Below are 56,786 nucleotides of genomic sequence, written 5' to 3'. Positions count from 1 at the left end.
CGGCCAACCGAGGCAGACGCCGCCGAGGCAAGCAGGCGACTGTCGCCCGATACGGTCGTCAGGTTGAACCCCCACTCGATGGCACGCGCCGCATAATCCGGCGTCCCGCAATGCAGACAGGCCATAATCCCGTTTTTGGCGCAGGCCTGCTGTACCGATTGAATCAACGCAATCAGCTCCGGTTCCTCGCGATCAAATCCCGGCGCATAGCGCCCCTGTTGTGTGCCAAGCGTCAAATCCGCAGGTCCGACATAGATACCATCCAGGCCGGGTGTCGCAGCGATGGCATCGAGATTGTCGATACCTTCCTGGGTTTCGATCATGGCAAAGGCCAAAACTTCATCATCGGCCTTGGTGCCATATCCGCCATAGGCAATCGCCGCACGCGTCGGCCCAAAGCTGCGGTGCCCATGAGGCGGATAGCGCAAAAAGCTCACGAACTCGGCGGCCTCATCGGCGGAATTGACCATGGGACAAATGATCCCCTGAGCGCCTGCATCCAATGCCTTCATCACGATCCCTGGTTCGCGCCATGGCACCCGCGCCATGGGCGTCACACCAGAGGCGCGCAACGCCTGGAACATCGGCAGGACGGAACTGTAGTCCAGCGCGCCGTGCTGAATGTCGATGGTCACGCTGTCATAACCCTGTTCGGCCATGATTTCGGCGGTAAAGGCATTGCCAATCGACAGCCAGCCATTGAGGATCGGGCGACCGGAGGCAACCAGTTTCTTAATCTTGTTCTCAAACATACTGACCCCTCTCAAAACACGATCTGAGCAAGTTTGGTGTCAAGGTAATCCTCGATCCCTTCGGAGCCGCCTTCGCGACCCATGCCCGAATGGTTGGTGCCGCCGAACGGAGCCTCAGAGGCCGCAAGCGCAAAACTGTTGACGCCGACCATCCCAGCTTTGAGCGTAGCCGTCACACGACGTGCGCGTTCAGGATCTTTGGTGAAGGCATAGGCCGATAGACCCATGTCGGACGCGTTCGCGCGGGCCAAGGCTTCCTGCTCATCAGCAAAGCGCGTGATCGCGGCGATCGGTCCGAAATTTTCTTCGGCAAAAACCGGCATGTCGTCGGTGATGTCAGTCAGGATCGTGGGCTCGTAGAAGTAACCTGTATTGGGGGCGGCGGCGCGCTTGCCGCCGGTTGCAAGTTTGGCCCCTGCCGCGATAGCGCCGTTGACGATGCTCTCAATCTCTTCGAGGCGACGCTGATTGATGAGCGGTCCCATGCCCGTATCCGGGTGCAAACCATCGCCCAGTTTGATCTTTTGGGTGCGCTCAACCATGCCCTCAACGAACGCCTCATGCAGACTCTCATGCACAAAGAAACGATCCGGCGTCACACAAACCTGCCCGCAATTGGCAAATTTCGTCGGCACGATCACATCGAGTGCGGCCTCAAGATCGGCGTCCTCAAAGATCAGGCAGGGTGCATTCCCTCCCAGCTCCATAGACACTTTTTTCACCGTCTCCGCGGCATCTCGGATCATCTGTTGACCCACGCGGGTGGAGCCCGTTAGGGAAACTTTGCGCACGTTCTTGTCCGCCATAATTGGCCCATAAGTGTCATCCGTCGAGCCAACCACAAGGTTCACAGCCCCATCGGGCAAGCCACACTCCTTGAGACAATCAACCATGATCATCGCAACGCCCGGGGTCTGCGACGAGGGACGCAGCACCACCGGGCAGCCGGCAGCCAAGGCAGGGGCCAGTTTGCGGGCCGGAAGGGCGGCGGGGAAGTTCCATGCGGTGAAGGCCCCTACGACACCCACGGCCTCGCGAGTGATCTCAAAGCGCCCGCCGGGCACGCGCGATTGCACGATCCGCCCATAAATGCGTCGCGCTTCTTCGGCGTACCACCGGAACTGATCACAGGCGAGCACCCATTCCCGCCCTGCCTGGGCAATCGGTTTGCCGGTCTCTGTCGCGATCATCGTGGAGGCTTCCTCCGCACGGGCAATCATAGCATCTGCTGCTTTGTGAAGCGCGTCGGCACGGGCGAACCCGCCCATTTCTGCGAGTGTCGGCAAAGCGGAATATGCAGCCTTTAGCGCCGCGCGGGTCGTCTCGGATGAAGCGAGACTCACCTCCCCCAGCGATGTTTCCGTGACCGGTGAAATGACCGCACCGGTTTTAGAACCTTTAACCCAGGCCCCATTGATGAACTGTCCGAATTTTTCATACATGGCTTAAACAATGTCCTTTGGAGTGATGGTGCGCTGTTCGCGCACGGAACGCAGCGCGGCTTCGGCAAGAACAAGCGCCTCGCGACCGTCTTTATATCCGACCTCCGGTTCCGATCCGCTCTCGACAGTCTGCACAAAGGCGTCGATCTCGGCGGCGAATGCGTCTTCGTAGCGTTCAATGAAGAAATCCATCAAAGGCTCACCGGCATCGGTCCGCTCCGCCGAATAATGCCGCAGATTGTGGTTCGGGTGGTTGTCGGAAATCAGCATGCCGTTGGAGCCGAACGCCTCAACGCGTTGGTCGTAGCCATAAACCGCCCGCCGCGAATTGCTGATGGTGCATTGTTTTCCCGAGGCCGTGCGCATTGTGATCGACACCGTGTCATAATCTTCGCACCGCGCCATCAACTCCGGTTTGACCAGCCGCGATCCCGATGCCGCGACCTCTGTGATCTCTTCGCCCAAGATGAACCGCGCCAGATCGAAATCATGGATCGTCATGTCGCGAAAAATGCCACCAGAGACTTCGATATATGCGTCCGGTGCCATGTCGGGATCACGCGAGGTGATCACCAGCTGATGCAAATCACCGATTTCGCCCGCTTGGACCGCCTGTTGCAAGGCCCTGTGCCCGCGATCAAACCGCCGCACGAACCCCAGCATAATCGGCACCTTCGACCCCGCAATTTTCGCTGCACAAGAATCAACACGCTGTAGGGAAAGGTCGATTGGCTTCTCGCAGAGAACCGGTTTTCCCGCTGCGACAGCTTGCTCGATAAAATCAACATGCGTGGCCGTGGCCGAAGCAATCAAAACTCCATCCACCTGATCGGAAGAAAAAACATCTTCCGGATCTGAAAAATTTGTAACCCCCAGATCATTCGATGTTTTTTCTGCTGACGGCGTGTGAATATCGTAAACTCCCGCCAGGTTTGTGCGCGGATGCCTGGCAATATTTTCAGCATGCATTCGGCCTATGCGACCAACGCCTAACACAGCAATCCTCATGATTTTCCTCCTCCAAACTTTCGAAACAATATTCATTGCAAAAGTGTTGCATTGTCAATGATCATTTCATAACGTGCAAAAAACATCTTCGCAGGAGGAGGCGAAAATGACATCCAAGACGGTGCGTCTTACCATGGCGCAGGCACTCGTGAAGTATCTGTGCAACCAGTTTACGGAGATTGACGGAGAACGCGTTCCGCTGTTCGCCGGATTGTTTGGCATCTTTGGCCATGGCAACGTCACTTGCCTGTCCGAAGCGCTCGAACAGGTGCAGGATCAACTGCCGACATGGCGGGGGCAAAACGAACAATCCATGGCACTGGCCGCCACCGGATTTGCCAAGGCCAAACGCCGCCGCCAGATCATGATCGCGGCGACGTCGATCGGTCCGGGTGCGTCGAACATGGTCACGGCAGCGGGCACGGCCATGGCCAACCGCCTGCCGCTTTTGTTGCTGGCGGGGGATACCTTCGCCAACCGCCTTCCCGACCCTGTTTTGCAGCAGGTCGAACATTTCAACAATCCGACGATTACGGTCAATGACACGTTCAAGCCTGTGGTGCGCTACTGGGATCGGATCACGCTTCCCGAACAGATCATCACCTCCCTGCCCCAGGCCATCGCGACCATGCTTGACCCGGCCGATTGTGGGCCTGCCTTTATCGGACTGGCACAAGACACACAGGAAAAGGCATTTGACTATCCTGAAGTGTTCTTTGAGCCAAAGGTCTGGAAGATTCCGCGCCCACGGCCGGATCGCGATGCGGTGGCAGAGGCCGCGAGCATTCTAAAAACAGCGAAAAAGCCGCTGATCATCGCGGGCGGGGGCGTGCGATATAGCGCCGCCGAAAGCGAGGTCGCGACTTTCGCTGAAAAACACGGCATCCCCGTGGTCGAAACCATTGCAGGCAAAGGCGGGCTGACCCATAATCACCCGGTGCACGCCGGTCCCATTGGCATTGTCGGCTCGACCTCTGCGAATGCCTTGGCGGCGGAGGCCGATGTGGTTCTGGCCATCGGCACGCGGCTTCAGGATTTTACCACCGGTTCGTGGACGGCCTTCTCAAAAGAAGCACAATTCGTGTCGATCAATGCCGCACGGTTCGATGCGATCAAACATCGCGCTTTTTCCGTCGTGGGGGATGCGCGCGAAACAGTAAAAGAGCTTGGCGCGGCACTTGGGGATTGGGCGGCGCCATCCGATTTGATGCCTCGTGCCAAAGAGCTGTTCGCGGATTGGAACGCCATTCTCGACAGCCATCAGGACCGCAGCAAAGATGCCGCCGTGCCTTCCTATGCACAGGTGATCGGCGTGATGAACAAGGTGGCCGAACCCAATGACACGCTGATCGGTGCGGCGGGTGGCACTCCGGGCGAGATCACAAAGAACTGGCGCGTCAAGGACCCGAACACCTTCGATTGCGAATTCGGGTTTTCCTGCATGGGCTATGAAATCGCCGCCGGATGGGGATGTGCCATGGCGCAGGAAGGGCCCGGCACGCCTGGCGGTACGCCCTTTGTGCTGTTGGGCGATGGCACCTATATGATGATGAACTCCGATATCTATTCGGCCGTTCTCACCGGGCATAAGATGATCGTCGTCGTGGCTGACAATGGTGGCTACGCGGTGATCAACCGGCTGCAACAGTTCAAAGGCGTTCCCGGTTTCAACAACCTGCTCACGGATTGCCGCATCCAGAACCGCAACGACCCGCTGCATGTCGATTTCGCGGCACATGCCGCCTCTATGGGAGCCGCCACTCGGCATGTGAACGACCTTGATGAGTTGGAGGAGGCGCTGATCTGGGCCAAGGGCAATGACAAGACCACGGTGATTTCCATTGTCTCCGATGCCTGGACCTGGGTGCCGGGAGATGCAGATTGGGACGTGGGTGTGCCTGAGGTCTCAGAGTTTGAAAAAGTCCGCGACGCGCGCAAGTCCCAAGACGACATTCGCGCCCGTCAGCGCGTTGGAGTATAATCATGAAAGCAAAACTGGGTATCGCACCGATTGCATGGTGGAATGATGACTTGCCGGAATTGTCCGATGACGTGAGCCTGGAAGAATGCCTGAGACAGGCGTCTGTCGCAGGATTCACCGGGATGGAAACGGGACGCCGTTTTCCGATGAACATGGCCGAACTTGGCCCCATTCTGGATCGGTATGGCATTTGCGTCTGTGGCGGCTGGTTCTCCGGACTTTTGCTTGATGGCGACATCGAAGCGGAAAAAGACCGGATCGCGGAGCAAATGGCGTTTTTCAAAGCTGCCGACGCGCCCTGCATCGTCTATGGCGAGACCGCACGTTCCGTTCAGGGGGTGCAATCCGCACCGCTGAACACAAAGCCTGTTCTGAGCGAGGCGGACATGGCTGATTACGGGCGTAAAATGTCAGATTTTGCAGATTGGTGCGCGAAAGAAGGCATGCCCATTGCCTATCATCACCACATGGCGGCGGCGGTCGAAACCGAGGCGGAGCTGGATCTGTTCATGAAACACTCCAGCGTCCCGCTTTTGTTCGATGCGGGGCATATGGCCTTTGCCGGTGGTGACGTGATGCGCGTGATTGAAAATCACCATGCGCGGATCAGCCATGTACACACCAAAGACATCCGCCGGTCGGTGACCGATGGTCTGGACCGCACCCGCGAGAGTTTTCTCGATGCGGTGATCAAAGGCGCATTCACCGTTCCCGGCGATGGCTCGCTCGATTTCGAGGACATCACCAAGACCCTCGCGGCCAAAGGCTACGAAGGGTGGTTCGTGATCGAAGCGGAACAAGACCCGAAGGTTTCCCCTCCCCTCGACATGGCGATCAAGGGTCATAAGGAGTTGATGCGCGTCATGGATGCCGCAGGGTATGAGGTGGTGCAATCGGAGGCACGCACATGACAGGGTTGACCGGAAAAATTGCCGTCATCACGGGCGGCACACAAGGCTTGGGCGCCGCCATCGCCCGCAATTTCGCAGAGGCCGGGGCGGAAGGTCTCGTGTTGTGCGGACGCAACGCCGACAACGGCACAAAGGTCGCACAGGAGATCGAGGCCGCCACAGGGGTTCCGGCCCTGTTTCAACCTGCCGATCTGGCGGATGTCGATCAAAGTCGCGCGGTCATCGCGGCGGCCGATACGCGGTTTGGTCGGGTCGACATTCTGGTCAATGCCGCGGGTCTGACACAACGTGGCAATCTTTTGGACACCACGCCCGAATTGTTTGATCGCATGTTCGCGGTCAATGTCCGGGGACCGTTCTTCTTGATGCAAGAGGCGGCAAAAGTGATGATCCGCGAGGGTATCGAGGGTGCGATGGTCAATATCGGCTCGATTTCTGAAACTGCAGGTCAGCCCTTCATTTCCCCCTATGTGGCTTCAAAGGGGGCTTTGGCCTCGCTCACGCGCAACTCTGCTTTTGCACTCATGCGCAACCGCATCCGAGTCAATCAGCTCGACATCGGCTGGATGGCCTCCGACAATGAAAAAGCGCTGCAAGCTGCCGAGCGGGGGGATGAAAACTGGCTGGATGAGGTGGCACGGCACATGCCGTTCGGCCGACTGATTGATCCGGTCGAAGTGGCGCGGGTCGTGACATTTCTGGCCTCGGACGACAGCGGCATGATGACCGGCGCGGTGGTGCCGTTCGACCAGTCCGTGACTGGCGGCTTTGCCGCCTCCCCACCGGTGCCGAACGCGCCACTTGCGCTATGAGCCCTTCGATCTATCGGTAAAAATACATTTGCCGGCGACATCATCGCCGGCATTTTTATACGCTCTTTTGTCGATAAAGACTCAGAACACCAGGCGCCGATCCGTCAATGGGCAACGTCGCTCGGTGGTGTGATCCGGATGCGTCGGGCGTGGCGGCGTATCGATTTTGATCGTGCGCCCTGTACGCGCGGCCTCCTCGATGGCCAAAAGCACGCGCATATCGGCCACACCTTCCTCGCCATCAGATTCCGGGGGCGTTCGGGTGGCAATGCAATCGGAGAAATAAGCCGTCATTCCCGCAAAGTGATCGACATGCGGAAAGTCCGTGATCTCCGCCATCTCCTGTTTGGTTACCATCATGCGCATGGGCACTTCGAACCGGAACGCCGGATCAAGCGTGATGTCCCCCGTGGTACCAATCACACGATAGGTTTCGGCCAAAGCGCCCTGAAAACTTGCCAGTATCTGCGCGATGCCCCCTGAAGGGAAACGCAGGGTTGCGGCGATGCTGGCATCCACTTCGGCGAAACGGGGATCGTGTTTTGGCCTCTGACGAATGGCGGTTGCCTCAATGGGTTCCTCGCCGAAAATATGGCGCGCGGCATTGATGCAATAGACCCCGACATCTTGCAAAGGCCCACCCCAATGTTCAGCACTGTAGCGGTGATTGCCCTCGTCCGGGGCGTTGGAAAATATCAGCTGCGCCAGCAAAGGGGTCCCAATCGCCCCGCAGCGGATACGATCAAGCGCCGCAATCGTCCCCGGTTCATTGTGCAGCCGATATGCGGTCATGAGATACACACCGGCTTCTTTGGCCGCAGTCACCATAGCCTCGGCATCTTCGAGATTATCCGCCAATGGCTTTTCCACCAAAATGTGTTTTCCGGCGCGCGCGGCGCGGATCGTATAGTCCGCATGCATCGAATTTGGCAAAGCCACATAGACCGCGTCGAACAGGTCGTTTTCCAACGCCTTGTCAAACTCGTCATAGCTGATCACATGAGGAATGTCGTGGAATTTGGCCAGTGTATCGGCGCGTTCGCGATTGCCGGACACGATCACGGTGACACGGGAATTTCGGGTTTGATGGATCCCGGGCAGAAACGCCTCTTGCGCAATCCATCCCGCGCCAACAACAGCATATCTGATCATTTCAAGCCCTTTCTGATATTGGAGCATGTGTGACATAAAGCGCATCCGGGGTCGGTTGGCTCAGAGGGACGCATCGCCCTTGAGCGTCGCCTTGCCCCATCTCTGCGGCGAGCTGTTCGGCGATGGCGGAGGCCATATACCCATCCCATGACGACGCGCCTGAGGGGATCCCGGTTTTTATGGAGTTGACCCAGGCGTGCATTTGTTGCCGGTAGGCCTCCTCGAAGCGCGGCAACCAGTTGTCCGGCCAGCCATGACCATGCTGCCTTCCATGATTGAGCCAGACCTGTGTGGGCGTGGCCATGGAAACCGCCCCCTCCCGGCCCACAAGTTCGGCATGAACGTGATACCCATAGGTCGCATTCATGAACACTTCGGTCGAGATCATGACGCCGCTATCGCTTTGCATCTGGATCATCAGAGGTTCGTCCCCTGCCCCGGAAAAGATATGCGCTTCACATATTTCCTCACCAAGCATCCAACGGCTGATGTCGATCTCATGCACGAATGCATTGGTCAGCGCCATGGCGCCAGTGAACCACGAGGGGGCCTGCGCGTTACGGTGAATATTATGCAAGAGAACAGCCTGACCGATACGTCCCTCCAGATGCGCTGCACGCAATGCGCTATAGGCCGGATCGAACCGTCGCATGAAACCGACCTGCACAAGCCGCCTGCCAAAGATCACTTCGGCCTCCAGAATGCGTTCCGCCTGCCGTGTTGTGGCGGCCAGAGGCTTTTCGCAGAGCACGGGTTTGCCCTCTGAAATCGCGGCCAGCACAAGCGCCTCATGGGTCTCATCGGGGGAGGCGATCACAACCGCCTCCACCTTGTCCGAACGGATCAGCGCGAGAGGATCATCAAAGCGCTCTGCCTGAACATCTGTCAGCCGGGCAGCATTCGCATCGCAGACCGCTGCAAGATGGGCGCCTCGTGTTATCTGCTGTAAAAGCTGCGCATGTTTGGCCCCCATCACTCCCATCCCGATCACGCCGACGGCAATGCTCATATCCGGTTCCTTTCCATGAAGTTGACCTTTAGCGAGACCGCGCGGGACCGCTGCGCAGCGTGTCGATATAGACAGCTGCAATCAGGACAACGCCGACAACGATTTGCTGAATGAATGGCGACATGCCAAGGATGTTCAGGCCGAACCGGATTTCCGACATGATCAGCGCGCCGATGATGGCACCCCAAACGGTGCCCCGCCCTCCCATGAGGCTGCCTCCGCCAATCACCACCGCCGCAATCGCATCCAGCTCGTACCCAAAGCCGATGCCCGGATGCGCCGAGTTGATCCGTGAGGCCAGAATGATCGAGGCCAATCCGGCCGTCGCTCCGGAGATTGCGAAAATTCCCATCCGATACCGGCGCACGTTGATGCCCGCGCGCCGCGTGCCCTCTTCGCTGCCGCCCATGGTAAAGGCGTACCGCCCCACCTTGGTCTGATAAAAGACAAAGAGCATGATCACAGCAAAGACGAGGAGAATGAGGACGGGCACCGGAATGCCGATCAACGTGCCGCCGCCGACAACCTCGAAACTTTCGGGAAAGCCGTAAAGCGAGCGGCCATTGGACATGAACAGGGCAAGACCCTGAGCGATCCCCAACATGCCCAGTGTGACGATGAAAGACGGCAGATTGGCGTAGGCGACAAGAAAGCCGTTGATGCCACCCATCAAAGTGCCCGCGGCCAAGGCCACAACAAACCCGAGCCAGAGTGGCAGCCCCGCATCAATCACCGCGATCCCCATCACCACCATGGCCAGAGACATGACCGTGCCGACTGAAATGTCGATGGCCCCGCTGATGATCACCAGCATCACGCCGATGGCAAGGACCGCACGCGTTGCGGATTGCAATGCGATAAGGCTTATATTGTTCGCGGTAATAAAGCCCGAATGCAGGAACTCCATCAAAATCATGATTGCGAGAAAGACAAAGACCGTTGAGAGTTTGTCGATGAACTTTCGGATCATCGCCGTGTTAGACATATCTCCGGTACCGATCGTCGTGATGTTTTCCATCTTCTGGGTCATGCTGTCCCCCCCGCATTGATCGGTGGTTCTTCAATGCCGCTGACGATCATGCGCACCAGTTGCTCCTGATCGACATGTTCGATACGGCGATTGGTAACGAGACGTCCGGTTTTCAGGATCACCACCCGATCCGCCACGCGCATCACATCGTTCATGGAGTGGCTGATCAGCACGATCGCCTCGCCCTTGTCACGTAGGCTTTCGATCAGGGACAAAACTTGTTCCTGCTGCGCCACACCAAGTGCAGCTGTCGGTTCATCCATGATGATCAGCTTGGCCGAGGAATAAACGCTTTTGGCAATCGCGATGGTCTGGCGCTGACCGCCGGACAGGTCACGAACCGTTTCATGGATATTGGAGATATTGATCTGCAAATCGCCTAGAAGACGTTTTGTTTCGTCAGACATCTTTCGGCGATCAAAGGTTTTGATCAGTCCGCCAAGATAGGATTTCTGCAATTCCCGGCCCAAAAAGATATTGGTCGGAATGTCGACATTGTCACAGAGCGCAAGGTCCTGATAGATGATCTCGACCCCCAGATCCTTGGCGCGGGCAGGTGTTCCCAGTTCGACGGCTTTATCGTCGATGGTAATTTCGCCCTCATCCGCCGTGACAGCCCCGGCAAGAATTTTTACGAGCGTTGATTTGCCGGCACCATTGTCCCCTAAAAGGGCGACAACCTCACCTCGCCGGACTTCGAGATCGACGCCGTCCAGTGCAGCGACCCCGCCATAATGTTTTGAAATACCCTGCATTTTGACAATGGGGGTTTGTTCAGCAACTTGCATTGCGAACCTCACAGTGTTGGAGATTTGTGTCTGGGCGGCCAAGATGTGGCCGCCCCTGATCGGATCAGTCAGTGATGCCGAGGATGTCGCGGCGATAGGCCTCGACATTCCATTTGTGAATCAACTGCATGCCGCTATCAATTTTCTTGGGAAAATCAGCCGCCGTCTTTTCACCCCTGGCTATCGCGGTCAGGATTTCAACGGAAGCCTCACCCATCCCTTTCGCACTTTGCGACACATCACCAGCCGCTCGGTCAGCTAGGATGAGATCCGTGCCCTCAGGGATGCCATCGAACCCCACCACAATAATATCCTGGCGCTCACTGCGGCGCAGAACCTCTGCGGCACCGACAGCCATTAGATCCGAGGAGGCAAAGATCAGATTCAGATCCGGGTTTGCCGACAGAATAGCCTCGGTCGCTTCGACAGCGCCCGGCGTGGTCCAATGTCCGGTCACCGACGAAACGATTTCGATGTTCTCGTATTTTTCCATACCCTCGTGGAAGCCCTGACGACGATGCGCTGCGGCCTCGGAACCAGGCTCGCCTTCGAGCTGGGCAACCTTACCCTCATAGCTCAACAAAGACGCTGCATAATCGGCCGCAAGGCCCGCCGCGCGCACGTTGTCAGTGCCCACAAGCGTTACGTAATTTGCCTCATCCGTTTCTACGCCTCCATCTATTAAGACCACCGGAATGCCCGCTGCGGCGGCGCGTTTCACGGCGGGCGCAAGGCCCTTACCATCCAGTGCCGCCAAAGCGATGCCGTCGACGTCGCGCGAAATCAGCGCTTCCATTGTCGAGACCTGTTCCTCGATTGCGCCGTGACCGGAAACGGAATGCACCTCGATTTCGACACCAAGCTCCTCGCCCTTGGCTTTGGCAAATTCCGCGACATTGTTCATAAACACGTCGTTGATGACAGTTTTCGGCAGAACGGCGATAACAGGCTTATCCTGTGCGAAAGCCGGCGCTGAAATGGTGAGCGCAGATGCAGCTGCGCCAGCCAAAATGCTGCGACGAATAAGATTCATGAGTTCCTCCCAAGCTGTGCCTGATGATTGGATTTCGGGCGCACAGGCACATCGCGCCCCACTTGTGCTGCTCTTCCGCAACGGTCCGTCTCTCCCAATGCTACCGGTTGCAACAGTGTGTGCAACCGGTAGCACAATGGCGGAATATGTGTCAACATAAGCGAAGGACATGAGCGTGAGATTTGAAACGGCAAGGCGCAAGAGTGTTTGTAAAAGACTTTAAACGCGGTCAAAACCTTTAAGGGCCGCGACGGCATGCGTACGAAAGGAATATTCATGAAGCCTGAGGGGAATGGAGTCACCGCAGCGGATGTAGCGCGGCAAGCCGGTGTGTCGAAATGGACCGTGATTCGGGCATTCAAACCGGATGCGCGGATCGCCCAGGAAACCAAGGAACGTGTACTGTCCGTGGCGCGTAGCCTGAACTATCAACCGAATCTTCTGGCCCGCAGTTTGGCCACAAATCGCACGGAACAAGTGGCGATTTTGGTGGATGACTTTGAAAACCCTTACAAGCTCCCTACCCTTAGGCAGCTGACCGCACGGCTGCAACAAGAGGGGCTGATGGGCTTTCTGATCAATATCAACAAGGACTTTTCCCGAGAAGCCGCCCTGTTGAACGCACAGCAGCGCCGCGTGGACTCTATCGTTTTCTTTGGCGCAGCTTATGACCCGGCGACGATCAGCGATCAGATTTTGAATGCGAGCGATCAGCCAATTTATGTCCTGGCCCGTGAATCCGTCAGTTCCCCGCTTCCCAGTGTTTACACGGACCCTGTGCACGCGGTGGGCGCCCTCTCTGCACATATTTATGCCCGTGGCTACCGCAATCCCGTCTATGTGGCCGGCCCGGAACGCTCGCAAACCGCTGTAGGGCGACGCCAGCAATATCGCAAATTCTGGAGTGCCCACGGGATTTCGACGCTGCCTGAGATCAATGCCGGCGCCTATGATCCACAAGCGTCAAAACAAGCGATACGAAGCTATCTCGCGACCACGCCGACGGACCAGAGATGTGATGTCATGTTGTGTGAGAATGATATTCTCGCCATCGGTGCGATTGATACGCTTCGATATGAACTGGGGCTCAGGGTGCCCGAAGACATCGCCGTTGCCGGTTTCGACGATATTTCTCTGGCGGGCATGGACGCATTTTCACTGACAACCTATCGGCAGCCCTATGAGGAAATGGTAGACCGTTTGGTGGAGATGCTGGTCGGGCGGACACCGCCCGACACAACGGCCTTGCAGGGTGAGATCGTGATCCGTACAAGCACGTAAATCTGCCCTGAGAAAACGGACGGAACAGCGGTTCCGCCCATCTGTCAGAGCAAAAGCCGATGATCTGTTTGCGGGAAGTTGCGCTCCATATCCGGTTCCGGCTGTGCAATCGGACCAAGCCCGGAGATTTTTACCGGAGCCCTTGTCTCGATTGAGCGCTCAATCGCACGCATGATGACAACATCCGCCAATCCGTCCGCGCCATCCAGACGGAGAGGCGTGCCCGTCAGGATGCACTCTGAAAGATAGCCGATCTGCCCTGAGAAATGATCCGGATGAGCATAGGTTACGCGGCTGCGCTCAAGTTGTTTGCGGATTTCCAACTCCATCGTAAGATCAAACCGGAACCCGGGATTCAGTAGCAGGCTGCCCTTGGTCCCAGAAACGGAATAGCAATCCATGTCATCCGCACCGAAACTGGCGATGAACTGGCCAATCTTGCCTCCCGGAAACTTCAACGTCGCCGCAACGGTTTCGGGCACTTCCGCGAAACGCGGATCGCCGCCACCATCAGAGGCCATGGCCAGAACCTCTTCGGGTTCAGCCGCAAACACATGACGCATGGCATTCAGACAATAAACCCCGACATCTTGCAACGCGCCACCCCAATGGGTCGCCTTGAGACGATGATTGCCCGGCTCAGCATTCAGCGAAAAGGTCGAAGAGAAAATGCGCGGGTCGCCAATTTCGCCCGCCTTGATCCGCGCGATTACATCAAGCGTGCCAGGTTCGTTATGAAGCCGATAGGCGGTCATCAGATAAACACCCGCCTCCTCTGCCGCAGCCATCATGGCTCGGCATTCCTCTTCGGTGATGGCCAGCGGCTTCTCGACAAGGACATGTTTGCCCGCCTTGGCCGCATGGATCGCGTATTCGGCATGGAGCGAATTGGGCAAGGCGATATAAACCGCGTCGCACATGTCGTTCGACAACATTTCGTCATAGCCGTCATAGGACACAACATGCGGCACATTGTGAAACGTCGCGAGTTTCCGTGCAGCTTCCTCAGACCCGCTGACGATCACCGACATTTCCGAATTTCCCGTCGCTTTGATCGCCGGCATAAAAGCCTCTTGCGAGATCCAACCGGCGCCAACCACGGCATATCTGATTTTCTTCATGGTATTTTGTTCCATTCTTCAGCTTACACCGTTCCGCCAAGAGAGGATTCAAGTTCGATCAGCTCCGCACCACCGGCCATCATATCCTGAAGTCCCGGCGCATCCACCTCACCGCGTGCCGCGGTGCCAAGCGTCTGACCCCGGTTGAGCACGGTAAAACGATCACCCACCGCCATGGCATGGCGCACGTTGTGAGTGATAAAGACCACACCGATCCCCTGTTTGCGCACTTGGGCGATGGTGTTGAGTACATTGGCCGTCTGCCGCACACCAAGTGCGGATGTGGGCTCATCCAAGATCAGCACCTTAGCTCCAAAATACACCGCGCGCGCGATGGCAACTGTCTGGCGCTCACCGCCTGAAAGCGTTCCGACCGCCTGATCGGGCCCGCGCAAATGAATGCCCATTTTCTCCATTTCTGCCATGGTGACGCGGTCCGCCTCTTTCGTGTCGAGGGTACGAAACGGCCAAAAGCCTTTTTCGCGTTCCCGCCCCATCCAGAAATTACGGCTCACTGACATCAGGGGGATCATGGCAAGATCTTGATAAACCGTCGCAATCCCCGCCTCCATCGCATCGCGCGGAGTGTCGAACTTGACCGGCTTACCCTGAACAAACATCTCGCCTTCGCTCGGTTTGTGAACCCCCGACATGGTTTTGATGAATGTCGATTTCCCGGCACCGTTATCCCCCAAAAGACAGTGGCACTCCCCTGCGCGGATATCAAAGGATACACCATTGAGCGCAATCACATGGCCGAAGTGTTTCTTGATATTTTTCATTTCAACGATTGGGGCGGACATTAGCGTTCTCCCGTAATGATGCGGCGGATGTAGGTGTTCATGACGACTGCGACCAGCAGGATCACACCAAGGAACACGCGAAAGAGCGAGCTTTCAGCATTGGCGAAAAACAGGCCCTGCTGCACCACACCAAAGATGATCGCCCCAAGCGCCGCGCCCACCACGGACCCATAGCCCCCGGTCAAAAGCGCACCGCCAATGACCACACAGATGATCGCCTCGAATTCCTTCAAAAGACCGCGGTCGGCCGAGGCAGACCCGAATTCCATGACCTGACAGGTGGCAAAAACACAGGCGCAAAAGGCCGCGAACATGAACATGTAAATTTTGGTGCGTGTGACAGGCACGCCGACGTAATTGGCGGCCTGCTTGTCGCCGCCTGACGCGAAAATCCAGTTGCCGTGCTTGGTGCGGGTCAAAAGCCAATGTCCGAAAATCACCAACCCAATCGCCCAGACCACGATCATCGGCACGCCTTCGACCACAGGCTGCCCGGCGCGATTGCCACGCGTGAACGTCTCGACCCATCCTTGATCCGCCATCCAATAAAAGAGGCCCTTGAAAATCGTGCCGCCAAAAATCGGCGCCAACCAATCGCCCTCAGCTTTCTCACCTACGCCGCTGATGATCGTCTGCCGGGTAAAGAAAATCGACCCCCAGATGGTCAAGCCGCGCAGGATATAGAGCGAGGCCAAAGTGACGATAAAGGATGGCAAACCGGTGCGCATCACCAGCCAACCGTTCAGCGCCCCGATGGCGATACAGATCGCGAAGGTCAAAAGGATCGCGCTCCACATCGGGAACCCCATATGAACAGACATCACCGCCATCAACATGCCGGAAAACCCAATCATTGAGCCGATGGACAGATCGAACTCCCCCGCGATCATCAACAAACAGGCCCCCACAGCAATGACCATGAATTGCGCGGACACCACGGTCCAGTTCATGATCCCCTGCGTCCCGAACATGCCACTGTCACCTGCGATTGAGGCGAATAAGACAAAGACAAGGATCGTGCCACAGATGCCGCCCAGTTCCGGCCGGATGAGCGCCTTTCGTAAAGATGATATATCCTTGATGCGCTCGTCCTTTGGCGCATTTGCGGTGGCGTCTGCCATGAGTTTTTCTCCTCCCTGTATAGATGCAAAAGCGATTGTGGGCTCCAAGGCCCACGCATCGCTTGGGGTCAGGCCAGCCGGGGCTCGCCTGACCTGACTGGCTTAGCGATATTGCCCGGCCAGAGCCTCGACCATTTCGATATTCTCCTTGGTTACGAAACCGGGACCTGTGAAAATCGAGTTTGCAGGGGCCACGCCGTAGCGAACATAAGAGGCCAGAGCCTGAACCGGGATCGACCCTTGCAGGAACGGCTGCTGGTCGATGGCGAAATCCACGGTGCCGTCCTTGATACCCTCGGAAATCTCCGGCGACAGGTCGAACGTGCCGAACAGGATGGCACCATCAAGCCCCAGATCCTTGACGGCCCGGATCGAAGGTGCTGCGGAGTTCGGGCCAAGTGTCAGGATCGCCCCGGTGTCCGGGTTCGCGGTCAGATAGGCTTTCACCTTATTGGCAATTTCCGACGGGTCCATGCCGCTGTCGATCATCTGATCGCCAAGATCGACACCAATTGCATCGGCAAAACCACGGCACCGCTCCACAGATTGCGGGTTGGTGATATAGTGATTCACACAGAGAAACGAGGTGACACCCTCGGCCTTGGCACGTTCGCCAGCACCGAAACCGGCCTCATATTCCGGCTGGCCGACATGCAGCATCGCGCCAAGGGATTTGCTTTCTTCGATCGTCCCGGAATTGGCGGTCACGACCGGGATGCCCGAGGCGACGGCATCTTTCACCGGCCCTTCCAGCACATCGTAATCCGCAATCGTCAACACGATCCCATCCACACCGGCTGCGACCGCCTGCTGTACGATCCGCGCCATATCGGCCAAATCGCCCGTCGGCGGGTTGCGGTATTCGGTGTTGGTGCCCAATTGTTCATCGGTTACCTTGATCGCGTTCTTGATCACGTTGAACCAGCTGTCACTGTCCGGCCCGTGGCTGATCCAGACGAATTGTTCGCCTTCGGCCTGCGCAGCGCCTGTGAACGCACCTGCGGTCAATACAATCGCCATAGCCGCGGATTTCAGTAGTTTTTTCATATGTTCTCCTCCCAAATGCACCCGCATCTCTTTGGCGCGGCGGGGCTGCGCGCCGTTGGGCTCACGCCCGGCGTTTGAGGTGTTGTGCCTGAAGCGCCAGCTTGAGCTGATCTTCCTCCCACCCTTCCGTCACGGCACGGTTCATGAGATCCTGCTGCGTTTCGGGGGCAAGCCCTCCAAGGGGCGGATCCGTATCGAGATTGGTGGGAAACGGGTAGCCGTCCGCCGTCGCGGAGATAACGGCGCGTCTTTCAGCCTCCGACAGGCCCGCGAGATAGGGGTAGACGGCCTCACACATCGCCGTGCGATCAATGCTTTCCATATGACGCGCAAAAGCGGAGGCGGTCTGGATCAGGTTGACGGTACGGGTGACGTCCGTGGTTCGGTTTTCGCCTGCCGCATGAAACAAAGCCGGGCTAAAGAACACCGCGTCACCTTTTTCGAGCGGCAGTTGCACGTAATGTGCCTCGAAGCTGTCTCGGAATGCCTCGCGTGTCGCGGCGATATATCCGGGCAAGTATTTTTGCGAATGAGGCAGGAATTTCGTCGTGCCACTTTCGACCGGCATATCGCTATGAGCGACGCCGCCTTGCAAGATGAGCGTTGGCCCCATGCGATGAATGTGAGCGGGATATTGCACCATTTGCTCAGGCGTCATGAAGCCCAGATGATAATCGCGATGCGGAGCCTGCGCCTTGCCGCCGGGGCGCACCTGATTAAGCTGTGTGGCCATCTGATAGCCGGGCCCAAGCCAAGCCCTACAGGCCAGATCAATCACGGGGTTTGCCATATAGCGAGCATAGACATCGGGGGCATTCAGACACAGTTTCTGCAAGCTGTTCCAGATCCGATCATTCGCCCCTGCTGCGGCGAAGTGATCGCCCCCTTCCCCGCCCTCAGCACGTTCTTCGGCGATGATCTTTTGAAACACCTCCGTTGCTGCGTCGATTGCATCGTCATCCTGAAAGGCCCGTTTGACAACGAACACACCCGCACCTTCGGACAGAACGTTAGCCCACTCCTGCGAGATGCCTGTCTGGGTCTCGGCGGTGATCGCGGAGGCCTCATAGATCGGAATGTTATTGTCGATGGCAATCGCATTTGGACAATCGCCCGCCTCGGTCGATGTCGCGATAAGCGCCTCAAAAGCGGACAGGCGAATATCATCGATGTTGTCAAGCATTGCAATTTCCTCCCCAGGTGTCGCAAACCCTCGGTGGCAAGATTAATTGCAGATTTAATTTTTTGTCAACAAATGCTCCCACATATTTGAAAAAACATTGTAAGCATACGATTTATATTAATAATAAGACACAGCCCTCAAAGCAGTAAGCGATTTATGTCACATGAGGACACAATCAGCATTCAAATGTTAAAGCGTGAAAAAATCAGAATCCGTGTGTTGGGGGGTGTTGATCTGACGCCACGGACATGATTTCCGATGAAGGTTGCCGCCGCGCTGAGTTCGGCGGCAAAATCATGTGACAGAACAAAATCCATAACCCCGGTTTCCAAAAGACCGCGTGACTGCGGCGTCAATTCATGACCGACAAAAACGGTATCCACAGCAACGCCAAAGGCCTCTAGCGCCTGAGCGACACCGCGATTGGCGCCAGCCACGTTGTAGACGGCTGCGGGCACACCATTGCTTTCGAAATAGGCGGTCAACTGATCCCGCGTATGCTCTGGGCGATCATCGGACACCATGCGATCCTCAATGCCCAAATGTGGGAAATCACTGCGCAACACCCGCCGAAATCCCATTTCTCTTTCTTGCTGGCATCGAAAGGCTTCGCTCATGACCAGCAGTATTTTATGACTCTGTCGCGACAATCCGCGGCCGATGAGAAAGGCGGCCGTACTGCCCGCAGCATATTGATCGTTTCCCACATATGCGCTGCGTCGAGAACTGGGCAGATCGGTTGTTAGGCAGACAACAGGCACACCCTCCACTTCCAACCGACGGATCGCACGATTGATTGCCGGATGTTCGCGAGCCACGACAATCACGCCATCACATTCCAAGCCGCGCTCTTCAATATCACACGCGAATGCATGGGGGTCGAGCAGATTGGTAGAGACGTAATCTTCACTGATGCTCACACCTGCAACCCTACGATTCGCCTCGCAACAGGCCTCCGACATGGCCGCATTGAACGAAGCACCAGATTCGCAAAACAAATGTATGCGTAGGTTTTCCGTCTGGGTGCCATGCGCGTATTGAAGCTTTTTGAATGCAGCTAATACCTTAGTGCGGGTCTTGTCACTCACGCCGGGGCGGTTGTTGAGAACCCTGTCCACGGTCGCCAAGCCGCAGCCAGAAAGCGCGGAGACTTCTTTGACGGAAGGTCCCTTCCATGAGGCGTTGCGCATGTCGTTCCTTCATATTCTTAATTTATGATGGTTTATCCATCAACATAAGCACAGAAAGCCACATGGTGAATAGGCGCGTTTTTATAGAAAAAAATTGCTGCGTCGCAGAAAAAAAATGATGTGAAAAACATCACCATATCACTACGAAGAATGTTTACTGCAATATTTTACTACCGCAATATTCATTGCACAAACAGTGGAGGAGTTTGAAATATGCAATTTGCCAAAAAGCTGCTGTTGGGCAGTCTGCTTGCAGGAACAACGTTCGCCGGAGCGTCCTATGCGCAGGACGAGGAGACATTCCGGTTCGTCATGGTTTCGCACATCGGCTCAAATGACGCGAACATGGGCTGGCTGACCGAGTCGCTTGCCGCCTTCGAGGAAAAATACCCGAACGTAACCACCGAATATATCTCGACCAATCAATATTCGGTACAGGAGCACGTCCGGCTACTGGAACAGGCGATTGCAACCCGTCCGGACGGCATTGCTGTACCGATCGTCTCTTCTGACGCATTCGAAGGTCCGCTCAGAAAAGCCATCGCGTCGGGCATTCCCGTTGTGGCCTTCAACATTGCCGATGATCGCCCCAGAGAGGAGCGCATCCCCTATCTGACCTATGTCGGTGGCGATGAATTCCTGACCGGCAAACGTCTTGGAGAATACGCGGTTGCTCAGGCCGAGGCCGGAGACATTCCGATGCCCAAACGCGTTGTCTGCGCCTCGCATGACGCAGCGCATCAAGGTCTTAAGGCCCGCTGCGCCGGGATGAAAGAGGCGATGGAAGCCGCCGGGGCCGAATTTGAAGAACTGTTCATTGGCGCGGAACCGGCCACCGCCCGCAATACATTACAGTCCTATCTCTCGGCCAATGAAGATACCAATTACATCTTCACCGTCGCCGGCTGGTCCTCGCCTTGGGCTTGGGGCGTTGCCAACGACATGGAGCTTTCTCCCGATGTCGATGGGGAAGGCGTCACGATCCTGACCGTAGACGAAGGCCCGGTATCCATCGAAGGCGTGCGCGCCGGACACGTTCTTGCCGCCAACTCGCAAGGTTTCTGGTTGCAGGGCTATGCGCCGATGGAATGGCTCTACTGGAACAAAACGCTGGGCTACGAGCCGCAGTCGGACATCCTGACCGGACCCGTCATCATCAACGCAGAGAATGCCGACAAATGGGCTTCTCTGGTGCGCTCGGTCTTCGGCGACAAAGAATACGACACCCAGAATACCTGGTAACAGGGCTCTCCCGGCAAAGCAGGCGTGGATCTCCTCGCCTGCTTTGTTTTCATTCGGGTCAGCCTGTCGCGCGCGCCCCTCCCCCCGCGTTTCTCAAACTGAGGGCCAAAACATGAATTTTCTCACCAAAAGCCAGTCTTTCGGGGCCGTTATTGGTATCGCCGTGATGCTGGCTGCGTTCTCATTGATTGACTTTAACGGGTGGTGGTCCACACGCACCCTGTCAAATGTCGTCCAATTCACCGCCATTCTCGGTTTGATCGCCATGGGGCAGGCCCTCGTGATCATGTCCAAGGAAATCGACCTCTCCGTCGGATCGGTCTACGGCCTCACGGGCGTGGGCTTTATTACCTTGGAGCCAGCGCTCGGCGTCCCCGGATCCTCCATCGCCGCTTTGCTCATCGCCGCGACCTGTGGCCTGCTTCAGGGCATCGCCATCGTGAAAGGCCGACTGCCCTCCATGATCGTCACGCTCGGCGGCCTGTTTGCCTTTCGCGGCCTTATATATGTCTGGACCGGCGGATCAGTTCATGCCTTTGCGGAGGACGCCCGCATTCATCCGGTAACGCGGATGTTCGGCGGAGAGCTTTTCGGCATCGAAGCTGTAGTGTTCTGGCTTATCGGCATCGGGATCGCGCTCAATATCCTGCTCTGGGCCACCCGGTTCGGGAACCGGCTTCTGGCGACCGGCGGTAGCGTGGACAGCGCGGAATCCCGTGGGATCCGTACGGACCGCGTCAAAATCGCAACTTTTGTCCTCAGCGCGCTTTTGGCCGGATTTGCCGGGATCGTGACACTGGCTGACAATCCACAATCGCATGTGACACTGGGCGACCTTCTTGAGCTCGAAGCCATCGCAGCCGCCGTGATCGGAGGCAGCCTCCTGTCAGGTGGGCGAGGCTCGCTCATCGGCGCGGTGATGGGGGCCTTTATCGTCGTGAGTTTCCGTTACGAGTTGATCGCGCTCGGCGCGCCCTCGTCCTGGTTCATCACCTTCGTCGGCATCGTCCTCATCGTTGCTGTGATCTTCAATCAATATCTGGCCCGCCGGGTCGGCCATAACGTGTGACAGGCATTCTCATGACGAACACTCATCCTCTCATTCAGGTCAAAAACCTCGACCTCTATTTCGGTGCATTTCATGCGCTCAAAGACGTTTCCGTTGATTTTCATGCCGGCGAGCTTGTCGGACTTGTGGGCGACAACGGCGCGGGCAAAACCACGCTGATCCGCGTGCTCTGCGGCATTCATACGCCAAGCGCGGGGGAAGTATATTTCGACGGCAATCGTGTCCAGAAATTCCACCCGAAACTGGCCATCGACCAAGGCATCGAAACGATCCAGCAATCCGTGGGCCTTTGCGACAACCTCTCGATTTCTCGCAATTTCTATCTGGGCCGAGAGCCGGTGAAACGCATTTTCGGCATTCCGATCCTCGATTTCAAACAGATGAAAGACATGTCCACAAAGGTGATCCGCGAATTCGGGTTGCGTGACAATGTTTCCGCCGATGATGAAGTCGAACGCCTCTCCGGCGGCGAACGTCAATCCGTTAAGATCGGCCGCGCGGTCGAGTTCAAGAACCGCGTGGTGATCATGGACGAACCGACCAACCACCTCTCCGTGCGCGAACGCGAACACGTCAACGAACTGGCCCTCGCGCTCAAGGAACAGGGGCTTTTAGTCATCTACATCACCCACGATATTTTCCAGGTCCACAAACTCGCGGATCGCGTTGTGATCATGGAAAACGGCGAGAAAATCGAAGACGCCAACACCGACCAGATGTCTGCCGAAGCCCTCGAAGAGGTGATCCGTCAGGGCGGGCGTCTCGTTGAGAAACGGGAGCTGGCGTAATGGCGCTGTCTTCCACGAAAACCCTCGTTCGCAAACATACGGAAGTCGGCATCTTTCTGATTGCGGCCCTCCTCGTGTTTCTCTTCGCGTCCACCTCGGGTGGCAAATGGGCCAATGCCTATAACATCGGCACGATCCTTCAGGTTACGGCCACACTCGGGTTGATGAGCCTTGGTGTCGCCTTGGTGATCGGAACTGGCGAAATCGACATTTCCGTCGGATCGACCTTTGGCATGGGGGCGCTTGTCTATCTTTGGCTCGCGGTGCGCGTCGACCCGGCAATCGCAGCCATGGCCGGGGTCTTTGTCGGTGCCTTGATCGGGACGTTCAACGGTGTGCTGATCACCCGAACCGGCACACCCTCCCTGATCATAACGCTTGGCAGCCTGATGATCTTCCGCGGTCTGGCGATCGCTTTAACCGACGGGTTTTCCTTTTCCGTGCCCTATGCGTCCCGCGATGGGGCAAGCTACTCCATCCTCGGCGGTGGCGAGATTTTCGGCTATAACACGGCACTCATCTGGCTGATCGCAGGGATCGCGATCCTGACCTTCGTGCTCAAGGCCACACCCTATGGTAACCACCTTTTGGCGGTCGGCGGCTCTACATCCTCGGCGCATTCGCGTGGTGTGCGGGTGGACCGGGTCAAACTTACCGCCTTTATCCTCTGCGGTGCCCTTGCGGGTCTCGCCGGGACACTTGAGGCAGGCAAACTTGGCTTTGCCGATGGGTCCATGGGCCGTCTCATGGAGCTACAGGCCATTGCCTCCTGTGTCTTGGGGGGCTGTTTGCTCGCGGGTGGGCGAATCTCTTTGATCGGGACCATCATGGGCACATTCGTGCTCTCATCTATCCAATCCTATCTCGTCGTCATGGGGGTGCGCCCGCAATGGTTCATGCTCCTGCTCGGGGTCATCGTTGTGGTCGCGGCCTATGGGGACCGCTCTTTGCGCCAATGGGCGCTCAAACGCTAAGGAAACAGACATGACAGTTAAGATCGGAATTATCGGGGCCGGCATCATGGGGGCGGATCATGCCCGCATCTTTGTCGAAGAGGTCCCCGGGGTCGAGGTCACGATGATCTGTGACGCCACTGCCGAGCGGGCCGAACAGGTTGCAAGCCGATTGGACATTGCGACTGTGCAAACGGACCCGGAGGCCCTGATCGCCGATACGGATGTGGAGGCGGTTGTGATCGCCAGCACCGATGAAACCCACGCGCCCCTGACACTTTCGGCTTTGCGAGTGGGCAAAAAGGTGCTCTGCGAAAAGCCATTGGCACATTCTGTGGAGGAATGTCGTTCCGTCATCGAGGCCGAAGTCGCCTTGGGTCGAAAAATGGTGCAAATCGGCTTTATGCGCCGCTACGATCCATCCTATGTCGAGATGAAATCCGCGCTGGATGATGGCCTTTTGGGACCAGCGATGATGATGCACAATTTCCACCGCAACGTGACCAGCCCTGGCGCATGGTTCACCGGGGAAATGGCGATCACGAACTCGGCTTCGCACGAATTCGATGTGGCCCGCTATGTTCTCGGCAGCGATTACAAAAGCGTTTCCGTGTTCCAACCGAAGCGTTCCGACGACATGGTTGCGCCGGTGATGATTGTCCTCGAAACGGATCAGGGCCAGATCGTGAATATCGAGATTAACAATAATGCGGCCTATGGCTATGACGTGCGCGGCGAACTGGTCGGCGAAACGGGCAGCGTTTCTCTGAATGCCGGACCGGGCGCCGCCTACAATCTCGCGCTGAAAGGCTACACCGCTTATGCCGCCGATTGGCGCAAACGGTTTCAAGAGGCCTATCGCCGTCAGAACGCCGACTTCGTGCATTTCGTCGCGACAGGAGAGTTTTCGAACATCGCATCGGATGTCTGGGATGGATATTGCGCGACCATGGCCGGTCTTGCCGGGGCAAAGGCCCTGAGAGAGGGACGCCCTGTCAACATCGAATTCATGCCAAAACCCGCGCTGTATCGCTGAGAGAAACACACCCGACAGAGGTCTGGGAAAAGGAAAAACCACATGAAACTAGGATTTGTATCCGACAGTCTCGGCGGAGAAACATTTGAGACCATGCTTGATCAAGCCGTGCGTCTTGGCGTCTCCGGCGTTGAGATCAACACAGGTGGCTGGTCCACCGCGCCGCATTTCGATCTATGCAAAATGAAATCCTCTGCGGAGGCGCGTAAAACGTTTGAAAAAGCCTTTGCGGATCGGGGCCTGGAGATCATCGCACTCAATGCCAACGGCAATCCGCTTCACCCCACACAACCCGAACAAGGGTCCTGTCTCAAGGACACGATCCGAATTGCCGGGGAAATGGGCATCAAAAAGGTGTGCACCATGTCCGGCCTCCCCGAGGGGATGAAAGGCGACAAAATGCCGAACTGGGTCGTCGCGTCCTGGCCGCCAGAAACGCAAGAGATTTTGCGGTATCAATGGGAAGAGCGGTTGATCCCCTTCTGGGAAGAAAGTGCCCAACTCGCAACGGAGTGTGGCGTCGAACAGATCGCGCTGGAACTGCATGGCAGCCAATGCGTCTACAATGTTCCCTCGCTGCTGAAACTGCGGGCCGCCGTCGGGTCGGTGATTGGGGCCAATCTCGACCCCTCGCATTTGTTCTGGATGGGCGCGGATCCCCTGATGGCAGCCGAGGCTTTGGGAGACGCCATTTTCCATGTCCATGCCAAGGATACGATGTTGAACACCCCGGTTCAGGCCACCACCTCGCTTTTGGAAAACGGGTCCTTGATGGATATTTCGGCCCGGAGCTGGTCCTATATCACCCTGGGCTTTGGCCATGGCGAGGAATGGTGGCGGCAGTTCTGTTACCGCCTGAAAATGGCGGGGTACGATGGCTGGCTGTCCATTGAACATGAAGATGTCATGCTCGGAAGTCTGGAAGGGCTGGAGAAATCCATTTCCCTGCTGAACGGCGTGATGCCCGTCGCCGCAAGCGATTACGCCCCACAGGCCATTTGACGCCCCCAATCCGACAAAGAAAGCCGTTATCGCCGTGGCCTTGGCTCTGCGGTCGCCGCCATATCCCGGTGGCGGCCATTTTCACATGAGGCCGACGAGACCGTCCCAACAGAGTTTGACCGCAACCAAGGCGATCGACGCATATGTAAACGGATAAAAGATCTCCGGGCGCATCCGTCGCACGATCCGCGCGCCGATCCAGGTGGCAACAACCGCGACCGGGACCAAGGCCGCAGACAATGTTAGGTTTGCCAGTCCCAATTGGCCCAATGCGAAATAGGGGATGAGCTTCATGACATTCGTCACCGCAAAAAACAGAACCGTCGTTCCCGTATAGAGTTTCGGGTCTATGCGCATTGGCATCAGATAAAGCTGAAGAGGTGGCCCACCTGCATGGGCCACAAAACTCGTATACCCGGCTACGGTTCCGAGAATACGACCGAGCCAGGGACGATGACCGACCACAATCCTTTTCCCCCACAAGCGCGCAAACATCGCGCGACACACAAAAGCACCCGCAACAAGACCCACGATCAACCGGACGGCAGCATCCGACACGATCTCAGCCGTTGCCCATCCGATACCAATCCCGAGAACGGCCCCGGGAAGCACCAGTTTGAGGGTCACGCGATCAAACCAGCCGCGCCATGACATCAGACTGACCCCATCCATGACGATGAGAACCGGCAGGAGAATCGCAGCGGCCGTCACAGGCGGCATGAACAGCGCCATGAGCGGAACGCCCAAGAGGGACAGTGCCCCCAAACCACCCTTTGCCAGACCCACCAAAAACACCGCAAGGACAGAGATCATGAGTTCGAAGGGCGAATGAAACAATGCGTCTAACATAGTGCCTCTTACGTCGAAAAATATAGGTGCTCGGAAGCGGTTTATAATCGCCCCGGACACAAGCGTCGCTTAGTTCAGGAAAAGGATCCGCCGCCCGATGGGTCTTTTGACCGTGATGGACCCTATCTGGTGAACGTCCGAATAGCAATAATAGTTGCAAAGAAGAAAATCGTGCAACTATTTGCCTCATGAAATAGGTGCAATTCGGGCAAGAAATGACACTCCCCTTCTTTCATTGCGAAAGATACTGACAAATTTGATGTTTTTAGATGCTTTATGATGTATTTTGAGATTTATTTTATTCATCATGAGAGTTTCTGATGAAATTACGTCAACAAACATTGCAATCATTTGACTAAAGGCAATATCACGTGCAGCCTGTTGTCAGAGTGCCAATGCACTCGGCGGGGAGGAGACCGCTCACTCAAAAATCAAAGGCGTTAGTCACGCCCGACGTAGTCGGGTGACGGATACGTTGTATCTAAACGTCAACGGGAGGAATAACTTTGAAACTCAAATCGCTACTTATCAGCACGACAACAGCTGCTCTGATCTCAGCCGGTCTGCCGGCCTGGGCTCAAGACAGTAGCAAGAACTGGAGTGATATCGATATTCTCGTCTTGCACTGGTCGCAATCCTCCAACCCCTTCTTCGAGGTGGTGAATGCCGGGGTTCAAGATGCCGCCGAGGATCAGGGCATAAACGTTGACATCCAATTCGGCGAAGAAGACCCGGTCGTCACATCAAACATTCTTGAAACCGCCATCGCCAACGGCGTGGACGCCATCGCACTCGGCCTCGCCGATGACGAGGCCTATGACGAAACGCTTTGTGACGCGGCCTCTAAAGGCATCGTGGTGGTGACCATGAACATCGACGACAGCAAGGGCGCCGATGGCACTTGCCGCCTCGCTTTCATGGGCCAGAACTTCGTCGATGCGGGCTATGCGCTCGGCAAACGGATGATTGAGGAACACGGTCTCTCCGAAGGCGATCTGGTCTTTACTCCCGTCGAGGCGCCCGAAGGCACCTATGCGGTGCTGCGTCACCAAGGCGTCCAAAAAGCCCTCGATGAGGTCGGGGCGACATCCGAGCTGCTCGGTGTGACCAATGACCATGGCACGGCCCTCAACCTGATGACCCAGTACCTGCTCGGCCACCCGGATACTAAGGCGGTGATCGGCCTCGGCCAGACACCAACCTCTCAGGCGGTTCAGGCCACCCGTGACACCGGTCTCGACATCCCCGTGGCGGGCTTCGACATCTCCGATTCCATTCTCCAGAATATTGCAGACGGGGACATGACCGCCGCAGTGGATCAACAGCCCTACAGCCAAGGTTACTACGCAGTGACCCAGGCTGCACTGGCGGTGAAATACGGTCTCTACCCGTCCGAAATGAACACTGGCGGTGCAGGTCTCGTGGATCAGAGCAACTACGAGGCCGCCGTCGAGTGGTCCGGTAAAACCCGCTAACCCAAAACACACTCCATTCATCGGGCGGGCACGGAAACGTATCCGCCTCTACCCAGCCCTTTGCTCGGGAGGCAGAGACTATGTCTGCAACGCACACAGACACCGCCATTTCCTCAGACCATATCGTCGCAGCCATCAAGAAACGTAATGAACGGCCACGCAGTGTGAAAATATTCGACTGGATCACATCACGCCCCGAAGGGGGAATCGCGGTCTTGTTCATCACCGTTCAGATTGTCGCCATCACAGCCGCACTGATCAACCCGGACTTCCGCTATCTGAGCCAGGCGAACCTCTCCGTTATGCTCAAGGCCATTGCCCCTCTCGGGATCATGGCAATCGGTGTCGGCATACTGATGATCGCTGGCGAATTCGATCTTTCAGTCGGCTCACTCTATTCGTTTTGCGCGATTGTCGCCGCCACTCTGACCGCACAATGGGGCGGTGATATCGGCGAGGGAGGCATCCTCGCTCCGTTTTTCGCGATGTTCGTCGGCCTCGCGGTCGGCACCGCAGCAGGCGTGCTCAACGGCGCGATTACCCTGCGTTTCAACATCCCGTCCTTTATCACCACGCTCGGCGCCATGCTCATGTGGAAAGGCGCGACCCTGCTCTATCATGGCGCAACGTCGCTGCGCTTTCGCCCTTCTGAGCCCTTCGCTACGCTGTTCGGCGGCTCCGTGGGCATCGTCCACGCCTCCATCATCTGGCTCGTGATCGTGGCCATCATCGCGGGTCTGGTGTTGCATCATCACCGTCTGGGCAACCATTTCTATGCCGTCGGCGGGAACGACAAGGCGGCTATCGCAATCGGTGTGAATCCGGTCAAGACCAAGCTCATCGCCTTTGGCATCACAGGGTTCCTTGCTGCATTCTCCGGCATCATCGCAGGTGTCCGCGTTTCCTCGATCCAGCCTGGTGGCGGTCAGGGTCTCGAACTCGAAGCCATCGCAGCCTGTGTCATCGGCGGACATGCTCTCATGGGCGGCCGTGGCTCGATCCTCGGCATCGTGCTGGGTACGGCCCTGATGTTCACCATTCAGGATGTGCTGCTGCTTCTGCGCGCGCCTGGCTTCTACTTTGAAATGTTTGTCGGCGCCCTGATCGTCATCGCCGTAATCATGAACATGGCCATTCGCCGTCGCGGCTAAAAGGAGACACGGATATGACAACTCAAGTTGAAACCATTGCCCCCTCCGAACCGGCGGTCGTCGGACTGGACCCGGAGGGCACCCCTCTTCTGCAACTCAAGGATATCGTAAAGCGCTACGGGAGCTTTACCGCCCTCAACGACATGAACTTTCATGTCAACGCGAACGAGGTCGTGGCCCTTCTCGGCGACAACGGCGCCGGCAAGTCCACGCTCGTGAAAATGATGTCAGGGATCAACCCGCCCACCTCGGGCCAAATCTACGCCAACGGCAAACCGGTTCAGTTTCGCAGCCGTGCCGACAGTGAGGCCGCAGGTGTCGAGACCATCTATCAGGACATCGCTCTCGTCGACCCGATGTCGATCACCCGCAATATTTTTCTGGGTCGCGAGATCACAAATGCGCTCGGCTTCATGAACCACAAAGCGATGGAGCAAAAAGCGATCGAGATCCTCGGCTCCTCGGTCCAGATTTCGGGCATCGACGATCCGGACAAGGAAGTTGGCTATCTCTCCGGCGGTCAAAAACAGGCCGTCGCCATCGCCCGTGCGGTTCATTTCAAACGCAACATCCTGTTGCTCGATGAACCGACCTCGGCGCTGTCCGTGCGCGAGACAGAGCACCTCTTGTCCTATGTCGGCGAGCTGCGCGAGATGGGCACCTCCTCGGTGCTGGTGACGCATAACATCTACCACGCCTATCAGGTCTGTGACCGTTTCGTGGTGATGAGCCATGGCGCCAAGGTCTTCGAGGCCAAGAAGGAAGACACCTCGATCGAGGAAATCACCTACCACGTCATCCGCACCTGAGCGGACCACAAAACTAACAAAGGAAAATCAATGGGTTTTTCATCCACAGGCAATTTGCGCAGCCCCGCTCTCGACCGTAAACTCCGTCTCGGATTCGTCGGGGGCGGGCGCGGCGGCCTCGTCGGTACCTGGCATGCCGCGGGCGCGCGTTTGTCAAACCATTGGGACATCGTGGCGGGGGCGCTGTCCTCCGACCCGGACAATGCCCGCGCCTCCGCTCGTGACTGGGGCATCGCCCCAGACCGTGCCTATCTTTCTTACGCAGAAATGGCCGAGGCGGAGGCCGCGCGCGAAGACGGGATTGATGCGGTGGTGATCTGCACCCCCAACTGGACCCACCACGATATCGCTGAGACGTTTCTGTTGGCGGGAATGGACGTGATCCTCGACAAGCCCATGGTCAACACGCTCGAGGATGCCCGCCATCTCGTCGAGATGCAGCGCGAAACGGGTCTGGTTCTGGCCATGACCTACCCCTACACCTATCATGCAATGGTCCGTCAGGCGAAACACATGATCAAGCACGGCGACATCGGCACCGTGCGTCAGGTTCATGTGGAATATGTCCAGGAATGGGCAACGGGAGCGGCCGATCCGAATTTCAAAGGTGCGCAATGGCGCGCCGACAAGGCCAAGGTCGGTCGCGCCGCAGCCACCGGCGATATCGGCACGCATGCCTATCACATTCTCAAATATGTCTCCGGTCATGACATTGCCGAGCTGCGCGCGGATTTCCATGTCTGCGGAGCGGACAAACCTCTTGAGGACACGGTTTTTGTGAACCTCAAGATGGACAACGGCGCGCCAGGCCTCTTGTGGGTCACGCAGGCCGCGCCCGGCAATTTCTGTGGGCTGCGCTTTCGGATTTACGGCGACAAGGGCGGCATCGAGTGGGATCAGGAATTCCCCGAACAACTGCATTACACCCCGCTCGATCAGCCGACCCAAACCCTCACCCGTGGCGCGGGGGCGGGCATGGTGGCGGAGGCAGAAGTACTCTCGCACATGCCGCGCGGCCATCCCGAGGCGCTGACCGACGCCTGGAGCAATCTCTATGCGGAGATCGGCCTCGCCGTCGCACACCGCCGCGAAGGGACACCTCTCCCCGAAGTGCCGCTCGAACTGACAGGGGCTGAGGATGGCGCCCGTGGCATCGCCTTTATCCACGCCTGCGCCGACAGCCACGAGGCCGGCGGCGTGTGGACCGAATTGCGCACGCCCTTCTGAGGAGACCGGACATGACCGACACGGCATTCAATTTCACATTCTCACTCAACCGCACCTGTGCGCCGCAGATGAGCTTGCCGGAGTTTCTCCGGCTCGCGCACGGCGTCGGGGTCGATGCGATCGAGCTTCGCAACGATATGGGCGGGGAGTTGTCGGACATGCCGCACGACGAGTTGCGTGATCTTCTCGATCGGGCGCAAACCCGCGTGAGTTCGGTCAATGCGCTCCAGCGGTTCAACGACATGACCCCTGCCCGTCTGGCTGAGGCGCGCGAGCTTGCCTCGCTCGCACGGGCCTTCGGCGCGGTGGGGGTTGTGCTCTGTCCGTTGATTGATCCCGACATCGGATGGGGCGACACCGAACGCGCGACACGTCTGCGCGACAGCCTCTCGGCGCTCCGCCCCGTCTTTGCGGGCAGTGGCGTCATGGGCCTGGTCGAACCTCTCGGAATGCATGGTTCAACAATGAAAATCCAGAGCGAGGCCGTGGAGGCCATTGAGGATATCGACGGCTGGGACGCTTTTCGCCTCTGCCACGACACCTTTCAATTCTACCGCTGTGGTGACACCCGCATGTTTCCCGAACATTTCGGCATGGTGCATATCTCCGGCATCGCCCGCCCCGATCTAAGTCCTGCGGAACTCGATGAGCCCGACCGCGGTCTGGTCTTTGCGGGGGATCGCGCAGGCAATGTCGCACAACTCAACAAAATCGTCGCTGCTGGTTATCGCGGCCCGATCTCCATGGAACCCTTTGATCCCGAAATTCAGTCGGACCCGGCCCTTTCCGCACGGCTTGCGGCCAGCTTCGACTATATCCGCGCCACGGTCGGAACAGCCTGACGCGCAAGGAGGACCCTGAGATGAATGACAGTCTTTACGGCACCCGCGACAAGCGGGGCAATTACACCCCGAACGAAGCGCTGGAGATCGCTCCGATCTACGCCATGCCGCCGCGCCCCTTGCGCGTGCTCAAATGGCTTTTCGGCCCTGATGGTTATCTCTTTCCTTGGAACGTCGCGCTTTTTGTCGCAAGTGCGGTGACATGGTTCTTTCTCACCCCCTCAATGGAGGTGATGGCCACGCTCACGCCGGGTTGGATCACCTATATCCTGTTGCGCAACATGGCGATGGTGCTGGTCCTGTTCGGTCTTTTCCACCTGCGACTCTATATCCGCAAACGTCAGGGCAATACGTTCAAATACAACCCAAAATTCCCCGAACCCAAAGGTCAGAGCAGCTTTATCCTCGGCTCCCAGACGCGCGAGAACATGTTCTGGACCTTCTGTTTCGGCATTCCGATCTGGTCCGCCTATGAGGTCCTGTTCCTCTGGGCCTTTGCCTCGGGCCGGTTGCCGATCCTCGAATTCGCGCAAAGCCCCGCCTGGTTCGTCGGCTTCTTCTTCCTCATCCCGCTGTGGCGCGAGTTGCATTTCTACGTGATCCACCGCCTGATCCACTGGGGGCCGCTCTACCATTGGATCCACAAGGTCCATCACAACAACGTCAATCCGGGGCCGTGGTCGAGCCTGTCCATGCATCCGGTAGAGCATCTCCTGTATTTCTCGGTGACGCTGATCCATGTGGTGATCCCCTCGCATCCGCTGCACTTTCTCTACACGCTGCAACATGCGGGACTGGGTTCCATCGTCGGCCATATCGGGTTCGACAAGGTGGTGACTGGCGAAGACAAAGCCATGGATACCCATGCCTATACCCACTACCTGCACCACAAGTTTTTCGAGGTGAACTACGGCGACGGCACCGTGCCGCTCGACAAGGTCTTCGGGACCTTTCACGATGGCACCAAGGCAGGCGACCGCAAGATGGACGAACGCCGCCACGCACGCCTGAACAAACAGTAATCCGTTTCGCGCGGGAATGTGATCGCCCGCGCGGACTCTCCGCACATCCTATCTTGAAAGAGGACACCCATGCCTAATCCCCGCCCCACCGTCGCCGACATCCGTGCGCTCAAAGGCCAGCGTCAATTGTCGATGCTCTATGTAGAAACCCCCGACGAGGCCGCCGCAGCCGCCGAAGCCGGGATCGACATGCTGTCGATCATCGACCCGCTCTGGACCCCCGAAATGCGCGAAGCGGCGGGGAGTTGTTTTGTGCAGGTTGGCCTGCTCTATGGCGAGCTGGTGACCACCGAAGATTATCTGCGCGCCGCGCACCGCGCGGTGAAGGACGGCGGGGATTCCTGCTATTGCGCGGCAAGTCTTGGCACTGTGCGGGCCATGGCCGATGAGGGCATCCCCGTGGTCGGCCATGTCGGCCTCATCCCGTCGCGCTGCACCTGGACCGGCGGGTTTCGCGCCGTGGGCAAGGACAAATCAAGCGCCCTGCTCGTCTGGGAGCAGACGAAGGCACTCGAAGAGGCAGGTGCTTTCGGGGCCGAGCTCGAAGTTGTGCCCGACCGCGTTGCCGCCGAGATCACCAAACGCACACCGCTGATCATGCTCGGCATGGGCGCGGGCTCGGGCGCAGATGCGCAGTATCTCTTTGCCGAAGACGTGCTTGGCTGCACCCGTGGACACAAGCCGCGCCATGCCAAGACCTATCGTGATTTCGCCGCCGAATACGCCCGTCTGCAAAAGGAACGGATCGCCGCCTTCGGTGAATTCCGCGCGGATGTGGAGAGCGGTGCCTATCCGGCTGAAACCCACACGGTCCCGATTGAGGATGCGGAATTCGAGGCCTTCCTGTCCGAACTTCCGTCCGAATCTTGACCGTTCCCTGATCCTTTTCCCGCGTCCCTCCCAGCCCGCCCCGATCCTGTCGGGGCGGGTTTATCGTATCCGCGATAGGCTCAATAGCTTTCGCTCGTGACCAATTGCATACGGATGAAATGTTGCCCCATGGAACTCCCCAAGCCCTCACTCGCGACCTGCAATGCCAGACGATAGCATTCGTTCATGATGTCGAAAGCAGGGGTGTCAATGACCATGGAGACAAGCCCCTCAGTCATCGCATGACGCGTCAGCTCGGCAAATTCATTTGCGACGATATCGACCTGCCCAGCCTTCTTTTCCTCTCGAACGGCACGGATCACGCCCTCACGTCCACCACCGGCACAGTAGATACCCGCGAGCCTGGGGTGCCGCGCCATAACGGACAGGGTGGCCTCAAACGTAAAATCGGCAATATCGAGATTGACCATTGTTTCAAGCACGGAAATATCGGAACGGTTCTGGCGCAACCATGTCCGAAACCCTGTCTCACGCAATTCGTGGCCGTGCCAGCGATGCCCGCCCACGAAAAGGGCCAGCTCGTATTTCGGAGCCCCTTCCGGACGGACCGGCAAAGCGCGGGCGAGCATGGACGCCGCCGTACGGCCCACCTTGAGATTGTTCGTCCCGACAAAGGCCTCCCGCACGCCCTGCCCCACCTCGGACAAGATTGCATATGCTGGAATGCCCTTGTCCCGCAAAACTTCGATCTCATGCGTGACATCGGCATGATCGACGGCAATCATGCCGATCGCGTCCACTTTTTCGCCCATCTCCGCCAAAGCGCGCGACACATCGTCCGGGTCTGCGGCCGCAATGAAATTCACCGTCAAACGCACATTCGCGCCGTTGAACTGCGACGCAGCACGCTCGGCCTCCTGTTTGAAATGGGTGTAAAACTCCGGTTCGATATTCGGCAAAAGCAATCCGAAATGCAGTTTGGGGACATCGCCGCCGATCCGTTTCTGAAGCAGGGGCGTGGCGTGATAGCCGATCCGTTCAGCGGCCTCATACACTCTCATCGCGGTTGCGGCCCGCACCGATTGACGTCCGTTTAAAACACGATCAACGGTCGCAACGGAAACTCCGCTAACTTCTGCTAAATCTTTGATTTTTGGTCTTTTCATTAGTTCATCACCTCAAAACACATCAGCAATATATATTGCTGATGATGTTTTTTGAAATATTTTTTGCGAAAATATGCACTTTTTATTGCGCTCGCAAAGCCCCTGTCTCTAGCCTCAAGACAACAGACACCCGGAAAGACGCCGGGCTCGGATCGGGAGGACTGAGATGTCACGAAGCAATCGCGACTACGCGCTCTTGGGGCGCGATGCCAAGCTGGCAGAAGAAATTGGACTGGTGTCCGCGCAATGGTATCACACGGATATTTCGCGCAAGGACATGAAAGCGCTGATGAAGCGCAAGGACGGCCCCGCCATCCGCGACACGATCATCCTGTTCGCAGTGATGATCGCCTCGGCGGGCATGGCCATCTACCTCTGGCCAAGCTGGTGGTCGGCCCCTTTCTGGCTCATCTACAGCGTCTTTTATGCGTCCGCGATGGATTCGCGCTGGCATGAATGCGGGCATGGCACCGCGTTCAAAACGCGCTGGATGAATGATGCGCTCTATCACATCGCCTGTTTCTGCATGCTGCGCAATCCGGTGGCCTGGCGCTGGTCGCACACCCGCCACCATACGGATACGATCATCGTCGGACATGACCCTGAAATCATCGCCATGCGTCCCGCCGTCGTCGCCCGCCTGATGCTCAATTTCTTCGGGATTTTTGAGTTCATCCACAATGCCGGCCAGGTCTTTTCCCTCGCTGCGGGCCGGATGTCCGACCAGATGAAATCCTTTATCCCCGAACAGGAACGGCACAAGGCCTTTACGATTGCCCGCATCTGGATCGTGATCTACCTCGGCGTGTTGGCTCTTGCGATTTCTATGGGCTCGATCCTGCCCTTCATGCTCGTCGGCCTGCCGATTTTCATGGGCAGCTGGCACATGGTGATGACCGGCTATATGCAGCACCTGGGTCTTGCCGAAAACGTGCTCGACCATCGTCTGAATTCGCGCACCGTCTACATGAATCCGATCAGCAGATTCATCTACTGGAACATGAACCTGCACGTCGAACATCATATGTTCCCGATGGTGCCCTATCATGCCTTGCCGGCCCTGCACGAACGGATGAAACATGACCTGCCGCCAGCGCTGCCCTCGATCTTTGCAGCCTATCGCGAGATCATTCCTGCGCTGATCAAACAATTCTCGAACCCGGATTGGTTCGTTAAACGACAGCTCCCGCCCACGGCCAAACCCTATCGCCCGGAATTTCACGGCGATCTGGAACCCGGCCAGCCGACACCCGGCATCGGAGGATATCCCAACATGCCCTCTGGCCCCGTGGCCGCCGAATAACCGGCGCAGTACCACGTCCCATTCCACCTTATTCTCAGAAAGGACATCGCATGCCCTGGATTGCAGCCTGCGTCAAAGACGACATCGAAGAAGAAGATCTCATCCGGTTCGACCATGGGGGGCGCACCTACGCGATCTACCGTAGCCCCGACGACGAATTTTTCTGCACTGACGGTCTTTGCACCCACGAGGATGTGCATCTCGCCGACGGGTTGGTGATGGATCACGTCATCGAATGCCCGAAACACAACGGCCAGTTCGACTACCGCACCGGCGAGGCGATGCGCGCGCCTGTGTGCAAAAATCTGGGCACTTATCCGGTCAAGCTTGAGGGCGAGTCCGTCTTTGTGGACCTGCCCTGATGGACCACAGCGATATCATCATTGTCGGTGCTGGTGAGGCCGGTGTCAGGGCTGCTTTTGCCCTGCGTGAGAACGGATTTGATGGCTCTGTCACGCTGTTTTCGGAGGAGGAAGCACTTCCGTACGAGCGTCCCCCTCTCTCCAAATCTGCAGTCGAAGGCACGGCAAAACTCATCGCCGCAGAAGAGGCCTATGCGGATGCCCGGATCAACCTGCTCCGTGGGCAGTGTATTCACGGCATCGACACCGACAAGAAAACGGTGTCCTGCGACTCTGGCGTGCACGGATACGAAAAATTGCTCCTGACAACGGGGGCTGAGGCCCGTCGGCACCCGCTATTCCCCGATGCATGTTACCTCCGACGGGACACGGATGCCGCCAGAATCCTCCCGCATCTCGAGAAGGAAAAGCACCTTGTAATCCTTGGTGCCGGTTTTATCGGGCTCGAACTGGCTTGCACGGCGCGACTGTTTGGTGCGGAGGTAACGGTTGTCGAAATCGGCCCGCGCATTCTCGGACGCGCTGTGCCCGAAGACCTTGCTCTGAAACTGCATGAACGGCACGTCAATGAAGGAGTCCGCATACTGACGAACACAACCATCACCCCCGTTGAGAAACACCTTCAATTGAAAGACGGAACCCGCATCAATGCCAATCTGGTCGCCGTCGGGATCGGGTCCTGTCCGCGCACAGACCTCGCCGAAAGATCCGGCCTAATCTGTGAAAATGGCATCGTGGTGGATAAAAGATTTCGCACCAATGCTCCAGACGTCTACGCCGCCGGAGATTGTTGCGCTGTTTGCGAGAGCGGCGGCTTACGCCGCTATGAAAGCTGGCGTGTAGCCCGTGAACAGGCCGAATATGCAGTTCTCGCGATGCTTGATCAGATGCCGAAAGAGCCGTTGTTGCCTTATTTCTGGTCTGATCAATATGATATGTGCCTTCAAGTCAGCGGTCATACGGAAGCGTCAAATCAAAAAGTCCTTCGCGACTTGGGAGGCAAGGGACAACTCGTTTTCGAACTCAACCAGGCAGGCCAGCTTGTTGCTGTCAGCGGTCTTGGCAGAGGAACGTCAATTTCAAAGGACTTCAAATTGTCTGAACGGCTGATCCGGGCGAAAGCAAAGCCTGCGGCTGTTGATCTCGCCGCCCCTGAAGTTTCGCTGAAAAAGGTTGGCACATGACTGCACAGATCATTGATGGAAAGGCCTTCGCGGCCACAGTCCGCGAGAAGGTTGCGGCCCATGTGGCGCGGCTCAAGGAGGAACATGCGATCACGCCGGGTCTTGCGGTCGTGCTCGTCGGCGAGGACCCCGCGAGCCAGGTTTACGTGCGTTCCAAGGGCAAGATGACCGTCGAGGTCGGCATGACGTCCTTTGAGCACAAGCTTCCTGCCGAGACCTCCGAGGCCGATCTTCTGGCGCTGATCGAGGCGCTCAATGCCGACAAATCGGTGCATGGCATCCTCGTCCAGCTTCCGCTTCCGGACCATCTCGACGAGGATCTGGTGATCAATTCCATCGCGCCCGAAAAGGACGTCGACGGGTTTCACATTTCCAACGTCGGGCTTCTGGGCACGGGCCAAAAGGCCATGGTGCCCTGCACGCCGCTCGGCTGTCTGATGATGCTGCGCGACCATCACGGTTCGGTTTCGGGCCTCGACGCGGTTGTGATCGGGCGCTCGAATATCGTCGGGAAACCCATGGCCCAGCTCCTTTTGGGCAACAGCTGCACGGTGACGATCACGCATTCGCGGACCAAGAATCTTGCAGACGTGGTCAAGCGTGCGGACATCGTGGTGGCCGCCGTGGGGCGCCCCGAGATGGTGCCCGGGGACTGGATCAAACCCGGCGCGACGGTGATCGACGTGGGCATCAATCGCATCGACGCGCCCGAGAAGGGTACGAAAGAGGACGGCAGTGTCAAGATGCGGCTCGTGGGCGATTGCCATTTCGACAGCTGCGCCGAGGTGGCGGGCGCGATCACCCCTGTGCCGGGCGGTGTCGGCCCGATGACCATCGCCTGCCTTCTGGCCAACACGGTCACCGCCTGTTGTCGTGCGAATGGCTTGGCCGAGCCCGAGGGGCTGACGGCTTGATTCAAGAATAAACCACCCTAACCAACATCATTCGGGCGCCGATCAGGGGGAGGCGGCCGTCCAAGGAGTATCTTCATATGACCAAATTCTGCCTCACCGTCGCTTGCGACACCTCGCGCGGGATCGTCGCCGCGATTGCCGGCTTTCTGTCCGATCACGGCTGCAACATCACCGACAGTTCCCAGTTCGACGACATAGAGACGGACAATTTCTTTATGCGCGTGAGTTTCGAGTCAGAGAAGGGTGTCGGGCTCGAGGCGCTCGAGGCGGATTTTGTGCCGATCGCCAAGGATTTCGCCATGATGAGCGCCTTTCATGACGAGAGCGTCAAGATGAAGGTGGTGATCATGGTGAGCCGTTTCGGCCATTGCCTCAACGACCTTCTTTACCGCGTCAAGATCGGTGCGCTGCCGGTGGAAATCGTGGCTGTGATCTCCAATCACATGGATTATCAAAAGGTTGTGGTGAACAACGACATTCCGTTCCACTGCATCCGCGTGACCAAGGACAACAAGCCCGAGGCGGAGGCCGCGATCATGAAAGTGGTCGAAGATGCCGATGCCGAGCTGATCGTTCTGGCCCGGTACATGCAGATCCTCTCGGACCAGATGTGCCAGAAAATGTCGGGGCGGATCATCAACATCCACCACTCGTTCCTGCCCTCGTTCAAGGGGGCGAACCCCTATAAACAGGCCTATGCGCGCGGTGTGAAACTGATTGGCGCGACCTCGCATTATGTCACCGCGGACCTCGACGAGGGTCCGATCATCGAACAGGACGTGGTGCGCATCACCCACGCCCAGAGCGCCGAGGATTTCGTGGCGCTGGGGCGCGACGTCGAAAGCCAGGTCCTGGCCCGCGCGATCCACGCCCACGCCCACCACCGCGTGTTCCTCAACGGCAACAAGACGGTCGTCGTCCAGGCCAGCCCGGGGAGCTATTCCTCAGAGCGGATGGGGTGAGAACGGAATGACCCTGATCGTCTTTGACGGTCGGGGGTTCATAGCTGAATTGACGGCGTGTCTTTCAGGCAAAATAAAGTCTTTCCATCACATCAAATGCCCCACTCCATGTGCAAGGACTGATCGTCAAGTGCGCAGCGGGCGATCTATGACTGCTGGGATAGTGCGTATCAAAACCGCAAGGGGATTTCCCGGATGGGATCGCCAACTTTCTGTCGCATATCTGGGCGTCTAGTTTTCCGATACGCGCTAAGCGAAGTCCTTTCGTGTTCTTGAAGATATCATGTTGGAGCGCTGGGTCACAGTCGACCATGCGGTGCGAAACTGTTGGGTCTTGAGATAAGCTCTGCTCACCGCTGCCGAAGATCGAACATGAAAGCGATCAGCCGCCAAGCCGTGCCGGTTCTCACGCAGACAAATGGTCCGAGCAGGGTAGAAACAGAGCATGGCGCCGGCAACGCCCGGGCTTTCATTCGCCTGCGAGCATAAGTGCGTCCAGCGATCAAGTCCGCTCAATTGCAAGAAAAATGGCGATCAGATCCGCATCTTAAACTGCTTATCGACAGCTAGGCTTAGAGCAAACAATCCGAAAACTCCAAGTTTCGAGGGCCAGGTTGGCCGCTTCCGTCATATCGAGCAAATATACATCATATATCATGCATGATGCTTGACGTGTATTCTCTTGATCGACTATTGTCGGCCAAACAGTGCCGATCGGCGGCGCTGATTCACGTTGAGGAGGACCGCCCGTGTCGGGAAATACCGATCTGACAACCGATGAGATTGAGCGACTTGAGGAGCGCGCACAATTCGTCCGGCTTGAAACCATTCGGCTGATTGAAATCGCAAAAGTGGGGCATTATTCCTCCGTCTTTTCCTGCGCGGAGATTTTTTCGTCACTCTATTATGACGTGATGAACATTTCAGACGATCCGAGCTGGCCCTCGCGCGATCGGTTCCTTATGGGCAAGGGCCACGCCGCCGTGGGGCTCTTCCCTATTCTCGCCGACAAAGGCTATTTCCCGACGGAATGGCTCGACAGCTATACCCGTTTGGGCAGCCCGCTTGGCGATCACCCGGACATGCGCAAGGTGCCGGGCGTCGATTTCAGCTCCGGTTCCATCGGACATGCTTTGTCCAACGGCGTCGGCATGGCGCTTGGCGGTCGGATGAAGGACCTTGATTTCGACGTCTTCGTGATGCTCGGCGATGGCGAAATGCAAGAAGGTCAGGTTTGGGAAGCAGCCATTGCCGCTGCCTCGCACAAACTGTCCAACGTGATCGCGATCATCGACCGCAATGGCTATCAGCTTGATGGCAAGGTCGACGATATTATGGCCATCGAACCGCTGGCCGAAAAATGGTCCGCATTCGGCTGGGAAGTCCACGAAGTCGACGGGCACGACATCGTCGCGCTTACCGAATTGCTGCGCAAGGTAAAAGCAGACAAGACCCGCGAGAAACCCTGCTGCATCGTCGCCAAAACCGTCAAAGGCCGCGGCATCGACTACATGGAGACGGAGCCCGGCTGGCACCTCGGCTATCTCTCGCCCGAAGACAGCGAGCGCGCCCGTCAGACCATCCTCAACACCCGGATCACCTCCTGCGGAGATGCACAATGAACGTCAAACCCAACCTGACTCCCGAAAGCTGGCAGTACCGCGACCTCAACACCCGCGCGCCGAGCCTCTCCGTTTTGGCCGACACATTGATCGAACTGGCGCAAGAGGGGCATCCTGTCGCCGCCGGAACCGCCGATCTGCAGCATTCGAACGGGCTGGTGGCCTTTCATGACGCCTATCCCGACCGTTTCGTGCAATTCGGCATTTCCGAGCAAAACATGGTGTCCGCCGCCGCCGGGATCGCGGCAACCGGGATGATCCCCTATGTTGCCACCTTTGCCTCCTTCATCGGACTGTTGACCTGCGAACAAATCCGCATGGACGTGGCCTATTGCGCCCAGCCGGTGCGCATGATCGGCCATCACACCGGGATTTCCATGGGGTTCTACGGCACCTCGCACCACGCGACCGAAGATATTTCGACCATGCGCGCGATTGCGGACCTAACCGTGGTGTCGCCCTCAGACGGTGCGCAATTCCGTCAGCTTCTGCGGCATTCCGCGACCTACCCCGAACCGATCTATTTCCGCATCGGGCGCGGCCATGACCCGGTGGTCTATGACGCGGACGAGACCTTTGAGCTAGGCAAAGCCAAAGTGCATGGCATCGGCGACGATATCACCATCATCGCCTGCGGCATGGCCGTTTTTGGCGCGAAACAGGCCGTCGATGCGCTGAACGCGGCGGGGCATTCAGCCGGGCTGATCGACATGCATACGATCAAGCCTTTGGATGAGGCCGCCGTGCTCGACGCCGCCGGTCGCTCTAAGGTGATCCTGACCGTGGAAGAGCACAACATCCTCGGCGGTCTGGGCTCTGCGGTGGCGGAGGTGCTGGCCGAAAACCCCGGCAAAGCCAAGCTCAAGCGTCACGGCATCATGGATGAATACGCGCTGATCTCACCGCCGAAACGGCTTTACCAACATTACAAACTGGACGGGCCGGGCATCGAAGAGGTCGCCAAGTTGCTTTTGTGACATCCGAGAATTCGGCCGGATCCGGATCTTCTTATGTCATCCGGTCGACGGCGGTGGCCTTGAGCCACAAGGCCGCCGTCACTTTACCCAAAACAAAATAAACCCCGCAAATGCGGGGCTTATTTTTTATCTGATGCTGAGGCGAACTGTCTCAGAGATCGAAAAGCACCTTCATGGAACGTGACCGATCCTGAGCTACCTCAAAGGCGGCATCTGCCTCCTCTAAGGTGTAATGCCCGCTGATCAGAGGGCGCACATCAATGGCCCGGCTGGCGATCAGCGCGACGGCCTGCGCGAATTCCACGTCAAAGCGGAACGTGCCGCGATAGCCTAACTCTTTGGTCACCACATGGGTCAGCGGCGCGGTCGTTTCCGACCCAAGCATCCCCACTTGCACAACCGTGCCACGCGGTTTTGTCGCGGCAATCACATCGGCGATGGCGGCGGGATGCGCAGAACATTCGAGGCTCACGTCGATCTGCCCACGCCCTTCTGTTTCCGCATCAAGCGCACCGGGTTGCATTGTATTGATGGCCTTATCCGCTCCAAGTTTGCGCGCCAGTTCAAGCGGCACATCCGCCACATCCGTCACCACGATCTCCGCCGCCCCGGCATGGCGCGCCGCCAAAAGACAGAGCGCCCCGATGGGACCGAAGCCGGTGATCAGCACGCGGTTTCCGGTGAGATCGCCAGCTTGCGCCACCGCATGCAAACAGACCGCCAGAGGTTCCGCCAAAGCCGCCTCTTCCAGCGCCGCGCCTTCGAACGGCACGCCCTGTGCCTCTGTGCAAATGACGTGATCGCGAAAGCCGCCTTCGATGGGCGGATTGCGCATCGCGCTGCCCATAAAGCGCATATCCGTACAAAACCGCTCCGCCCCGGCGCGGCACTCATCGCAGACACCGCAGGGCAGCGAGGGGTTCACCGCAACCTTCTGTCCGACGCGGGCGGGATCGACACCCTCGCCCACCGCCTCCACGATGCCGCAGATCTCATGACCCAGCACCATCTGGCTTTGCATCCGAACTTTGCCAAAACCGCCATGCAGGAAATAATGCAGATCCGATCCGCAAATGCCGCCATGGGCAATGCGCACACGAATCTCTCCCCGCCCCGGCTCAGGCACCTCGCGCGATTCCACACGCAACACGCGCGGTTCCTCCAGGATCAAAGCTTTCGACATGGTATCCTCCCTATGGTCTTGGCTTTACGGTCTTGAGTCAGAAGTGAGCTCTTGACGTATATCAAATATCATGCATGATTAAACACAAGAAGCCAGAGCAAACGGTCTTTGGTGGGAGGAATTTATGACAATCGACGGGACAACGGCCGTTCTTGTGCATTTGGCCTATCCGTCCGCGCATCTGCAAACCCCGCAGCGCTTTAACCCGCGCTGTCATGAGAGGGGGCTGAACGCGGTTTTGGTGCCGTGGCAGGTCGCGCCGGACAATCTTGCGGACACGATGGCCACGCTGCGCCATTCAGACTCGGTGGCCGGCGCCATCGTCACAGTGCCGCACAAGGAAACCAGCGCAGCGCTTTGTGACCGGCTTGAAGGTGTCGCCAAAACGCTCTCTGTGGCCAATGTGATCCGTCGCGAGCCGGATGGCACGCTCGTTGGGCGCATTCTCGATGGCGAGGGCTTTGTCGGCGGGCTCAGGCAAGCCGACGTTCCCATCGACGGGCAATCCGCCCTGATTGCGGGAGCGGGCGGTGTGGCTTTGGCGATTGCAGCGGCACTTGTCGAGGCCGGGATCGCTCGGATCGAGGTCCACAACCGCACCCGCGCGCGCGCAGACGCAATGATAGAGCGCCTTGCGAAACTTGCCCTCGAGACGGGAAAAACAGCCACCTTCGGCATCGCCGAGACGCCCGAGGCGACCGGATTTGATCTGGTGATCAACGCGACCTCACTGGGCATGCATGACGGCGACGCCCTGCCCTTTGATATCTCGACCCTCACCCCGGAGATGACCGTCGCCGAAGTGGTGATGGTACCCGAAATCACCCCGCTTCTGGAGGCCGCACAGGCGCGTGGCGCAAAGGTTGTGCCCGGCAAAGCGATGATCGTCGGCCAGATCGACCCATTCATAGATTTTGTGCTCGGCGCATCGAAGTAAGGCCAACATCAGGCACAACAAGTTAGAAGGAGTAGAGACATGATCGTATTCGGAGCGCCGCGGCGCTATGTTCAGGGTGCAGGCGTGCTTGCCAGCATCGGGCAGGAATTGGCCACCATCGGAAAAACCGCCGTGCTGATTGCCGACAGCCGCGTAATGGAGCTGAGCGCCGACACCATCGCGCAAAGCGCCGAAGCCGCCGGTGTGTGCCTGCGCAAACTGCCCTTTGGTGGCGAGATCACTTATGACGAGATCAACCGTCTTGTGGCCGAAATCGGCGAAGATCGGCCCGACATGGTCATCAGCGCGGGCGGCGGCAAGACTATCGACACTGGCAAAATCGTGGCTCGGGACACGGGCGCGGCCTTTGTCTCCGTCCCCACCATTGCCTCGAACGACAGCCCGACAAGCCATATCGCGGTGATCTATGATGCCGACCACAAATTGGTGGGCGTCGAGGAAAACAAGGGCAACCCTGAACTTGTGTTGGTGGACACCGACATCATCATCAAAGCCCCGATCGAACTTTTGTCCGCCGGGGTCGGCGATGCGCTGGTCAAGGTTTTCGAAGTCGAGCAGTGCATCGGCGCGGGCGGCAAGAACGTCTTTGGCGCAACCTCTCCGCTGACCGCTCTGGCGCTGGCGCGGGCGTGCTATGACACGGTGCGCGAGAACCTCGAAGGCGCCTATGAGGCCCACGCGAAAGGCGAACCCAACGCGGCATTCGAAGCACTCGTCGAGGCTGCCGTCTTGATGAGCGGGCTGGCGTTTGAAAGCGGGGGGCTGTCGGTGAGCCATGGCATGACGCGCGGGCTTTCTGCCGTGCCGGGCGTGGCGCAAGCGCTGCACGGGCATCAGGTAGCTTATGGCCTCCTCGTTCAGCTCGAGTTGGAGAACCGCGACGCCGCCTTTATGGAGGATATGCGTGGCTTCTTCCGGGCCGCGAAACTGCCGCTCAAACTGGCCGATCTGGGGGCGGATCAGACCTCGAACTCGACCGTTGCGACCATCGCCGATCTGTCGGCGGCCGCCGCGCATATGAAGAAATTCAACCGCGAAATCACCTCCGATGACATCGCCCAGGCGATCTCCCGCATCGAGGCCGCGTAAGATGACCAGCTTTTCGCTTGAGGGTCAGGTCGCGCTTGTGACCGGCGCAGGGCGCGGCATTGGGCTTGCCTTTGCCAAGGCGCTCGCGGCGGCGGGCGCCACCGTCTACATCAACGACCTGTCCGAAGCGGTGGCGAAGACGGCCTGCGCCGAGATCGCGGCGGAAGGCGGCACCGCCCGCCCCGCCGTCTTCGATGTCACGGACTTCGAAGGTCTCGACGCGCAGGTCGATGCCATCGTTGCGGAGGCCGGGCGGCTCGACATTCTGATGAACAACGCGGGCATTCTGATCCGTGCGCCCATCGAAGAGCACGCGATGCCCGAGTTCACCCGCGTCATCGACATCAATCTGAACGCGGTCTACGCCATGGCGCGGGCCTGCGCACGGCCGATGAAGGCACAAGGCCGCGGACGGATCATCAACACCGGTTCCGTTATGTCGATCTCGTCGCGGCCCGGTGTGATTTCCTATGTCGCGGCCAAACACGGCGTGCTCGGGCTCACCCGAGGCCTCGCCGCCGAGCTTGGTCCGCATAACATCACCGTCAACGCCATCGGGCCGGGCTATATTCTGACCGAGATGAACCGTCATGTGTTGGGGACGCCGTTCGAGAAAACCGTCATCGACCGCACGCCGATGGCGCGATGGGCCGAACCCGAAGAACTGACCGGCACAGCTGTGTTTCTGGCCTCGGACGCGGCCAGTTTTGTCACCGGGCAATTGTTGATGGTCGACGGCGGCATGACCAGCAATTCGCTTTTGGTGGAAACCCAGAACCTTGGAGCGTCGAGTTGAGCACCCCCGGACTTATAACCACAGCCGAGATTGGGCGTTTTGTCATTCCCCTAGAGCGGCCTGTCCGCTTGGGCGCCGCTGAAATCCGCGAACGCGCCTATGTGGCGCTGCGACTTACGCTCGATGACGGCTCTGAAGGCTATGCTTACGGCTATGATCGCGGGATGCCGCTCTATGAGGTGGCGACAGAAGCCGCCCGGCGCTATGTTGGCCAGTCTGTGTCTGCACTGGACGCGCTGCGTTTGAGCGCGCTTGGCCCGACTCCTGCCCCACGCGCCACAATGGTGCGAGGCGTGTCGCTTTGTGACATCGCGCTTTGGGATGCCCTGTGCCATAGCGCAGGCGAACCGCTTCATGCAAAGCTCGGAACCGTGAAGGATCGCGTCGCGTTGATGCCGGTCATCGGCTACGGCATGACGCCTGAGGTGGCCGCCCGTGAAGGTGCGGCGCTGGCGGATCGTGGGTTTCGAACCATCAAATTGATGATCGACGGCGGCAATCTCGACTTTGACACCAAAGTCGTCAAAGCGCTCGCCGCCGCATTGCCCGAGGGCGTGCGGTTCGGACTTGATGCCCATTGGTCGTGGAAATCTGCGACAGAGGCCGCGCCCTGGGCCAGATTGGCCGACGAGACCGGCGCGCTTTTCCTCGAAGATCCGGTGGCCCCCACGGATTGGCGGATCGCGGCAGAGCTGCGCGCGGACCTATCCACGCCCCTCTGTCTGGGGGAGGACGCCATCGACCTCGCCGCCCTGCGCGATATGTGCGAAGGGGCGGATATTTTACGGCTGGATGCGGCGGCGTCGGGTGGCATTGGCTATGTCCGCGAGGGGCTTAAGATGGCCCGCGACCGGAACAAAACCGTGATCCCGCATGTCTTTGCAACGTTGCATCAACATTTCGGCTATGCCGATGACGTCGTGACTCGGATCGAAGCTATCCTGCCCGAGCTGGGCGCCGATCCAATCGACAATTTTTTGAAATACCCGCTCACCATCCGCGATGGCGATGCCTGCGCCCCTGATGTACCGGGGGCGGGAACTGAACTGGACTGGGACGCGCTGGCCGCGTTCGTGACTCGTAAGGAGATATTAACCCATGAGCCTATCTAATGCCCCCGCCCTGCCCGAGATGACCTTTGATCATACCGGCTTTATCACCCCCGACATCGAGGCCTCTGTGCGGTTTTGGGAAGATGTCATGGGGTTCGAGGCGCAGCCCATCGGCGAGCGTCGCAAGGAGTGGATCAGCCATTTCATGGGCGTCCCCGGCGCGCAGGTGCGGCTTGTCCATCTTTACGGACACGGCAGCCACATCGAATTCATCGCCTTCGAGACGCCCGAGGACACCCCCGCAACGTCCCGCGCATCGCAAGGCAATGTGGCGCATATCTGTCTGCGCACCGCCGATGTAGACGCGCTCCGCGCCCGTATTTTGGCCGGAGGCGGCGCAGAACAGGGGCAAATGGTCGCCATTGATGAGGGTATCGCCAAAGGACTGCGCGGGCTCTATATGAAGGATCCGCATGGTGTTTTGATCGAAATCGTGGAACACTCCAAAGGCTGAAAAACAAAGAGGCGAGGAGAAATCAGATGACCAAGAAGATCGTTCGTCAAAGCCTGTCGACGCAGCTTTATGAAAGCCTGCGTCTGGCATTGATGAATGGGCAATATGAGCCGGGTCATCGCCTTACCATCGCTGGGCTGGCCGAAGAATATGGCACCTCGATCACCCCTGTGCGCGAAGCGATCTTTCGACTGGTCAGTGAGCGCGCGCTGGAAATGCGAGCGGCCACATCGGTGCAGGTACCTCGGTTTGATACCAAACAGCTTCTGGAAATTCAGGCAATCCGGGTCGAACTCGAGGGACGGGCCGCCTATGAGGCTGCGGGCAATGTGACGGAAAAGAAACTCGATGAGTTGCGTGCGATCCATGCAGCATTCATCGCCGCCGCCGCGCGAGATCCCAATGAGGCCAGCATCCTCAATCGTGATTTCCATTTCAAGGTTCTGCAACTGGCGGATATGTCCATCCTCGAGGGCGTGTGCGAGACGATGTGGACCCTCATCGGCCCTTTCTTGCTGACCTTCCATCAGCGGATGCCAAAACGCGAGATCTCCAGCGACGAACACAAACATCACGAATTGCTCGACGCTCTAGCGGCCGGAGATCGTGAACGTTCGCGTCGCGCGATGCAGGATGACATTGCCTGGGCCGAAGATTTGATAAGAGATCTTGGCGACGAAATGGCCGCCAGAGTGTCAGTAGAATAAGGCGCTTTTGATCAGGCCTTCCTTAGGCTTGGCCGGCGCTCTTGTGACATTTTCTGATTCTGTAACGCCTCACAAATGGGGCCGCGGCGCATGTTTTTGAGAAACTCTTTTCACTGACATTTTCACCTTAGCACTCAACTGAGTTGATCTGATTGTACGGCTAGCCTCACGTATGCAGGTGTTTATTTGCAAAGAGATAACAATCTTGCTGAAAAAGCTTGACCAAAATAAAACATCATGCATCATATATTATTAGGAGGATCCGGAGAGCATTCGTCAGACAAAGGCGTCTGGCAACGGATAATCAGACGAGTGTGGCTCGCTCAACGTCTGGAACATTGGTGCGTAGCAATGCGCATTGGGAGGACTATTGATGACACTGACACGCAAACAGTTTCTGAAGACTTTTGCACTCGGCGGCGCGGCGGCGGCCTCGGGGCTGGCGGCTCCGAGCATTCTGCACGCACAGTCGCCCACCCTGCTTCGCATGAACATGGTGATCGGCAATCAGGATCCGATGTTTCCAATGTGGGAGGATTTCGGCAAACGGATCGAAGAAGCGTCCGACGGTACGCTCAAGATTGAAGTCTACCCGACCGAGACGCTGGGCAAGACGGTTGATATGATTGAGGCCGTGTCGCGCGGCGCGCCGGTGTTGCAGGACAGTGATCCGAGCCACCTTTACAATTACGTGCCGGACTTCGCAGTGTTCATGGCCCCATATATGCTGAAACAACCGGAAGATATCCGTAAGGCATGGCACTCCGATTTCGTTGCAGGTTGGGAAGAGCAACTCCACCAGAAAGGTCTACGTGTACTGACGATGACCTACTTCGGCACGCGACATTTGCTGTCCAATCGTCAGGTTCACATGCGCGCCGATACAGCGGGCCTGAAAATCCGCAATGCCCCGACCAAAATGTGGAATGAGGTAGGACGTGTACTCGGTGGTGACATCACCAACACGGCTTGGTCCGAAGTCTACACTGCGCTCAGCCAAGGTGTCGCGGAGGGGGCCGAAAGCCCGCTCTCCATTCTCTACTCCGCCAAACTCTACGAAACACTGCCGTATATTTCACTGACTGGTCACCTCGTCGCAACCACCTCTATCATCATGTCCCAAAAGGTCTATGAGGGCCTTCCTGAACAGGGTAAGAAAGCGCTAGACACAGTCGGACGTGGCTATACCGATGTGCGCCAGCCGATGATCGAAGGTCTTGAAACCGAATATCGCGGCATTCTCGAAGAGGCCGGAATCGTGTTCAATGAGGTCGATAAATCCAGCTTTATCGAAGCGGCTGCACAAACGCCCGACCAGTTCCCTGAGTGGACGCCGGGCATGTATGAAAAGATGCTGGAAATCATCGCTTAAGCGATACTCCCTGATGCCGTCGCGCGCGTGTTTTCCGTGCGGCGGCACTTGCCTTTTGCAAGCCCGCAGATGCCCGCCTCTCGCTTTGGCGACCTTTGCCCAATTGCTTGCCACACGCTTAGAAAGAAACCCGCATGCCCGGCACCACCAAAACACCACTCCTCAAAATTGTGGTCGGGAAGGCTGAACTGATCGTTGCAGGGATCGCCTTCGTCCTCATGTTGAGCGTCATCGTGCTCAATGTTTTCCTGCGTTACCTGTTTTCAACCAGTGTACTGTCTGCCGAAGAGCTCGCCTATCTGGGGTTCACCTGGTCGACTTTCGCGGCTGTGGCTTGGCTTTACCGCGTCAAAGCGCTGATCGCTGTCGATGTGTTCTTCGCCATTTTGCCGGACGGTGTGCAGCGCGTTCTGTCGATCATCGTCAACTTCAGCCTGATCGGGGCAAACCTCTGGTTCTGCTGGCTGTCCTGGGTCTTGGCCTCGGGTGGTTGGATCCGCAAGACGCCGGTGCTTGAAATCCCCTATTTCTGGGTCAATCTCGCGCCGTTTCTGGCCTTTGCGTTGATGGCTTTTTACTCCGCCCTGCATTTCATCGACGGGCTGCGTCACCCCGGCCCCTATGGCCATGACGCCTCGCATGATGCGGAACTCTACAAGGAAACCGCCCTGTGACTTTCCTCTCCTTCTCTCCCGTCATTTTGCTGTTCACCATGTTCGCCCTGCGGGTGCCGATCGCCATCTCCTTGCTCAGCTCAACCGCGTTTTATTTCGCCTTCGTCAACACCTTTATGCCGAAAGAAACGATGATCCAGACGATGGTCGCCTCGATGGAGAGCTTTCCCTATCTCGCGATCCCGTTCTTCACCTGTGCAGGCGTGGTCTTCAACTACGCGGGCATCACCAAGCGGTTGATGGGATTGGCCGAAATGATGTTCGGGCATATGCGCGGCGGCATGGCGCAGGTCAATGTGGCGCTATCTGCGATGATGGGCGGGCTTTCGGGTTCTGCCAACGCAGATGCAGCAATGCAGACCAAGATGATCGTACCGGAAATGGAGCGCCTCGGCTATGACCGCGCCTTCTCGACCGTCGTGACCGCCGCCTCCGCCTGTATCACGCCGATCATACCGCCGGGCATCATCCTTATTCTCTACGCGCTGGTGGCGGATGTCTCGGTCGCCAAGATGTTCCTCGCCGGCTTCCTGCCGGGGCTGATGCTCTGTGTCGTCCTGATGGTTACTGTCGCTATTGTGGCACGTCGCAAGGGCTACGCACCATCGCGCGAAAACCGCGCCACAATGAGCGAAGTTGGCGGACACCTCTTGCGCAGCATCTGGGCTTTGTTCTTGCCTTTCGGCATCATCATGGGGCTTCGGTTCGGCATGTTCACTCCGACAGAAGCTGGTGCGGTGGCCGTGGTATACGCGCTTTTTGTTGGCGCAGTTGTTTACCGAGAGCTGAAATGGTCAGACCTGGGCAGGATCGTCGAAGAGTCCGTGCTTGCCACAGCAGGCGTGATGTTCATCATCTGTGCAGCCAATGCCTTTGCCACTTACTTGACGTGGGAAGGAATTCCAGCAGCTTTTTCTGAGTTCCTGATGGGTTCGATCAGCAATCCCGTCGTGCTGTTGCTCGTCGTCAATCTGTTGCTGCTGTTCATCGGATTCTTTTTCGAAGGCGGTTCTGCCATCATTCTGATGACGCCGCTGTTGCTGCCGGTCGCAACCCAGCTTGGCATCGATCCGGTGCATTTCGGGATTGTCATGGCGGTCAACCTGACCATCGCGGGCTTCACGCCTCCGGTCGGTACGATGATGTTCATCACGATCTCTATCGCGAAGGTGCGGATCGAGGACTACGTGAAACAGGCATGGCCCTTTTTCGTCGCATTGATCCTTGCGCTCTTGGCACTCAGCCTCATTCCGCAGATTGCACTTTTCCTACCGGAGACCTTCCTGTGACAGACGCTTTAACGCTTATCTATGCCTTGCCGTCACCTTTTGTGCGCAAAGCCGTAATCGTGGCTGCGGAGGCTGGTATCATGCTCGATCGTAAAGATACGACGGCAAGTCCAATTGCAACCAATCCCGATCTTGAAAAGATAAACCCTCTTGGCAAGGTTCCCGCATTGATCCTGGCCTCGGGTGATGTGCTCTACGACAGCCCGGTAATTTGCCGTTACCTTGGTAACGGCACCCCGCTTTATCCGACGGGCGCCGCTGGCTGGCAGGCCTTGCGGCGCGAAGCCCTGGCCGATGGACTTCTCGATGCGGCACTTTTGTTGCGCTACGAAACCACGTTGCGACCTGAGGCGCTTCGCTGGGCCGACTGGATAGAGGGGCAAATGGCCAAGATCCATCAGGCATTAGGGGTCATGGCGCAGGAGACGGGGACCGTGTCCGGTTTTGATATAGGCGATGTCGCGACCGGCTGCGCACTTGGCTATCTCGATTTCCGCTATCCCGATCTTGACTGGCGCTCGCGCCATCCTGCCCTTGCCATCTACGCCGAAACGCTTTTTGGCCGAACATCATTCATCGAGAGCGCACCCGCCTAAACTCTCCCGCTTCAAGGAACTGACATGTCACTGACATTAAATCTCTCCGACCCCGCCCTTTTGCGGGAGGATGCTTATATTGACGGCCATTGGGAAGCGCAGAACAATCGTTTCGATGTCACCGATCCTGCGACCGGATCGCTCATCGCCAGAGTGGCAAATCTGGGCGTCGAGGACGTCAACCGTGCCATTGACGCAGCTGAGAAAGCCCAGACTGACTGGGTAAGGCGGACCGCCAAGGAACGCTCCGAGCTGATCCGGGCGTGGGCGGATCTCATGATGGCGGCGCAAGACGATTTGGGCCTTATCCTGACGTCGGAAATGGGTAAACCTCTCGCCGAGGCCAAAGGCGAAATCTCCTATGGTGCGTCGTTTCTCTATTGGTTCGCGGAGGAAGCCCGCCGCATCTATGGGGATACGATACCCGGTCATCAGCCTGACAAGCGACTCCTGGTCCTCAAGCAACCGATCGGTGTCGTGGCCTCCATCACGCCGTGGAATTTCCCCAATGCGATGATTGCGCGCAAAGTCGCTCCGGCACTGGCCGCAGGGTGTACCTTTGTGGCCCGTCCCGCCACTCAGACCCCGCTTTCAGCGCTCGCTATGGCGGAACTCGCTCACCGCGCAGGCATTCCTGAGGGCGTCTTCAATGTGGTGCCTTCGACAGATAGTGCCGGAGTTGGCAAGGCATTTTGCACCAATCCGAAGGTGCGGAAGATCACCTTCACAGGCTCGACACGTGTCGGCGAGATTCTGATGGAGCAATCGGCTCATGACATCAAGAAACTCGGCCTGGAGCTTGGCGGCAATGCACCGTTTCTGGTGTTCGACGATGCCGATCTTGACGCGGCGGTAGAAGGTGCGATGATTGCGAAGTTCCGCAATGGTGGCCAGACCTGCGTCTGTGCCAACCGTATTTTCGTTCAGGGTAGCGTCTACGATGCTTTTGCCCGAAAGCTGACCGATCGAGTTGCTATGATGACTGTCGGGGATGGGCGAGATGAGCACGTCGATATCGGCCCAATGATCGAGGCAAGCGCGGTGGAAAAAGTCGAAGAGCATGTGATCGATGCACTCAACAAAGGTGCGACGCTGATGACAGGTGGAGAGCGACATGCCTTCGGTGGGACCTATTTCCAGCCAACCGTGATTTCGGATGTCTCGGCAGGGATGATCGTTCTCGAGGAAGAAACCTTTGGCCCCCTTGCGGCGCTTGTTCGGTTCGACACCGAAGAGCAGGGTGTGGCTATGGCGAACGACAGTGAATTCGGTCTCGCTGCCTACTTCTACGCCGGCAACATGAGCCGGGTCTGGCGGGTGATGGAAAGCCTCGAGGCGGGAATGATCGGGGTGAACACCGGCCTGATCTCGACGGCAGAAGCGCCATTCGGCGGAATTAAACGCTCTGGTTTGGGACGCGAAGGCTCGAAATACGGGCTCGACGAGTTTCTTGAATTGAAATACGTCTGCCTATCGATATGACGCATTTCGGCTGCGCGTGCATATCGGGTGCGGCGGCCTGTATGGCGAAAATATGTGGCACAGATTGGTCTCCATGCACTGGTCCCAATAGGCGTCATCAATCTTGCGCCAGTCGCGGCGATTATCGCGTGCGGCCTTGTTTTTCCTTGATCCGGGAGATAGCGGTCTTGAGGGCGGCGGTGTCGGTGAGATTATAGGATTCGAATTTGGCACCCGTGGCCTCCGCGAGGGCGGCGCCGCGGGCATCGTATCGGTCGAGAAAGCTGACCTTAACACCCTGCTCGCGCAACCCACGCACGATTTGCACCCCAATCCCGGAGGCCCCTCCGATCACGACAACCGGCGCCCCGTCGAGACTGGGGTGGTTGGCATACTTCGGGCTGGTCAGGCGGCTTCCTTCGTTGGGCGCTGTGTTCACATCATATGCTCGACTTCGGGCGCCGGAACAAAGCGCCATTTGCGCAGCGGACCCGCCATGACGTTCAAGTAATACATCTCAAAGCCGTATGGCGCGCCGCAGGGGTGGTGGCCGCGCGGCACACAGACCACATCGCCGTCATGCACGGCCATGGTCTCATTGAGTTGCAGATCATCTGTATAGACCCGCTGTATGCCGAAACCGTTGGCAGGGTTGAGGCGGTGATAATAGGTCTCTTCGAGATAGGTCACACGCGGGAAATCGTCTTCATCGTGGCGGTGACACGGGTAGGAAGACCAGTTGCCTGCTGGGGTGAAGACTTCGGTGACGAGCAAACTGTCACAGTAATCCTCGTTTTCCATGGCGATATTGTTGATATAGCGCGTATTTGCGCCTTCGCCGCGTTGGGTCAGCTCGATCCCGTCGGGCCCGATCTTGCGCGCCGCGTGACCGGACTTGCCGGGCGCTTTGCAGACGGCAATCGTCGCATCGGTCGTGGTTTCCAAGGACCAGTCGCTGTCGTTCGGGATATAGAGGCAATGGGGGGGCGTTTTCTCGAACACGTCCATGCGGTCACCCAATTCGCCCCAATCCTTGCCCGCTGCGGTGATTTTGGCCTTGCCCTCGACTATCACGAGAATGACTTCGTTCTCACCGGTCGCCTCCATCCATGTTTCCCCTGCGCGCAAGCGGATCAGATCGAAGCCGACATAGCGCCAACCGGCGCTTTCGGACGTGATTTGATGCACCTTGCCGTGGGTGCCGAAGGGGCGTTTCAAAAGGTCGGGCATGGTCAGTCCTCCGATGGGTTGGACGCGTCCGGATCGAACGTAATGAAAAAGCGGTAGGCGGCGTATCCGCCGATCGCAAGAAATAGAATAGCGAAGCCGGGAGTGCCCGTGACGAATTCGAAGATCCCCCAGCCGATGCAGATCCCCGCGATGAGGATGCGCAGCCAGAGCGGGCGGTAGAAGGGATCGTCGAAATTGAACATAGGGCTCTCCAGAGTGGTAACAAGGGGTGTGGCGGTGGCGGAATTATCAGTGACAGCCACGCCCGATCCTGTCGGATCAAGCGGAAATCAGCCCGACCTCACGGGCAATCCGTTTGAGGGTATGAAGGCCAAGTGTCTGGTACAACAGCGGATTGCGCAGATGCGGGTCCTGTTCGGCCTCGATCACGATCCAGCCGTCATAGCCGTTTTCGGCAAGGGTTTTCAGAAGCGGCAGGAAATCCACGGCCCCATCCTGATCGCCTGGCACGGTAAAAGCCCCTTCGAGCACACCGCCCAGAAACGACATGTTCTCGGCACGCACTCTGGCGGTCACGTCGGGACGGATGTTCTTCGCGTGGAAATGGGCCACGCGGGCAACGTGTTTGCATAGAACCGTCTCGGGATCGCCCCCACCAAACGTACAGTGACCCGCGTCGAACAACAGGTGCGTCGCTGGACCCGTGGCCGCCATGAAGGCATCGATTTCCTCGGGGCTTTCTACGACCGTGCCCATGTGGTGGTGATAGGCGAGCCTGATACCCTCGCCGGCCAGATAGGCCGCGAATTCTTCCATCTTCGCACCGAATTCTTTCATCTCGGCATCCGAAAGCTTCGGACGGTCGTTGACAGCCACATCCGGGTTGCCGTGGACCGTGTTCGAGCATTCGCAGACGATGCAGACCTTGCAACCATTGTGTTTGAGCTTGGCGAGATGACCCTGAACCGCCGCGATCTCGTCGGCGACGGAGCGGGTCAGAAGCTCGGTCGAATACCAGCCGGAAATAAACTTGAGGCCATAGTCCGCCAGCAGCGCGCGCAGCGCCTCCGGGTCGTCCTGTGGCCAACGGTGGCCGTTTTCGATGCCGTCAAAACCGATCAGATGCCCCGCCTCTTCAAGGATGCGCTCTGTCGGAATATCCGCGCCGATGGATTGGTCGTCGTCATTGGCCCAGGCGATGGGATTGGTGCCGAACTGAATCATGTATCTTTCCTCAGTTTACGAGCCGGGCTTTTGCCACGTGCTCGAGGTATTTGACATAGTAGTCGCGTTGTTTCTGGCGCTCCGAGATTTCTGGGACGGCGACGTCCCAGAAGTAGCCGTGTTCGCCTGCCGTGGTTTCGAGGCCGGTGCCGGGGAAGTCCTTGGCGATTGTGTCGATCACGATCACCGTGGGGATGTTGCGCTCGCGGGCGGCGGCCAATTCGGTTTCC

At 57.8% G+C, this 56,786-nt stretch carries 56 protein-coding genes and 1 pseudogene (1 of these 57 running past the window's edge); 35 read left to right on the top strand and 22 right to left on the bottom strand.

Annotated elements, in window-relative coordinates; translation table 11 throughout:
• The 3 genes in view from ACN0X0_RS18005 to iolG are tightly spaced (at most 11 nt apart) and all read right to left on the bottom strand, a layout consistent with a single transcriptional unit that may run on beyond the window.
• Positions 1–752: the 5' portion of an HpcH/HpaI aldolase family protein gene (locus ACN0X0_RS18005; RefSeq protein ID WP_417280302.1), read on the bottom strand. 61 nt of this gene lie to the left of the window's left edge; only the first 752 of its 813 coding nucleotides appear in the window; it begins with the start codon at positions 750–752; its stop codon lies off the left edge, out of view.
• Positions 753–763: 11 nt separating this feature from the next.
• The gene (locus ACN0X0_RS18000; protein WP_417280301.1) at positions 764–2,194 is read right to left on the bottom strand and encodes an NAD-dependent succinate-semialdehyde dehydrogenase; all 1,431 of its coding nucleotides are present in this window, start codon (positions 2,192–2,194) and stop codon (positions 764–766) included.
• A gap of 3 nt (positions 2,195–2,197) precedes the next feature.
• Positions 2,198–3,238 carry an inositol 2-dehydrogenase gene (iolG, locus tag ACN0X0_RS17995; RefSeq protein ID WP_417280300.1) on the bottom strand — a complete coding sequence of 347 codons (1,041 nt, stop codon included), beginning with the start codon at positions 3,236–3,238 and terminating at the stop codon, positions 2,198–2,200.
• Between the two features lie 70 nt (positions 3,239–3,308).
• On the opposite strand from iolG, the gene iolD reads away from it, so the two are divergent.
• The 3 genes from iolD to ACN0X0_RS17980 are packed head-to-tail and all read left to right on the top strand — an operon-like array spanning position 3,309 to position 6,906.
• The gene (gene iolD, locus ACN0X0_RS17990) at positions 3,309–5,183 is read left to right on the top strand and encodes a 3D-(3,5/4)-trihydroxycyclohexane-1,2-dione acylhydrolase (decyclizing) (protein WP_417280299.1); all 1,875 of its coding nucleotides are present in this window, start codon (positions 3,309–3,311) and stop codon (positions 5,181–5,183) included.
• A gap of 2 nt (positions 5,184–5,185) precedes the next feature.
• Positions 5,186–6,094 (top strand): myo-inosose-2 dehydratase, encoded by a 909-nt coding sequence (gene iolE, locus ACN0X0_RS17985; protein ID WP_417280298.1) that lies wholly within the window; start codon positions 5,186–5,188, stop codon positions 6,092–6,094.
• Positions 6,091–6,906 carry an SDR family oxidoreductase gene (locus tag ACN0X0_RS17980; protein ID WP_417280297.1) on the top strand — a complete coding sequence of 272 codons (816 nt, stop codon included), beginning with the start codon at positions 6,091–6,093 and terminating at the stop codon, positions 6,904–6,906. Before iolE (ACN0X0_RS17985) ends, ACN0X0_RS17980 begins: the two co-directional genes overlap by 4 nt.
• A gap of 81 nt (positions 6,907–6,987) precedes the next feature.
• On the opposite strand, the gene ACN0X0_RS17975 is transcribed toward ACN0X0_RS17980, so the two are convergent.
• From ACN0X0_RS17975 to ACN0X0_RS17955, 5 genes are all read right to left on the bottom strand, one after another.
• Positions 6,988–8,058 carry a Gfo/Idh/MocA family protein gene (locus ACN0X0_RS17975; RefSeq protein ID WP_417280296.1) on the bottom strand — a complete coding sequence of 357 codons (1,071 nt, stop codon included), beginning with the start codon at positions 8,056–8,058 and terminating at the stop codon, positions 6,988–6,990.
• Between the two features lies 1 nt (position 8,059).
• Positions 8,060–9,067 (bottom strand): Gfo/Idh/MocA family protein, encoded by a 1,008-nt coding sequence (locus tag ACN0X0_RS17970; protein ID WP_417280295.1) that lies wholly within the window; start codon positions 9,065–9,067, stop codon positions 8,060–8,062.
• Positions 9,068–9,095: 28 nt separating this feature from the next.
• Positions 9,096–10,097 (bottom strand): ABC transporter permease, encoded by a 1,002-nt coding sequence (locus tag ACN0X0_RS17965; protein WP_417280294.1) that lies wholly within the window; start codon positions 10,095–10,097, stop codon positions 9,096–9,098.
• Complete coding sequence (locus ACN0X0_RS17960; protein ID WP_417280293.1) at positions 10,094–10,885, bottom strand: ATP-binding cassette domain-containing protein; 792 nt, start codon at positions 10,883–10,885, stop codon at positions 10,094–10,096. The genes ACN0X0_RS17965 and ACN0X0_RS17960 overlap by 4 nt, the downstream gene beginning before the upstream one ends.
• 64 nt (positions 10,886–10,949) lie before the next feature.
• Positions 10,950–11,918 carry a sugar ABC transporter substrate-binding protein gene (locus tag ACN0X0_RS17955; RefSeq protein ID WP_417280292.1) on the bottom strand — a complete coding sequence of 323 codons (969 nt, stop codon included), beginning with the start codon at positions 11,916–11,918 and terminating at the stop codon, positions 10,950–10,952.
• A 276-nt stretch (positions 11,919–12,194) separates the two neighbouring features.
• Here ACN0X0_RS17955 and ACN0X0_RS17950 point away from each other — a divergent pair, with 276 nt between their 5' ends.
• On the top strand, positions 12,195–13,199 hold the full coding sequence (locus ACN0X0_RS17950; RefSeq protein ID WP_417280291.1) for a LacI family DNA-binding transcriptional regulator: 1,005 nt from the start codon (positions 12,195–12,197) through the stop codon (positions 13,197–13,199).
• A 44-nt stretch (positions 13,200–13,243) separates the two neighbouring features.
• On the opposite strand, the gene ACN0X0_RS17945 is transcribed toward ACN0X0_RS17950, so the two are convergent.
• The 6 genes from ACN0X0_RS17945 to ACN0X0_RS17920 all read right to left on the bottom strand — a co-directional run bounded on the left by ACN0X0_RS17945 (position 13,244) and on the right by ACN0X0_RS17920 (position 19,664).
• Positions 13,244–14,320 carry a Gfo/Idh/MocA family protein gene (locus tag ACN0X0_RS17945; protein ID WP_417280290.1) on the bottom strand — a complete coding sequence of 359 codons (1,077 nt, stop codon included), beginning with the start codon at positions 14,318–14,320 and terminating at the stop codon, positions 13,244–13,246.
• Positions 14,321–14,343: 23 nt separating this feature from the next.
• Complete coding sequence (locus ACN0X0_RS17940) at positions 14,344–15,123, bottom strand: ATP-binding cassette domain-containing protein (protein ID WP_417280289.1); 780 nt, start codon at positions 15,121–15,123, stop codon at positions 14,344–14,346.
• On the bottom strand, positions 15,123–16,244 hold the full coding sequence (locus ACN0X0_RS17935; RefSeq protein ID WP_417280288.1) for an ABC transporter permease: 1,122 nt from the start codon (positions 16,242–16,244) through the stop codon (positions 15,123–15,125). The genes ACN0X0_RS17940 and ACN0X0_RS17935 overlap by 1 nt, the downstream gene beginning before the upstream one ends.
• Positions 16,245–16,346: 102 nt before the next feature.
• Positions 16,347–17,291, bottom strand: a complete 945-nt coding sequence (locus ACN0X0_RS17930) for a sugar ABC transporter substrate-binding protein (protein ID WP_417280287.1) — start codon at positions 17,289–17,291, stop codon at positions 16,347–16,349.
• 61 nt (positions 17,292–17,352) lie between these two features.
• Positions 17,353–18,474 (bottom strand): phytanoyl-CoA dioxygenase family protein, encoded by a 1,122-nt coding sequence (locus tag ACN0X0_RS17925; protein ID WP_417280286.1) that lies wholly within the window; start codon positions 18,472–18,474, stop codon positions 17,353–17,355.
• Between the two features lie 182 nt (positions 18,475–18,656).
• Positions 18,657–19,664, bottom strand: coding sequence for a LacI family DNA-binding transcriptional regulator (locus ACN0X0_RS17920; protein ID WP_417280285.1), 1,008 nt, complete (start codon positions 19,662–19,664; stop codon positions 18,657–18,659).
• Between the two features lie 213 nt (positions 19,665–19,877).
• On the opposite strand from ACN0X0_RS17920, the gene ACN0X0_RS17915 reads away from it, so the two are divergent.
• From ACN0X0_RS17915 to ACN0X0_RS17890, 6 genes are all read left to right on the top strand, one after another.
• Positions 19,878–20,906 carry a sugar ABC transporter substrate-binding protein gene (locus ACN0X0_RS17915; protein WP_417280284.1) on the top strand — a complete coding sequence of 343 codons (1,029 nt, stop codon included), beginning with the start codon at positions 19,878–19,880 and terminating at the stop codon, positions 20,904–20,906.
• Between the two features lie 112 nt (positions 20,907–21,018).
• A complete protein-coding gene (locus ACN0X0_RS17910; RefSeq protein WP_417280283.1) occupies positions 21,019–21,975 on the top strand; it encodes an ABC transporter permease in 957 nt (318 codons plus the stop codon).
• Positions 21,976–21,986: 11 nt separating this feature from the next.
• Positions 21,987–22,763, top strand: coding sequence for an ATP-binding cassette domain-containing protein (locus tag ACN0X0_RS17905; protein WP_417280282.1), 777 nt, complete (start codon positions 21,987–21,989; stop codon positions 22,761–22,763).
• Positions 22,763–23,737, top strand: coding sequence for an ABC transporter permease (locus ACN0X0_RS17900; RefSeq protein WP_417280281.1), 975 nt, complete (start codon positions 22,763–22,765; stop codon positions 23,735–23,737). Before ACN0X0_RS17905 ends, ACN0X0_RS17900 begins: the two co-directional genes overlap by 1 nt.
• Positions 23,738–23,747: 10 nt before the next feature.
• Positions 23,748–24,752: a Gfo/Idh/MocA family oxidoreductase gene (locus ACN0X0_RS17895; protein WP_417280280.1), complete on the top strand. Its 1,005-nt coding sequence runs from the start codon at positions 23,748–23,750 to the stop codon at positions 24,750–24,752.
• A 42-nt stretch (positions 24,753–24,794) separates the two neighbouring features.
• Positions 24,795–25,754 carry a sugar phosphate isomerase/epimerase family protein gene (locus ACN0X0_RS17890; protein WP_417280279.1) on the top strand — a complete coding sequence of 320 codons (960 nt, stop codon included), beginning with the start codon at positions 24,795–24,797 and terminating at the stop codon, positions 25,752–25,754.
• 81 nt (positions 25,755–25,835) lie between these two features.
• Here ACN0X0_RS17890 and ACN0X0_RS17885 read toward each other — a convergent pair whose 3' ends face one another.
• Positions 25,836–26,603, bottom strand: a complete 768-nt coding sequence (locus ACN0X0_RS17885) for a sulfite exporter TauE/SafE family protein (protein WP_417280278.1) — start codon at positions 26,601–26,603, stop codon at positions 25,836–25,838.
• Positions 26,604–27,109: 506 nt separating this feature from the next.
• On the opposite strand from ACN0X0_RS17885, the gene ACN0X0_RS17880 reads away from it, so the two are divergent.
• The 7 genes from ACN0X0_RS17880 (at position 27,110) to ACN0X0_RS17850 (ending at position 33,999) form a co-directional block, all read left to right on the top strand.
• The gene (locus ACN0X0_RS17880; RefSeq protein WP_417280277.1) at positions 27,110–28,078 is read left to right on the top strand and encodes a substrate-binding domain-containing protein; all 969 of its coding nucleotides are present in this window, start codon (positions 27,110–27,112) and stop codon (positions 28,076–28,078) included.
• 80 nt (positions 28,079–28,158) lie between these two features.
• Positions 28,159–29,229: an ABC transporter permease gene (locus ACN0X0_RS17875; protein ID WP_417280276.1), complete on the top strand. Its 1,071-nt coding sequence runs from the start codon at positions 28,159–28,161 to the stop codon at positions 29,227–29,229.
• A 14-nt stretch (positions 29,230–29,243) separates the two neighbouring features.
• Positions 29,244–30,038 carry an ATP-binding cassette domain-containing protein gene (locus ACN0X0_RS17870; RefSeq protein ID WP_417280275.1) on the top strand — a complete coding sequence of 265 codons (795 nt, stop codon included), beginning with the start codon at positions 29,244–29,246 and terminating at the stop codon, positions 30,036–30,038.
• A 30-nt stretch (positions 30,039–30,068) separates the two neighbouring features.
• Positions 30,069–31,265, top strand: coding sequence for a Gfo/Idh/MocA family protein (locus ACN0X0_RS17865; protein WP_417280274.1), 1,197 nt, complete (start codon positions 30,069–30,071; stop codon positions 31,263–31,265).
• Between the two features lie 11 nt (positions 31,266–31,276).
• Complete coding sequence (locus ACN0X0_RS17860) at positions 31,277–32,107, top strand: TIM barrel protein (RefSeq protein WP_417280273.1); 831 nt, start codon at positions 31,277–31,279, stop codon at positions 32,105–32,107.
• Between the two features lie 20 nt (positions 32,108–32,127).
• On the top strand, positions 32,128–33,129 hold the full coding sequence (locus ACN0X0_RS17855) for a sterol desaturase family protein (protein WP_417280272.1): 1,002 nt from the start codon (positions 32,128–32,130) through the stop codon (positions 33,127–33,129).
• Positions 33,130–33,198: 69 nt separating this feature from the next.
• Positions 33,199–33,999 (top strand): 3-methyl-2-oxobutanoate hydroxymethyltransferase, encoded by an 801-nt coding sequence (locus ACN0X0_RS17850; protein ID WP_417280271.1) that lies wholly within the window; start codon positions 33,199–33,201, stop codon positions 33,997–33,999.
• 80 nt (positions 34,000–34,079) lie between these two features.
• Here the strand turns inward: ACN0X0_RS17850 and ACN0X0_RS17845 are convergent, their stop codons facing one another.
• On the bottom strand, positions 34,080–35,126 hold the full coding sequence (locus ACN0X0_RS17845) for a LacI family DNA-binding transcriptional regulator (RefSeq protein WP_417280270.1): 1,047 nt from the start codon (positions 35,124–35,126) through the stop codon (positions 34,080–34,082).
• Between the two features lie 166 nt (positions 35,127–35,292).
• Between ACN0X0_RS17845 and ACN0X0_RS17840 the strand changes: the two genes are divergently transcribed.
• The 7 genes from ACN0X0_RS17840 (at position 35,293) to ACN0X0_RS17810 (ending at position 42,450) form a co-directional block, all read left to right on the top strand.
• Positions 35,293–36,429, top strand: coding sequence for a fatty acid desaturase family protein (locus tag ACN0X0_RS17840; protein WP_417280269.1), 1,137 nt, complete (start codon positions 35,293–35,295; stop codon positions 36,427–36,429).
• A gap of 50 nt (positions 36,430–36,479) precedes the next feature.
• Positions 36,480–36,791 (top strand): MocE family 2Fe-2S type ferredoxin, encoded by a 312-nt coding sequence (locus tag ACN0X0_RS17835; RefSeq protein ID WP_417280268.1) that lies wholly within the window; start codon positions 36,480–36,482, stop codon positions 36,789–36,791.
• Positions 36,791–37,975: an NAD(P)/FAD-dependent oxidoreductase gene (locus tag ACN0X0_RS17830; protein WP_417280267.1), complete on the top strand. Its 1,185-nt coding sequence runs from the start codon at positions 36,791–36,793 to the stop codon at positions 37,973–37,975. Before ACN0X0_RS17835 ends, ACN0X0_RS17830 begins: the two co-directional genes overlap by 1 nt.
• Entirely contained in the window at positions 37,972–38,889 is a 918-nt protein-coding gene (gene folD / locus ACN0X0_RS17825; protein ID WP_417280266.1) for a bifunctional methylenetetrahydrofolate dehydrogenase/methenyltetrahydrofolate cyclohydrolase FolD, read from the top strand. The genes ACN0X0_RS17830 and folD overlap by 4 nt, the downstream gene beginning before the upstream one ends.
• Positions 38,890–38,966: 77 nt before the next feature.
• Positions 38,967–39,851 (top strand): formyltetrahydrofolate deformylase, encoded by an 885-nt coding sequence (purU, locus tag ACN0X0_RS17820; RefSeq protein ID WP_417280265.1) that lies wholly within the window; start codon positions 38,967–38,969, stop codon positions 39,849–39,851.
• 749 nt (positions 39,852–40,600) lie between these two features.
• Positions 40,601–41,473, top strand: a complete 873-nt coding sequence (locus ACN0X0_RS17815; protein WP_417280264.1) for a transketolase — start codon at positions 40,601–40,603, stop codon at positions 41,471–41,473.
• Positions 41,470–42,450 carry a transketolase family protein gene (locus tag ACN0X0_RS17810; RefSeq protein ID WP_417280263.1) on the top strand — a complete coding sequence of 327 codons (981 nt, stop codon included), beginning with the start codon at positions 41,470–41,472 and terminating at the stop codon, positions 42,448–42,450. Before ACN0X0_RS17815 ends, ACN0X0_RS17810 begins: the two co-directional genes overlap by 4 nt.
• Before the next feature lie 151 nt (positions 42,451–42,601).
• Here ACN0X0_RS17810 and ACN0X0_RS17805 read toward each other — a convergent pair whose 3' ends face one another.
• Positions 42,602–43,633, bottom strand: a complete 1,032-nt coding sequence (locus ACN0X0_RS17805; protein WP_417280262.1) for an L-idonate 5-dehydrogenase — start codon at positions 43,631–43,633, stop codon at positions 42,602–42,604.
• Between the two features lie 124 nt (positions 43,634–43,757).
• Between ACN0X0_RS17805 and ACN0X0_RS17800 the strand changes: the two genes are divergently transcribed.
• The 11 genes from ACN0X0_RS17800 (at position 43,758) to ACN0X0_RS17750 (ending at position 54,162) form a co-directional block, all read left to right on the top strand.
• A complete protein-coding gene (locus ACN0X0_RS17800; protein ID WP_417280261.1) occupies positions 43,758–44,570 on the top strand; it encodes a shikimate dehydrogenase family protein in 813 nt (270 codons plus the stop codon).
• A 39-nt stretch (positions 44,571–44,609) separates the two neighbouring features.
• Entirely contained in the window at positions 44,610–45,680 is a 1,071-nt protein-coding gene (locus ACN0X0_RS17795; RefSeq protein ID WP_417280260.1) for a glycerol dehydrogenase, read from the top strand.
• A gap of 1 nt (position 45,681) precedes the next feature.
• A complete protein-coding gene (locus tag ACN0X0_RS17790; protein ID WP_417280259.1) occupies positions 45,682–46,476 on the top strand; it encodes a glucose 1-dehydrogenase in 795 nt (264 codons plus the stop codon).
• The gene (locus ACN0X0_RS17785) at positions 46,473–47,588 is read left to right on the top strand and encodes a mandelate racemase/muconate lactonizing enzyme family protein (protein ID WP_417280258.1); all 1,116 of its coding nucleotides are present in this window, start codon (positions 46,473–46,475) and stop codon (positions 47,586–47,588) included. Before ACN0X0_RS17790 ends, ACN0X0_RS17785 begins: the two co-directional genes overlap by 4 nt.
• Positions 47,575–48,042 (top strand): VOC family protein, encoded by a 468-nt coding sequence (locus ACN0X0_RS17780; protein WP_417280257.1) that lies wholly within the window; start codon positions 47,575–47,577, stop codon positions 48,040–48,042. Before ACN0X0_RS17785 ends, ACN0X0_RS17780 begins: the two co-directional genes overlap by 14 nt.
• A 26-nt stretch (positions 48,043–48,068) precedes the next feature.
• Positions 48,069–48,749: a GntR family transcriptional regulator gene (locus tag ACN0X0_RS17775; protein WP_417280256.1), complete on the top strand. Its 681-nt coding sequence runs from the start codon at positions 48,069–48,071 to the stop codon at positions 48,747–48,749.
• A 373-nt stretch (positions 48,750–49,122) separates the two neighbouring features.
• Positions 49,123–50,121, top strand: coding sequence for a TRAP transporter substrate-binding protein DctP (dctP, locus tag ACN0X0_RS17770; RefSeq protein ID WP_417280255.1), 999 nt, complete (start codon positions 49,123–49,125; stop codon positions 50,119–50,121).
• Between the two features lie 134 nt (positions 50,122–50,255).
• Positions 50,256–50,795, top strand: a complete 540-nt coding sequence (locus tag ACN0X0_RS17765) for a TRAP transporter small permease (protein WP_417280254.1) — start codon at positions 50,256–50,258, stop codon at positions 50,793–50,795.
• The gene (locus ACN0X0_RS17760) at positions 50,792–52,084 is read left to right on the top strand and encodes a TRAP transporter large permease (RefSeq protein ID WP_417280253.1); all 1,293 of its coding nucleotides are present in this window, start codon (positions 50,792–50,794) and stop codon (positions 52,082–52,084) included. Before ACN0X0_RS17765 ends, ACN0X0_RS17760 begins: the two co-directional genes overlap by 4 nt.
• Positions 52,081–52,680 (top strand): glutathione S-transferase family protein, encoded by a 600-nt coding sequence (locus tag ACN0X0_RS17755; protein WP_417280252.1) that lies wholly within the window; start codon positions 52,081–52,083, stop codon positions 52,678–52,680. The genes ACN0X0_RS17760 and ACN0X0_RS17755 overlap by 4 nt, the downstream gene beginning before the upstream one ends.
• A 24-nt stretch (positions 52,681–52,704) precedes the next feature.
• The gene (locus ACN0X0_RS17750) at positions 52,705–54,162 is read left to right on the top strand and encodes an NAD-dependent succinate-semialdehyde dehydrogenase (protein ID WP_417280251.1); all 1,458 of its coding nucleotides are present in this window, start codon (positions 52,705–52,707) and stop codon (positions 54,160–54,162) included.
• Positions 54,163–54,283: 121 nt separating this feature from the next.
• Here the strand turns inward: ACN0X0_RS17750 and ACN0X0_RS17745 are convergent, their stop codons facing one another.
• From ACN0X0_RS17745 to ACN0X0_RS17725, 5 genes and pseudogenes are all read right to left on the bottom strand, one after another.
• Positions 54,284–54,580: an SDR family NAD(P)-dependent oxidoreductase gene (locus ACN0X0_RS17745; RefSeq protein WP_417280250.1), complete on the bottom strand. Its 297-nt coding sequence runs from the start codon at positions 54,578–54,580 to the stop codon at positions 54,284–54,286.
• Positions 54,577–55,371, bottom strand: coding sequence for a 5-deoxy-glucuronate isomerase (gene iolB / locus ACN0X0_RS17740; protein ID WP_417280249.1), 795 nt, complete (start codon positions 55,369–55,371; stop codon positions 54,577–54,579). Before iolB ends, ACN0X0_RS17745 begins: the two co-directional genes overlap by 4 nt.
• 2 nt (positions 55,372–55,373) lie before the next feature.
• Complete coding sequence (locus ACN0X0_RS17735; RefSeq protein WP_417280248.1) at positions 55,374–55,574, bottom strand: DUF3329 domain-containing protein; 201 nt, start codon at positions 55,572–55,574, stop codon at positions 55,374–55,376.
• 76 nt (positions 55,575–55,650) lie between these two features.
• Positions 55,651–56,556: a myo-inosose-2 dehydratase gene (iolE, locus tag ACN0X0_RS17730; RefSeq protein WP_417280247.1), complete on the bottom strand. Its 906-nt coding sequence runs from the start codon at positions 56,554–56,556 to the stop codon at positions 55,651–55,653.
• Positions 56,557–56,566: 10 nt separating this feature from the next.
• A pseudogene (locus ACN0X0_RS17725) lies at positions 56,567–56,786 on the bottom strand (3D-(3,5/4)-trihydroxycyclohexane-1,2-dione acylhydrolase (decyclizing)); the annotation flags it as partial.

Origin of the sequence: Celeribacter sp. (assembly GCF_048270365.1) — a bacterium.
Classification (GTDB): domain Bacteria; phylum Pseudomonadota; class Alphaproteobacteria; order Rhodobacterales; family Rhodobacteraceae; genus Celeribacter.
Note: the sequence above shows the minus strand (reverse complement) of the source record. Positions and strands in the feature narration are given on the sequence as shown.

Bases quoted from the DNA above. Each gene is read 5' to 3' on its own strand.
- ACN0X0_RS18000 (WP_417280301.1), bottom strand. From the start codon at position 2,194: ATGTATGAAAAATTCGGACAGTTCATCAATGGGGCCTGGGTTAAAGGT.
- iolG (WP_417280300.1), bottom strand. From the start codon at position 3,238: ATGAATATTGTTTCGAAAGTTTGGAGGAGGAAAATCATGAGGATTGCT.
- iolD (WP_417280299.1), top strand. From the start codon at position 3,309: ATGACATCCAAGACGGTGCGTCTTACCATGGCGCAGGCACTCGTGAAG.
- iolE (WP_417280298.1), top strand. From the start codon at position 5,186: ATGAAAGCAAAACTGGGTATCGCACCGATTGCATGGTGGAATGATGAC.
- ACN0X0_RS17980 (WP_417280297.1), top strand. From the start codon at position 6,091: ATGACAGGGTTGACCGGAAAAATTGCCGTCATCACGGGCGGCACACAA.
- ACN0X0_RS17975 (WP_417280296.1), bottom strand. From the start codon at position 8,058: ATGATCAGATATGCTGTTGTTGGCGCGGGATGGATTGCGCAAGAGGCG.
- ACN0X0_RS17970 (WP_417280295.1), bottom strand. From the start codon at position 9,067: ATGAGCATTGCCGTCGGCGTGATCGGGATGGGAGTGATGGGGGCCAAA.
- ACN0X0_RS17965 (WP_417280294.1), bottom strand. From the start codon at position 10,097: ATGACCCAGAAGATGGAAAACATCACGACGATCGGTACCGGAGATATG.
- ACN0X0_RS17960 (WP_417280293.1), bottom strand. From the start codon at position 10,885: ATGCAAGTTGCTGAACAAACCCCCATTGTCAAAATGCAGGGTATTTCA.
- ACN0X0_RS17955 (WP_417280292.1), bottom strand. From the start codon at position 11,918: ATGAATCTTATTCGTCGCAGCATTTTGGCTGGCGCAGCTGCATCTGCG.
- ACN0X0_RS17950 (WP_417280291.1), top strand. From the start codon at position 12,195: ATGAAGCCTGAGGGGAATGGAGTCACCGCAGCGGATGTAGCGCGGCAA.
- ACN0X0_RS17945 (WP_417280290.1), bottom strand. From the start codon at position 14,320: ATGAAGAAAATCAGATATGCCGTGGTTGGCGCCGGTTGGATCTCGCAA.
- ACN0X0_RS17940 (WP_417280289.1), bottom strand. From the start codon at position 15,123: ATGTCCGCCCCAATCGTTGAAATGAAAAATATCAAGAAACACTTCGGC.
- ACN0X0_RS17935 (WP_417280288.1), bottom strand. From the start codon at position 16,244: ATGGCAGACGCCACCGCAAATGCGCCAAAGGACGAGCGCATCAAGGAT.
- ACN0X0_RS17930 (WP_417280287.1), bottom strand. From the start codon at position 17,291: ATGAAAAAACTACTGAAATCCGCGGCTATGGCGATTGTATTGACCGCA.
- ACN0X0_RS17925 (WP_417280286.1), bottom strand. From the start codon at position 18,474: ATGCTTGACAACATCGATGATATTCGCCTGTCCGCTTTTGAGGCGCTT.
- ACN0X0_RS17920 (WP_417280285.1), bottom strand. From the start codon at position 19,664: ATGCGCAACGCCTCATGGAAGGGACCTTCCGTCAAAGAAGTCTCCGCG.
- ACN0X0_RS17915 (WP_417280284.1), top strand. From the start codon at position 19,878: ATGCAATTTGCCAAAAAGCTGCTGTTGGGCAGTCTGCTTGCAGGAACA.
- ACN0X0_RS17910 (WP_417280283.1), top strand. From the start codon at position 21,019: ATGAATTTTCTCACCAAAAGCCAGTCTTTCGGGGCCGTTATTGGTATC.
- ACN0X0_RS17905 (WP_417280282.1), top strand. From the start codon at position 21,987: ATGACGAACACTCATCCTCTCATTCAGGTCAAAAACCTCGACCTCTAT.
- ACN0X0_RS17900 (WP_417280281.1), top strand. From the start codon at position 22,763: ATGGCGCTGTCTTCCACGAAAACCCTCGTTCGCAAACATACGGAAGTC.
- ACN0X0_RS17895 (WP_417280280.1), top strand. From the start codon at position 23,748: ATGACAGTTAAGATCGGAATTATCGGGGCCGGCATCATGGGGGCGGAT.
- ACN0X0_RS17890 (WP_417280279.1), top strand. From the start codon at position 24,795: ATGAAACTAGGATTTGTATCCGACAGTCTCGGCGGAGAAACATTTGAG.
- ACN0X0_RS17885 (WP_417280278.1), bottom strand. From the start codon at position 26,603: ATGTTAGACGCATTGTTTCATTCGCCCTTCGAACTCATGATCTCTGTC.
- ACN0X0_RS17875 (WP_417280276.1), top strand. From the start codon at position 28,159: ATGTCTGCAACGCACACAGACACCGCCATTTCCTCAGACCATATCGTC.
- ACN0X0_RS17870 (WP_417280275.1), top strand. From the start codon at position 29,244: ATGACAACTCAAGTTGAAACCATTGCCCCCTCCGAACCGGCGGTCGTC.
- ACN0X0_RS17865 (WP_417280274.1), top strand. From the start codon at position 30,069: ATGGGTTTTTCATCCACAGGCAATTTGCGCAGCCCCGCTCTCGACCGT.
- ACN0X0_RS17860 (WP_417280273.1), top strand. From the start codon at position 31,277: ATGACCGACACGGCATTCAATTTCACATTCTCACTCAACCGCACCTGT.
- ACN0X0_RS17855 (WP_417280272.1), top strand. From the start codon at position 32,128: ATGAATGACAGTCTTTACGGCACCCGCGACAAGCGGGGCAATTACACC.
- ACN0X0_RS17850 (WP_417280271.1), top strand. From the start codon at position 33,199: ATGCCTAATCCCCGCCCCACCGTCGCCGACATCCGTGCGCTCAAAGGC.
- ACN0X0_RS17845 (WP_417280270.1), bottom strand. From the start codon at position 35,126: ATGAAAAGACCAAAAATCAAAGATTTAGCAGAAGTTAGCGGAGTTTCC.
- ACN0X0_RS17840 (WP_417280269.1), top strand. From the start codon at position 35,293: ATGTCACGAAGCAATCGCGACTACGCGCTCTTGGGGCGCGATGCCAAG.
- ACN0X0_RS17835 (WP_417280268.1), top strand. From the start codon at position 36,480: ATGCCCTGGATTGCAGCCTGCGTCAAAGACGACATCGAAGAAGAAGAT.
- ACN0X0_RS17830 (WP_417280267.1), top strand. From the start codon at position 36,791: ATGGACCACAGCGATATCATCATTGTCGGTGCTGGTGAGGCCGGTGTC.
- folD (WP_417280266.1), top strand. From the start codon at position 37,972: ATGACTGCACAGATCATTGATGGAAAGGCCTTCGCGGCCACAGTCCGC.
- purU (WP_417280265.1), top strand. From the start codon at position 38,967: ATGACCAAATTCTGCCTCACCGTCGCTTGCGACACCTCGCGCGGGATC.
- ACN0X0_RS17810 (WP_417280263.1), top strand. From the start codon at position 41,470: ATGAACGTCAAACCCAACCTGACTCCCGAAAGCTGGCAGTACCGCGAC.
- ACN0X0_RS17805 (WP_417280262.1), bottom strand. From the start codon at position 43,633: ATGTCGAAAGCTTTGATCCTGGAGGAACCGCGCGTGTTGCGTGTGGAA.
- ACN0X0_RS17800 (WP_417280261.1), top strand. From the start codon at position 43,758: ATGACAATCGACGGGACAACGGCCGTTCTTGTGCATTTGGCCTATCCG.
- ACN0X0_RS17795 (WP_417280260.1), top strand. From the start codon at position 44,610: ATGATCGTATTCGGAGCGCCGCGGCGCTATGTTCAGGGTGCAGGCGTG.
- ACN0X0_RS17790 (WP_417280259.1), top strand. From the start codon at position 45,682: ATGACCAGCTTTTCGCTTGAGGGTCAGGTCGCGCTTGTGACCGGCGCA.
- ACN0X0_RS17780 (WP_417280257.1), top strand. From the start codon at position 47,575: ATGAGCCTATCTAATGCCCCCGCCCTGCCCGAGATGACCTTTGATCAT.
- ACN0X0_RS17775 (WP_417280256.1), top strand. From the start codon at position 48,069: ATGACCAAGAAGATCGTTCGTCAAAGCCTGTCGACGCAGCTTTATGAA.
- dctP (WP_417280255.1), top strand. From the start codon at position 49,123: ATGACACTGACACGCAAACAGTTTCTGAAGACTTTTGCACTCGGCGGC.
- ACN0X0_RS17765 (WP_417280254.1), top strand. From the start codon at position 50,256: ATGCCCGGCACCACCAAAACACCACTCCTCAAAATTGTGGTCGGGAAG.
- ACN0X0_RS17750 (WP_417280251.1), top strand. From the start codon at position 52,705: ATGTCACTGACATTAAATCTCTCCGACCCCGCCCTTTTGCGGGAGGAT.
- iolB (WP_417280249.1), bottom strand. From the start codon at position 55,371: ATGCCCGACCTTTTGAAACGCCCCTTCGGCACCCACGGCAAGGTGCAT.
- ACN0X0_RS17735 (WP_417280248.1), bottom strand. From the start codon at position 55,574: ATGTTCAATTTCGACGATCCCTTCTACCGCCCGCTCTGGCTGCGCATC.
- iolE (WP_417280247.1), bottom strand. From the start codon at position 56,556: ATGATTCAGTTCGGCACCAATCCCATCGCCTGGGCCAATGACGACGAC.